The sequence below is a fragment of the Helicobacter sp. MIT 14-3879 genome, assembly GCF_003364125.1.
Map to the genome: position 1 here is coordinate 1 of NZ_NXLP01000009.1, position 57,671 is coordinate 57,671.

General features: G+C 27.1%; 60 protein-coding genes (1 of these 60 running past the window's edge). 37 read left to right on the forward strand and 23 right to left on the reverse strand.

Features of this window, described 5'->3' with window-relative positions:
* The coding region (locus CQA44_RS13500; RefSeq protein ID WP_181881790.1) for a type II secretion system protein at positions 1 to 177 on the reverse strand (177 nt) is incomplete at its 3' end.
* A gap of 232 nt (positions 178 to 409) precedes the next feature.
* Between CQA44_RS13500 and CQA44_RS06400 the strand changes: the two genes are divergently transcribed.
* Positions 410 to 2,617 carry an NADP-dependent isocitrate dehydrogenase gene (locus tag CQA44_RS06400; protein ID WP_115546450.1) on the forward strand — a complete coding sequence of 736 codons (2,208 nt, stop codon included), beginning with the start codon at positions 410 to 412 and terminating at the stop codon, positions 2,615 to 2,617.
* Positions 2,618 to 2,644: 27 nt separating this feature from the next.
* Here CQA44_RS06400 and CQA44_RS06405 read toward each other — a convergent pair whose 3' ends face one another.
* The 7 genes from CQA44_RS06405 to ispG form a co-directional block, all read right to left on the reverse strand.
* Positions 2,645 to 3,061 (reverse strand): FxsA family protein, encoded by a 417-nt coding sequence (locus CQA44_RS06405; protein WP_115546451.1) that lies wholly within the window; start codon positions 3,059 to 3,061, stop codon positions 2,645 to 2,647.
* Positions 3,062 to 3,064: 3 nt separating this feature from the next.
* On the reverse strand, positions 3,065 to 4,786 hold the full coding sequence (locus tag CQA44_RS06410; protein WP_115546452.1) for a proline--tRNA ligase: 1,722 nt from the start codon (positions 4,784 to 4,786) through the stop codon (positions 3,065 to 3,067).
* Positions 4,783 to 6,078: a glutamyl-tRNA reductase gene (hemA, locus tag CQA44_RS06415; RefSeq protein WP_115546453.1), complete on the reverse strand. Its 1,296-nt coding sequence runs from the start codon at positions 6,076 to 6,078 to the stop codon at positions 4,783 to 4,785. Before hemA ends, CQA44_RS06410 begins: the two co-directional genes overlap by 4 nt.
* The gene (locus CQA44_RS06420; RefSeq protein WP_115546519.1) at positions 6,078 to 6,968 is read right to left on the reverse strand and encodes a polyprenyl synthetase family protein; all 891 of its coding nucleotides are present in this window, start codon (positions 6,966 to 6,968) and stop codon (positions 6,078 to 6,080) included. The genes hemA and CQA44_RS06420 overlap by 1 nt, the downstream gene beginning before the upstream one ends.
* Before the next feature lie 30 nt (positions 6,969 to 6,998).
* Positions 6,999 to 7,370: a hypothetical protein gene (locus CQA44_RS06425; protein ID WP_115546454.1), complete on the reverse strand. Its 372-nt coding sequence runs from the start codon at positions 7,368 to 7,370 to the stop codon at positions 6,999 to 7,001.
* Between the two features lie 128 nt (positions 7,371 to 7,498).
* Entirely contained in the window at positions 7,499 to 7,804 is a 306-nt protein-coding gene (locus CQA44_RS06430; protein ID WP_115546455.1) for a c-type cytochrome, read from the reverse strand.
* 89 nt (positions 7,805 to 7,893) lie between these two features.
* Positions 7,894 to 8,961: a flavodoxin-dependent (E)-4-hydroxy-3-methylbut-2-enyl-diphosphate synthase gene (ispG, locus tag CQA44_RS06435; protein ID WP_115546456.1), complete on the reverse strand. Its 1,068-nt coding sequence runs from the start codon at positions 8,959 to 8,961 to the stop codon at positions 7,894 to 7,896.
* Positions 8,962 to 9,115: 154 nt separating this feature from the next.
* Between ispG and CQA44_RS06440 the strand changes: the two genes are divergently transcribed.
* The 3 genes from CQA44_RS06440 to CQA44_RS06450 are packed head-to-tail and all read left to right on the forward strand — an operon-like array spanning position 9,116 to position 13,190.
* Complete coding sequence (locus CQA44_RS06440) at positions 9,116 to 11,239, forward strand: hypothetical protein (protein WP_115546457.1); 2,124 nt, start codon at positions 9,116 to 9,118, stop codon at positions 11,237 to 11,239.
* Between the two features lie 48 nt (positions 11,240 to 11,287).
* Complete coding sequence (locus CQA44_RS06445; protein ID WP_115546458.1) at positions 11,288 to 12,541, forward strand: EpsG family protein; 1,254 nt, start codon at positions 11,288 to 11,290, stop codon at positions 12,539 to 12,541.
* A 10-nt stretch (positions 12,542 to 12,551) separates the two neighbouring features.
* Entirely contained in the window at positions 12,552 to 13,190 is a 639-nt protein-coding gene (locus CQA44_RS06450; RefSeq protein WP_115546459.1) for a hypothetical protein, read from the forward strand.
* On the opposite strand, the gene CQA44_RS06455 is transcribed toward CQA44_RS06450, so the two are convergent.
* The 11 genes from CQA44_RS06455 to waaF all read right to left on the reverse strand — a co-directional run bounded on the left by CQA44_RS06455 (position 13,180) and on the right by waaF (position 25,556).
* On the reverse strand, positions 13,180 to 15,576 hold the full coding sequence (locus CQA44_RS06455; RefSeq protein ID WP_115546460.1) for a heavy metal translocating P-type ATPase: 2,397 nt from the start codon (positions 15,574 to 15,576) through the stop codon (positions 13,180 to 13,182). The two genes, CQA44_RS06450 and CQA44_RS06455, sit on opposite strands and share 11 nt — an antisense overlap.
* Positions 15,576 to 16,370 (reverse strand): TerB family tellurite resistance protein, encoded by a 795-nt coding sequence (locus CQA44_RS06460; protein WP_115546461.1) that lies wholly within the window; start codon positions 16,368 to 16,370, stop codon positions 15,576 to 15,578. The genes CQA44_RS06455 and CQA44_RS06460 overlap by 1 nt, the downstream gene beginning before the upstream one ends.
* 12 nt (positions 16,371 to 16,382) lie before the next feature.
* A complete protein-coding gene (locus CQA44_RS06465; protein ID WP_115546462.1) occupies positions 16,383 to 16,637 on the reverse strand; it encodes a hypothetical protein in 255 nt (84 codons plus the stop codon).
* Positions 16,637 to 17,431 (reverse strand): hypothetical protein, encoded by a 795-nt coding sequence (locus CQA44_RS06470; RefSeq protein ID WP_115546463.1) that lies wholly within the window; start codon positions 17,429 to 17,431, stop codon positions 16,637 to 16,639. The genes CQA44_RS06465 and CQA44_RS06470 overlap by 1 nt, the downstream gene beginning before the upstream one ends.
* 12 nt (positions 17,432 to 17,443) lie before the next feature.
* Positions 17,444 to 18,136, reverse strand: coding sequence for a DUF5644 domain-containing protein (locus tag CQA44_RS06475; RefSeq protein WP_115546464.1), 693 nt, complete (start codon positions 18,134 to 18,136; stop codon positions 17,444 to 17,446).
* Entirely contained in the window at positions 18,136 to 19,875 is a 1,740-nt protein-coding gene (locus CQA44_RS06480) for a M3 family oligoendopeptidase (protein ID WP_115546465.1), read from the reverse strand. The genes CQA44_RS06475 and CQA44_RS06480 overlap by 1 nt, the downstream gene beginning before the upstream one ends.
* A gap of 21 nt (positions 19,876 to 19,896) precedes the next feature.
* Positions 19,897 to 21,012, reverse strand: a complete 1,116-nt coding sequence (gene dnaJ, locus CQA44_RS06485) for a molecular chaperone DnaJ (protein WP_115546466.1) — start codon at positions 21,010 to 21,012, stop codon at positions 19,897 to 19,899.
* 49 nt (positions 21,013 to 21,061) lie between these two features.
* Positions 21,062 to 21,991, reverse strand: a complete 930-nt coding sequence (locus tag CQA44_RS06490) for a lipid A biosynthesis lauroyl acyltransferase (RefSeq protein ID WP_115546467.1) — start codon at positions 21,989 to 21,991, stop codon at positions 21,062 to 21,064.
* Positions 21,992 to 21,993: 2 nt separating this feature from the next.
* Positions 21,994 to 22,992: a lipopolysaccharide heptosyltransferase I gene (gene waaC, locus CQA44_RS06495; protein WP_115546468.1), complete on the reverse strand. Its 999-nt coding sequence runs from the start codon at positions 22,990 to 22,992 to the stop codon at positions 21,994 to 21,996.
* Positions 22,989 to 24,443, reverse strand: a complete 1,455-nt coding sequence (locus CQA44_RS06500; protein ID WP_115546469.1) for a Ppx/GppA phosphatase family protein — start codon at positions 24,441 to 24,443, stop codon at positions 22,989 to 22,991. Before CQA44_RS06500 ends, waaC begins: the two co-directional genes overlap by 4 nt.
* Positions 24,444 to 24,539: 96 nt before the next feature.
* Positions 24,540 to 25,556, reverse strand: a complete 1,017-nt coding sequence (gene waaF / locus CQA44_RS06505; protein WP_115546470.1) for a lipopolysaccharide heptosyltransferase II — start codon at positions 25,554 to 25,556, stop codon at positions 24,540 to 24,542.
* Between the two features lie 109 nt (positions 25,557 to 25,665).
* Between waaF and hisS the strand changes: the two genes are divergently transcribed.
* From hisS to CQA44_RS06525, 4 genes are read left to right on the forward strand one after another with little or no spacing between them, the layout of a single operon-like run.
* The gene (gene hisS / locus CQA44_RS06510; RefSeq protein ID WP_115546471.1) at positions 25,666 to 26,994 is read left to right on the forward strand and encodes a histidine--tRNA ligase; all 1,329 of its coding nucleotides are present in this window, start codon (positions 25,666 to 25,668) and stop codon (positions 26,992 to 26,994) included.
* Positions 26,991 to 27,386 carry a hypothetical protein gene (locus CQA44_RS06515; RefSeq protein WP_115546472.1) on the forward strand — a complete coding sequence of 132 codons (396 nt, stop codon included), beginning with the start codon at positions 26,991 to 26,993 and terminating at the stop codon, positions 27,384 to 27,386. Before hisS ends, CQA44_RS06515 begins: the two co-directional genes overlap by 4 nt.
* Positions 27,379 to 27,897 carry a hypothetical protein gene (locus tag CQA44_RS06520; RefSeq protein WP_115546473.1) on the forward strand — a complete coding sequence of 173 codons (519 nt, stop codon included), beginning with the start codon at positions 27,379 to 27,381 and terminating at the stop codon, positions 27,895 to 27,897. The genes CQA44_RS06515 and CQA44_RS06520 overlap by 8 nt, the downstream gene beginning before the upstream one ends.
* Entirely contained in the window at positions 27,882 to 28,262 is a 381-nt protein-coding gene (locus CQA44_RS06525) for a hypothetical protein (protein ID WP_115546474.1), read from the forward strand. The genes CQA44_RS06520 and CQA44_RS06525 overlap by 16 nt, the downstream gene beginning before the upstream one ends.
* A 41-nt stretch (positions 28,263 to 28,303) precedes the next feature.
* Here the strand turns inward: CQA44_RS06525 and CQA44_RS06530 are convergent, their stop codons facing one another.
* Positions 28,304 to 28,732, reverse strand: a complete 429-nt coding sequence (locus tag CQA44_RS06530; protein WP_115546475.1) for a Fur family transcriptional regulator — start codon at positions 28,730 to 28,732, stop codon at positions 28,304 to 28,306.
* A gap of 137 nt (positions 28,733 to 28,869) precedes the next feature.
* Between CQA44_RS06530 and ffh the strand changes: the two genes are divergently transcribed.
* The 9 genes from ffh to CQA44_RS06575 are packed head-to-tail and all read left to right on the forward strand — an operon-like array spanning position 28,870 to position 36,094.
* Entirely contained in the window at positions 28,870 to 30,210 is a 1,341-nt protein-coding gene (gene ffh / locus CQA44_RS06535) for a signal recognition particle protein (protein WP_115546476.1), read from the forward strand.
* Between the two features lie 39 nt (positions 30,211 to 30,249).
* Positions 30,250 to 30,474 (forward strand): 30S ribosomal protein S16, encoded by a 225-nt coding sequence (gene rpsP / locus CQA44_RS06540; protein ID WP_115546477.1) that lies wholly within the window; start codon positions 30,250 to 30,252, stop codon positions 30,472 to 30,474.
* 17 nt (positions 30,475 to 30,491) lie between these two features.
* Entirely contained in the window at positions 30,492 to 30,734 is a 243-nt protein-coding gene (locus CQA44_RS06545; RefSeq protein ID WP_115546478.1) for a KH domain-containing protein, read from the forward strand.
* Complete coding sequence (gene rimM / locus CQA44_RS06550) at positions 30,731 to 31,288, forward strand: ribosome maturation factor RimM (protein WP_115546479.1); 558 nt, start codon at positions 30,731 to 30,733, stop codon at positions 31,286 to 31,288. The genes CQA44_RS06545 and rimM overlap by 4 nt, the downstream gene beginning before the upstream one ends.
* Positions 31,288 to 31,998, forward strand: a complete 711-nt coding sequence (gene trmD, locus CQA44_RS06555) for a tRNA (guanosine(37)-N1)-methyltransferase TrmD (protein ID WP_115546480.1) — start codon at positions 31,288 to 31,290, stop codon at positions 31,996 to 31,998. The genes rimM and trmD overlap by 1 nt, the downstream gene beginning before the upstream one ends.
* On the forward strand, positions 31,980 to 32,336 hold the full coding sequence (gene rplS, locus CQA44_RS06560) for a 50S ribosomal protein L19 (protein WP_115546481.1): 357 nt from the start codon (positions 31,980 to 31,982) through the stop codon (positions 32,334 to 32,336). Before trmD ends, rplS begins: the two co-directional genes overlap by 19 nt.
* A 41-nt stretch (positions 32,337 to 32,377) precedes the next feature.
* Positions 32,378 to 33,544: a sialidase family protein gene (locus tag CQA44_RS06565; protein WP_115546482.1), complete on the forward strand. Its 1,167-nt coding sequence runs from the start codon at positions 32,378 to 32,380 to the stop codon at positions 33,542 to 33,544.
* Positions 33,541 to 34,146, forward strand: a complete 606-nt coding sequence (locus CQA44_RS06570; protein ID WP_115546483.1) for a hypothetical protein — start codon at positions 33,541 to 33,543, stop codon at positions 34,144 to 34,146. Before CQA44_RS06565 ends, CQA44_RS06570 begins: the two co-directional genes overlap by 4 nt.
* Position 34,147: 1 nt before the next feature.
* A complete protein-coding gene (locus CQA44_RS06575) occupies positions 34,148 to 36,094 on the forward strand; it encodes an LTA synthase family protein (RefSeq protein WP_115546484.1) in 1,947 nt (648 codons plus the stop codon).
* Between the two features lie 67 nt (positions 36,095 to 36,161).
* On the opposite strand, the gene rpsO is transcribed toward CQA44_RS06575, so the two are convergent.
* Entirely contained in the window at positions 36,162 to 36,434 is a 273-nt protein-coding gene (gene rpsO / locus CQA44_RS06580) for a 30S ribosomal protein S15 (protein WP_115546485.1), read from the reverse strand.
* Between the two features lie 117 nt (positions 36,435 to 36,551).
* On the opposite strand from rpsO, the gene flhA reads away from it, so the two are divergent.
* Genes flhA through CQA44_RS06610 form a run of 6 tightly spaced genes read left to right on the forward strand, consistent with a single transcriptional unit; the run spans position 36,552 to position 42,693 of the window.
* Complete coding sequence (flhA, locus tag CQA44_RS06585; protein WP_115546486.1) at positions 36,552 to 38,774, forward strand: flagellar biosynthesis protein FlhA; 2,223 nt, start codon at positions 36,552 to 36,554, stop codon at positions 38,772 to 38,774.
* An 11-nt stretch (positions 38,775 to 38,785) separates the two neighbouring features.
* Positions 38,786 to 39,847 (forward strand): DHH family phosphoesterase, encoded by a 1,062-nt coding sequence (locus tag CQA44_RS06590; RefSeq protein ID WP_115546487.1) that lies wholly within the window; start codon positions 38,786 to 38,788, stop codon positions 39,845 to 39,847.
* Positions 39,848 to 39,872: 25 nt separating this feature from the next.
* Positions 39,873 to 40,091: a hypothetical protein gene (locus CQA44_RS06595; protein ID WP_115546488.1), complete on the forward strand. Its 219-nt coding sequence runs from the start codon at positions 39,873 to 39,875 to the stop codon at positions 40,089 to 40,091.
* A 10-nt stretch (positions 40,092 to 40,101) separates the two neighbouring features.
* Positions 40,102 to 40,677 (forward strand): phosphoribosylglycinamide formyltransferase, encoded by a 576-nt coding sequence (purN, locus tag CQA44_RS06600; protein ID WP_115546489.1) that lies wholly within the window; start codon positions 40,102 to 40,104, stop codon positions 40,675 to 40,677.
* Positions 40,665 to 41,825 (forward strand): cation:proton antiporter, encoded by a 1,161-nt coding sequence (locus CQA44_RS06605; RefSeq protein WP_115546490.1) that lies wholly within the window; start codon positions 40,665 to 40,667, stop codon positions 41,823 to 41,825. The genes purN and CQA44_RS06605 overlap by 13 nt, the downstream gene beginning before the upstream one ends.
* 4 nt (positions 41,826 to 41,829) lie before the next feature.
* On the forward strand, positions 41,830 to 42,693 hold the full coding sequence (locus CQA44_RS06610; protein WP_115546491.1) for a cation diffusion facilitator family transporter: 864 nt from the start codon (positions 41,830 to 41,832) through the stop codon (positions 42,691 to 42,693).
* Between the two features lie 46 nt (positions 42,694 to 42,739).
* Here CQA44_RS06610 and CQA44_RS06615 read toward each other — a convergent pair whose 3' ends face one another.
* Both CQA44_RS06615 and CQA44_RS06620 read right to left on the reverse strand, forming a co-directional pair.
* Positions 42,740 to 44,113, reverse strand: a complete 1,374-nt coding sequence (locus CQA44_RS06615) for a mannose-1-phosphate guanylyltransferase/mannose-6-phosphate isomerase (protein ID WP_115546492.1) — start codon at positions 44,111 to 44,113, stop codon at positions 42,740 to 42,742.
* A gap of 24 nt (positions 44,114 to 44,137) precedes the next feature.
* The gene (locus tag CQA44_RS06620) at positions 44,138 to 45,016 is read right to left on the reverse strand and encodes an aspartate carbamoyltransferase catalytic subunit (protein WP_115546493.1); all 879 of its coding nucleotides are present in this window, start codon (positions 45,014 to 45,016) and stop codon (positions 44,138 to 44,140) included.
* A gap of 77 nt (positions 45,017 to 45,093) precedes the next feature.
* On the opposite strand from CQA44_RS06620, the gene CQA44_RS06625 reads away from it, so the two are divergent.
* From CQA44_RS06625 to CQA44_RS06690, 14 genes are all read left to right on the forward strand, one after another.
* The gene (locus CQA44_RS06625; protein WP_115546494.1) at positions 45,094 to 45,576 is read left to right on the forward strand and encodes a hypothetical protein; all 483 of its coding nucleotides are present in this window, start codon (positions 45,094 to 45,096) and stop codon (positions 45,574 to 45,576) included.
* 97 nt (positions 45,577 to 45,673) lie between these two features.
* Positions 45,674 to 45,886 carry a 30S ribosomal protein S21 gene (gene rpsU, locus CQA44_RS06630; RefSeq protein WP_115546495.1) on the forward strand — a complete coding sequence of 71 codons (213 nt, stop codon included), beginning with the start codon at positions 45,674 to 45,676 and terminating at the stop codon, positions 45,884 to 45,886.
* 15 nt (positions 45,887 to 45,901) lie between these two features.
* Positions 45,902 to 46,645: a 3-oxoacyl-ACP reductase FabG gene (gene fabG / locus CQA44_RS06635; protein WP_115546496.1), complete on the forward strand. Its 744-nt coding sequence runs from the start codon at positions 45,902 to 45,904 to the stop codon at positions 46,643 to 46,645.
* Between the two features lie 65 nt (positions 46,646 to 46,710).
* Positions 46,711 to 46,941 carry an acyl carrier protein gene (gene acpP, locus CQA44_RS06640; protein ID WP_115546497.1) on the forward strand — a complete coding sequence of 77 codons (231 nt, stop codon included), beginning with the start codon at positions 46,711 to 46,713 and terminating at the stop codon, positions 46,939 to 46,941.
* A 28-nt stretch (positions 46,942 to 46,969) separates the two neighbouring features.
* Positions 46,970 to 48,196 carry a beta-ketoacyl-ACP synthase II gene (locus CQA44_RS06645; RefSeq protein ID WP_115546498.1) on the forward strand — a complete coding sequence of 409 codons (1,227 nt, stop codon included), beginning with the start codon at positions 46,970 to 46,972 and terminating at the stop codon, positions 48,194 to 48,196.
* A gap of 4 nt (positions 48,197 to 48,200) precedes the next feature.
* Positions 48,201 to 49,133: an acetyl-CoA carboxylase carboxyl transferase subunit alpha gene (accA, locus tag CQA44_RS06650; protein WP_115546499.1), complete on the forward strand. Its 933-nt coding sequence runs from the start codon at positions 48,201 to 48,203 to the stop codon at positions 49,131 to 49,133.
* Positions 49,134 to 49,186: 53 nt separating this feature from the next.
* Positions 49,187 to 49,663, forward strand: a complete 477-nt coding sequence (locus tag CQA44_RS06655) for a thermonuclease family protein (protein WP_115546500.1) — start codon at positions 49,187 to 49,189, stop codon at positions 49,661 to 49,663.
* 71 nt (positions 49,664 to 49,734) lie between these two features.
* Positions 49,735 to 50,553: a DUF1947 domain-containing protein gene (locus CQA44_RS06660; RefSeq protein ID WP_115546501.1), complete on the forward strand. Its 819-nt coding sequence runs from the start codon at positions 49,735 to 49,737 to the stop codon at positions 50,551 to 50,553.
* A 10-nt stretch (positions 50,554 to 50,563) separates the two neighbouring features.
* Positions 50,564 to 51,487 carry a class II fructose-bisphosphate aldolase gene (locus CQA44_RS06665; RefSeq protein ID WP_115546502.1) on the forward strand — a complete coding sequence of 308 codons (924 nt, stop codon included), beginning with the start codon at positions 50,564 to 50,566 and terminating at the stop codon, positions 51,485 to 51,487.
* Positions 51,488 to 51,500: 13 nt separating this feature from the next.
* Positions 51,501 to 52,064 carry an elongation factor P gene (gene efp, locus CQA44_RS06670; RefSeq protein ID WP_115546503.1) on the forward strand — a complete coding sequence of 188 codons (564 nt, stop codon included), beginning with the start codon at positions 51,501 to 51,503 and terminating at the stop codon, positions 52,062 to 52,064.
* Positions 52,065 to 52,225: 161 nt separating this feature from the next.
* On the forward strand, positions 52,226 to 53,602 hold the full coding sequence (locus CQA44_RS06675) for an SLC13 family permease (RefSeq protein WP_115546504.1): 1,377 nt from the start codon (positions 52,226 to 52,228) through the stop codon (positions 53,600 to 53,602).
* 91 nt (positions 53,603 to 53,693) lie between these two features.
* The gene (locus tag CQA44_RS06680) at positions 53,694 to 55,118 is read left to right on the forward strand and encodes a sodium:alanine symporter family protein (RefSeq protein WP_115546505.1); all 1,425 of its coding nucleotides are present in this window, start codon (positions 53,694 to 53,696) and stop codon (positions 55,116 to 55,118) included.
* A 70-nt stretch (positions 55,119 to 55,188) separates the two neighbouring features.
* The gene (locus CQA44_RS06685) at positions 55,189 to 57,297 is read left to right on the forward strand and encodes a heavy metal translocating P-type ATPase (RefSeq protein WP_115546506.1); all 2,109 of its coding nucleotides are present in this window, start codon (positions 55,189 to 55,191) and stop codon (positions 57,295 to 57,297) included.
* A 12-nt stretch (positions 57,298 to 57,309) separates the two neighbouring features.
* Positions 57,310 to 57,671: the start of a ComEC/Rec2 family competence protein gene (locus CQA44_RS06690; protein WP_115546507.1), read on the forward strand. Its footprint extends 967 nt past the window's final position; 362 of the gene's 1,329 nt are visible here — the first part of the coding sequence; its start codon is at positions 57,310 to 57,312; its stop codon lies off the right edge, out of view.

Genomic DNA, 57,671 nt, shown 5'->3' on the forward strand with positions numbered 1-57,671 from the left:
ATCTGCAAAAACTTTAGCAACAACTGCCTTTTGAACTGAAGCTAAATCACTTCTTGCTGTTGCAACTTGTGCATCTGTCCTTGTAGCAACAAATCTTGGCACTGCTACTGCTGCTAAAACTCCTAGTATTACTATAACAAATACTAACTCTATCATACTAAAAGCATTTCTTTTCATTATATTTTCCTTTAATTTATAATTTTAATAAATTTCCTTTATAGATTTAAATAAATCCTAAAAGTAAATGAAATATAAACATAATTTTTTTGAATCTTTACTTAAATTAAGGTAGCAGAATGAAACAATATTTGAAAATATATATGTAAGTAATTATAATTTCATATTTAAACTTAAAGTTTTGTTTTATATACTTAAAGGTAAATTTTACTTAATCATTGAAGGATTGTAAATGAAGATTACATACACTATAACAGATGAATCCCCAGCATTAGCAACATATTCATTTTTGCCAATTATAAAATCATTTCTTAAATATGTAAATATAGAAGTAGAAACTTCAGATATATCATTATCTAGCAGAATCTTAGCTCAATTTAGTGATATTTTGCCATTAGAGCGTAGAGTGGAGGATTCTTTAAAAAAGTTAGGTGAGCTTGTTAAAACAAATGAGGCAAATTTAATCAAAACACCAAATATTTCTGCTTCTATACCGCAGTTAAAGGTAGCTATAATGGAACTACAAAATAAGGGGTATAATATTCCTAATTTTCCTGATAATCCAAATAGCAATGAAGAAAATAATGTAAGAGAAAGGTATCAAAGAGTTTTAGGATCTGCTGTTAATCCTGTGCTTAGAGAAGGAAATTCCGATAGACGCTCTACAAAAGCAGTTAAAGAATATGCAAAAAAACATCCTTATAGTGTAGTTTCTTTTGATGATAAATGTAAAAGTAAAGTATCATATATGAAAGATGGAGATTTTTTTGATAATGAAAAGGCAGTTTTAATCCAATCTTCAAGTAATGCAAAAATAGTTTTTATTGATAAAAATGGTAATGAAAAGATTTTAAAAGATAATATTAAATTAGAAAAAAATGAGATTTTAGATGCTACATTTATGAGTGTAGAGAAGCTTTCAGCATTTTATGAAGAGCAAATAAGACAATGCAAAGAGGAAAATCTTTTATTTTCACTTCATTTAAAAGCTACTATGATGAAAGTTAGTGATCCGGTTATTTTTGGTTATGCAGTGAAAATATTTTTTAAAGATATATTTAATAAATTCAGTGATGAGTTAGAAAGGTTAGATGTAAATGCAAATAATGGTATAAGTGAACTTTTAACTAAAATAGAATCTTCTCCTAAAAAATATGAGATATTAAAGCTTTATAATGAGATTTTAGAAAAAAGTGCAAAAATTTCTATGGTAAATTCTACTAAAGGTATTACAAACCTACATGTTCCAAGTGATGTAATTGTAGATGCTTCTATGCCTGCGATGTTAAAAAATGGAGCAAAGCTTTGGGATAGAGATGATAAAGCTTGTGATACAAATGCTATCATACCAGATAAAACTTATGCCACAATTTATGAAGCTGTAATTGAGGATTTAAGGAAAAATGGAACGTTAAATCCAAAAGTTTTAGGAAGTGTAGCAAATGTTGGACTTATGGCAAAAAAAGCTCAAGAATATGGTTCGCATGATAAAACTTTTGTTGCTCCTAGTAATGGTGAGTTTAGAATAATAGATTCTAGTGATAATATTTTAATTTTTCATAAAGTTAGTAGTGGCGATATTTATCGCGTTAATGAAACAAAATATGAAGCTATTTTAAATTGGATTGATTTGGGTATTGAGAGGAGAGAAATTACAGGAGATAAGACTATTTTTTGGCTAGATTCTAACAGAGCTAGTAATAGTATTATGATTGATTTAGTAAAACAGAGGCTTAAAGATAAAGGTAAAGATATTGAAATTTTAGCTCCAAAAGAGGCTTGTTTAAAAACTTTAGAAATTATAAGAGATGGTAAAAATGTAATTTCAATTAGTGGGAATGTGCTTAGGGATTATTTAACAGATTTATTCCCAATATTAGAGTTAGGAACAAGCTCTAAAATGTTATCTATTGTTCCTATGCTGAGTGGTGGAGCTATGTTTGAAACAGGTGCTGGTGGTAGTGCTCCAAAACAGGTTGAGCAGTTGATTGAGGAAAATCATTTGCGTTGGGATAGTTTGGGAGAATTTTTAGCACTTCAAGCTAGCTTAGAATTTTATTCATTAAAAAAAGGTAATAACAAAGCAAAAATATTAGCAAATGCGTTGGATAATGCAATAGGTGAATGGCTAAATAATAATAAGACACCATCTCGTAAAGTTAAAGAAGATGATAATAGAACAAGTCATTTTTACCTTGTAATGTATCTTGCAAGAGCTTTAGCAAATCAGGTAGAGGATTCTGATATTGCTTCATTTTTTAAACCTATTGCAAATGAGTTAGAAAATAAAGAGAATATTATTCGTTCAGAATTTAATGATGCACAAGGGGTTAAAGTAGATTTAGGCGGATATTATAAATTTGATGATATAAAAGTAGAAAATATCATGAGACCAAGCAATACTTTTAACGCAATTATAGAAAAAATTGCTAATGGGTGATTTATATTATATAAAAGTAGATAAATTTTATTTTTTAATAAATTTGTCTTCTTCTATAATTTCTACATCAATCACATCATTATTAGATTCTTTTTTATTATAATATTCTTCTTTGTAATATGCTTTATTGCTTTTAAATAAAAGTGAAATTATAAAAAATAAAACACCAAATATATCACTCAATATTCCCGGAATTATCAATAGAATACCACTAATAAATCTAAAAAAACTCATTCCAACAAAATTGCTAATACTAACTTTTCTTTCGGAAATATTTTTAAGAGAACTAAACATAACATCACCTTGTGAAGCTATAATCCCAGCTCCAAGCAAAAAACTAATTATCATCTCAAGGATTATAAATAATAATCCAAATTCATCTACACTAAGAATAATTAGATAAATTTCAATAACAATATAAATAAATATTGCAATAAACCTCACACTCTATTCCTTTATCAAATCCAAAATATCTTTTGGAGATGTATTTAAACTTAAAGTTATTTTTGACAAATCTACTCTTTTTATTAGTTCTATATTGTTATTTTGAAGTTCTTTGCCAATTATTAGCGCATATTTGAAACCCATAAGTTCAAAATCAGCCATTTTAGCTCCAAATCTGCAATCTCTATCATCTAACAAAACTTCAGCATTCAATGATAATAAATCTTTGTAAATTTTGGTAGCAAAGTTATTCTCATTAATATTTTTAATATTTGAAATTATTATAACAATCTCAAATGGAGGGACATTACCCCATATAGCACCCTTAGAATCCGCTTTTTGTTCTAGAATGCTAGGGAGGATTCTGCTAATTCCTATGCCATAGCAACCCATTTCAAAAAATTCAGCTTTGCCATCTTTATTTAAAAATGTAGCCTCTAGAGGTTTAGAATATCTATTGCCTAGTTTAAAAATATGTCCAATCTCAATACCTCTTGTTGTAGTTAGAATCCCAGTGCATTTTGGACATAAATCTCCAGCTTTTATTTCTACTAAATCTTTGTAATTTAAGTCTTTAAATTTACTTAAATCAACACCAACAAAATGATAATCCTTTTCATTTGCACCACAAATTAAATCAGTGCAATCTTTTAATTCATTATCAAAATATATATAATCTGATTTTATAATATTTTTTAATCCATAAGGACCAATAAAACCACAAAAAAGTCCAATAGAATTAATCTCTTCTTTGCTTAAATCTTGTAATTCTAATGCATCTGGAATACTATTGAATGCTTTTGTATTAGATAGCTCATCACAACCTCTTATAAAAAAGAAACAATATTTAATTATATTACCTTCAAATATTACTTTTTTTGCTACACATTTTAAAATAAAATAGGAATCTATTTTAAAAAATTCACTTAATTTATTTACATTATCAATGCTTGGTGTATAAAATTTTGCAAATTCAGCCTTAGGAATAGATGTAGGAATTATTCTCTTGCTCCTTGTAGCAGCTTCAACATTTGCAGCATAATCACAATTTTTACATATAATAATCTCATCTTCCCCACTTTGTGCCAAAATCATAAATTCTTTACTTCCACTTCCTCCAATAGCTCCACTATCAGCTTCAACAACTCTAAAATCAACCCCTATTCTATTAAAAATATTTCTATAAGTTTGCTCCATTAGATTAAATTCTCTATCTAAATCTTCTTTGCTAGAATGAAAGCTATATGCATCTTTCATAATAAATTCTCTAGCTCTCATTAACCCAAATCTTGGGCGGATTTCATCTCTAAATTTAATATTGATTTGGTAGAGATTTAATGGAAGCTGTTTATAACTCTTTATATACCCTTTTATAGAATCTGTTATAGATTCTTCGTGTGTTGGACCTAGAATAAACAAATTTTCTTTTCTATCTTTGAATGTTAATAATTCTTTACCATATTTATTAAACCTTTTTGATTTTATCCATAGTTCAGCTGGTGTTACAAAACCTAAAGTTACTTCATTTGCCCCACTTTTATCCATTTCTTCTTTTATAATTTTTTTTATTTTGCTTAAAACTATTTGACCAAGAGGTAAAAAGCTATAAATCCCACTTCCAATTTGCTTTATATAGCCTCCACGAATTAGATAGTTATGACTTTTTAAAACACAATCTTTAGGCTCTTCTTTAGTGCTAAATGCAAAAAGTTTTGAAAATTTCATTTTATTTCCTTTGAAATATTATTATCATGATTTTGTTGAGCTTCTTTTAGATTAGTATCATTAATGTTAAATAATATTTTTAAGCTATTTTCAATCTCCTTAAGTTGTGAAGATGATGATATTTCTTTTAAGTTTTTGGTTGGCGTATGCAGAAATACATTAAATACATTATGTATAGTTTTTTGAATATTTTGTCTATAAGATTCTGGTAAGAAACCTTTCTGTATGGCTTTGTCAATTTCACGCAAGGAAGCATCTTTTGCAAGCTGTCTTAATGTTTTTATAATGGGTTCAACTGAAAGTATATTTAGCCATTTAAAAAATTCATTTACTTGATTGCCAACTATCTCATAGGCAAAATTAATATTTTCTTTACGATATTCTTTGTTTTTATCTACCATATTTTGCAATGAATCTATCGTTATTACTTTAATATTAGAATCTAAAATCTCCCCAACATCTCTAGGAAGTGCTAAATCAAAAAAATATCTCTTAAAGGTAGTTTGCTTAATCATATCATTTGTGATTATTGGGCTTGTAGAGGCTGTTGCAGAGAAAAGCAATTCAAATGAATTTATTAAGCTACCTAGTTTATTAAAGTCTTCTACTTCTAAGTTTGGGTTATTGATTTCATTTTTAAAGTCAAGTGCTTTTTTTTTGTTTCTATTTAATAAAACTACCTTATAATTAGCACTTAGAAGATGTTTGATTGTGATTTGTCCCATTTCGCCAAGACCAATTACAAGAGCTTTTTTATTATTTAGTTCTATTTCCTTTGCATTTGATACTGCGATAGAGGCAATAGATATAGGTTTTTTTGAGATACCTGTTTCATTTCTAACATTTGCAGCACACTTAAAAGCAAAGTCAATCACATTGCCTAAGCCTTTATTTGTGCAATAGTTATTGTTTAGGGAATAACGATATGACTGTTTTAATTGCCCTCCAATTTGAGTTTCACCAATAACTAGACTATCAAGACTGCTTGCTACTAAAAATATATGATGAATAGCACTATATCCTTCAAATGTATTTGCATATCCCTCCAAAACTTCTTTTTTGATTCCGGATATAGTTGTAAGTTTTGTAAAGCATTTTTGAAATGAACTATAACTATCACTAGATAACATTATTATTTCTGTTCTATTGCAAGTTGATAATAAAATGGCTTCTTTTATTAAATCATAATCTAATAAAAAGTCTAAAAATATTTTAGAATCTTTAAATGATAATTTCTCTCTTATTTCTAAAGGTGCATTTTTGTGAGAGAAACTAAGAACTAAATATTTCATTAAAACTCCCTATAAATCATATCTTTTATGATTTCTTTTAATTTATAGTCTTCTTTATCTAGTGTATCTAATGCCATTTTACCATAGTTAAGGGCTACATTTTGAATTTCATTTATTATATTATATTTTTCAATTTTTTCTTTAATCCAAGTTTTATCGTTTTGTTTTAAATCTTTTTTAAAATAGCTTAGAAGTTTATTTTTTTCATCATCTTTCATTTTATTGTATAGATAAATATAAGGAAGTGTAGTTTTACCTTCTTTTAAGTCGCTAAATGATTCTTTTCCAAGTGTTGAGGTTTCCTTAGTAATATCTAGTAAATCATCAATAATTTGAAAAGCTATTCCTAAAGAATTCCCATAAATCTTATATTTATTAATACCTTTATTACTTAAGATTCCAGCACATACCGCAGCAGCCTCTATTAATGAGGCAGTTTTGTTATTAATCATTTTAATATATTTATTAGAATCTAAATTAAAGCTTTTGCTAAGCTCTACATCTTCAAGTTCTCCTATGCTTAACATTAATACTGCATTTGAAATAATTTTTGATAAATCCTTACTAATACAAGAGACTTCATAAAATGCTTTAGAGTATAAAATATCACCTAGCATAATTGCATTTTTATCTCCATGTTTTGCATTAATACTAATATTTCCTCTACGCATATAAGAGCTATCAATTACATCATCGTGTAATAAAGATGCAAAATGTATTAATTCAATGATTCCACATAGTTTTATATTTAGTGTTTCTTTTGGAGCGATTGTTAAAATTAATTTACTTCTTAACATTTTTCCAAATGAAAAATCATCTACAAAGTTTTTAAAAAACTCACTATCTATTTCATTAAAGTAGCTATTTATTAGATTTTTTACTTCTTTTATCTTTTCTTCCATAATCACTCTTTATGTTATTTATATTGGCTCAATATTATTGTTGAAACTAAATAGATAATATCTAAATTTTGCTTCTTTTTTATCATTATTATAATCTATAAAATAAATTATAAAGTAGGGGTTTTGGGTTTTGGCAATAGAGCTAAGATTTATCTTATATGAATTTAAATTCTCTTTATAAAGTATAAATTGATGTGGATTTCTATCATAATTAAGATGTATAACAAGTCCCCTGTCTTTATAAAGAGTCCAACGAAAAGATAAAGTTTTTTTAGTGTTTTCTACAAAAAAGTCTATGCTTTTTATTTCATCTTTTTTTAGGGTTATTTCACCTAATAATTCTGCTTTTAATATTAAAATTGAAAAAAATAAAATAATTAACTTTTTCAAGGCTTTATCTTTTAGAATCTATAATAAACTTTACTAAATTATTACAAGAATCTATTAAAATATTTGCTAGACAAATAACGATAGTTTTCATATTGTAGATTCTAGGGAAATCCCTAGAAATTTCAAAGTTATTTTTTAAGAGTTACAATATAATCTGCTAATGCACTCATATCTGCATCACTTAATTTTCCTGCATAAATTTTCATTTGGACACCTAGACCATATTGATTAAGAGTTCCTGCTTTATATCCTTTTAAATCTTCTATAATTTTCTCTTTTTTTAAAGAATTAATTGTAAAAGTAGCTTTAGAACCCGGTGGTACTTTATCTCCATTTGCTCCATGACAAGCCATACAGGTTTTATATAAAGTTGCTCCATCTGCCGCCATTAATCCAGCAATACTAAAAAGTGTAACTAATATCAACTTTTTCATCTTACTTCTCCTTTCAAATGTTTTTGATTTTTAAAGTTTTTCAAACTTTAAAGGTTAGTATTCTACTACTTACAAACTTAAACAAAAATTCATATTAGATTAGGTTTTTCATTTGCCATTTTTTGAACCTCATCTAAAAATACATCTAATATTTTATCTTCATCTAATTTACATAAAATCTTACCATTTTTTATAATTAATCCACTCTTATTGCCAAAAGCAATAGCTATATCTGCATGTTTTGCCTCACCTAAGGCATTTACTGCACAGCCCATTACCGATATTTGAAGCGGTGTTTTTATGTGTTTTAATTTTTCTTCTACAATTTTTACAGCCCTTGTTAAATCAACTTCAATCCTTCCACAAGTAGGGCAAGATACTATTGTAATACCTTCTTTTTGTCTCCCAGAGTATTTTAATATAGCTTTTGCTGCTTTTATTTCTTCTTCTAATTCTCCTGTAATTGACACTCTTATGGTATCTCCTATTCCATCTAATAATAGGTTTCCTAGTGCCATTGAGCTTTTAATAATTGATTGATATAAAGTTCCAGCTTCAGTAACTCCAATATGGAATGGGTAAATTACTTGCGGTCTAAGCATTTTATACGCTTGTATTGTTCTCTCTACATCACTTGCCTTAAGAGATACTTTGATATTATCAAATCCACAATCTTCAAGAAGTTTTATGTTATATAAGGCGGACTCTACCATTCCTTTGGGAGTAGGACCATATTTATTTTCAAATTGTTTCTCTAAACTTCCTGCATTTACGCCTATTCTTATTGGAATTCCTCGCTGATTGCAACCTTTTGCAATCATCTCAATTCTTTTCTTATCACCTATGTTTCCTGGGTTAATTCTAATACAATCCACATTTTCTAATGCAATTAGGGCTAGTTTATATCTAAAATGAATATCTGCTACAAGTGGAATAGATACTTGATCTTTTAGTTCTTTTAGTGCTTTTGCATCTTGTTCATCACTTACTGCAACCCTAACTATTTCACAACCTGCAAGTTGTAGTTTATCTATTTGTGATTTTGTCTCTTTTATATCTTTAGTTTTGCTAAAAGTCATACTTTGAACGCTAATTGGTGCATCTCCTCCAATAGCTACATTGCCTACAAAAATTTGTTTAGTTTTAAATCTTTTCATATTTTATGCCTTAAAAATTTATAAAAATAGAATCTTACATATAAAATGCTTAACAAAATCTATTTAGTTTTTAAAATAAAATATTTATCAAAAATATAATTTGTTACTTTTTGTATATTTAATTTGATATAATGATAAAAAATTAAGGATCTTAATGCTGCCATTAATTGCTAAACATAAGCTAAGTCATAGTGTTCTATCTATAGGTGCAAGTGAGAATAATATTATTATATTAGATAGTAATTACAATTTATATGAATTGAGAGATGAAGAATTTATATTTGCTAAGAAAGTTTTTGATTATGAACCACATCATCAGTTTAGTAAGGCTTGTGCTATATCTATGAATGGATACATTGCTATTGGTGAGAAAAAAAGCCCAAATTGTAAGATTCTACATATTAAAAATAAAAATTTAATACATATTAAAACATTATCTTGGCATAGGGCAGATATTTATAATATTAGATTTTCAAAAGATAATAAATACCTTGTTACAGGTGGGGAAGATGGAAAGGTATTTATATTTTCACTACCAGAGTTTAATATAGTAAATATTTTACCTCCTAGACCTGATTATATATCTAATATTCATTTTGGGAAAATTTCAAGGCTAGTAGTTTATAGCTCCTATGATATGGTGAATTGTATTTTTAATATGGATACAAATGAATTAATAGGAGAGTTTGAGACAAATAGTGTAGCAGAAGATATGACTTTTTTTGATGACGATACAAAGATATTTTTTATTTGCTCAAATGGTGATAGCGGAATCTATGATATAGAAAGTAAAACTATAAATTTAAAACATAATTATAATTCTTGGCTAACACGCGTTGGAATGACAAAGGATAATAATTTTGCATATATTGGAGCAAGGGATAATACCATCTCATATCTAAATTTAGAGTTTAATAAGCCTACTTTTAATATTGAATTAAATTATATAGATGGAATCTCGTGTATGAGGGTTATTAACAAAAAGTTATATATTGGTTATAGTAGTGGGTATTTAGAAGTTTTTGACCTTGTAAAATTTGAAGATGAACTTTTTAATGCGATAAATAATAATGATTTTAGGAAAGCAAGTGAAATTAGTCAAAAAAATATATCGTTAAAAACTCTTAAAAGCTATATTGAGCTAAAAAATAAAATGTGGAATTTTGAGTTTAAAAAAGCACAAGAGATCCTAGCTAGTAATATATCAAAAAATATTTTTATTGAGGTTATTGATAGGCTTAAAATATTTTTTGAAGATGAAGATAAAAAGAAAGAATTTGATAATTTTAGTGATAATATTGATATAGTAAAAGAATTTAATATCGCATTAGAAACTAAAAATTACACTTTGGCATATAGAATTGTAGAGCAAAATTCATATCTAAAGCAAACCTTAGGATATGAGAAATTAGAAAATATTTATAGCAATGCTTTTGAGAGTGCAAAAATACTATTAGCTAATAATGATATTAATGATAATCTTGAGGCAGAAAATCTCTTAAAACCATTCATTAATGTCCCTAGTAAAAAAGAAAGCATCAACATACTTTTAAGGAATTCTTCAAAGTTTTTTCAAGCAGATAAAATGATAAAAAATAAACAATTTGGAGAGTTTTTTAAACTAGCAGAATCTTTTAAGGCAATAAAAAGCACATTAAATTATAAAAAAGCAGTTATTTTTGGAGAGCAAATTTTAGCAACTATAAATGAGCTTGAAGCAAAAAATGAGAATTCTAAAGCAATAGAGTTATTGGATGTATTAATTAAATTTACGCCATTTTCTAAAATAGCTTTAGAGAGAAAAAATAATTTATTATTAAGAATAGAATTTTTAGATTTATATAATGCAAAAGAATATGTAAAAATATATCAACAAATTCATAAATTTCAAGTAATTAAGAGTTCTTTAGAATATATATCTTTAAGTAATTATTTTAATAACATATTTGAAAATGCCCTAGAATTTGCAAGTAGAGGTGAAAGCAGTATTGTTTATAGAAATTTAGAGCGATATTTTAAAATTAAGTTTTTTGAACATAAATTTGAGAGTATCTTTAATATCAGCTATCTAAATGAGATTGATTTAATGCTAAAAAATAAAGGAAACAATGTAAATTGGAGGCTTACATTAGAATCTTATATTGGAATATTTGGTAAAAATGATGAAATAATTAAGATTTGCTCTCCTTATAGTAAGATTTTAAATATTATTAATGGTATTGATGCTAGTATTAAAAAAGAAGTAGAATTTCTAGATAGTATAGTTATTATGTTATAATTATAAAATTTTTAAGAAAGTTTCAAAGAAGGTTTAAAGGATTAGCAGTTGAATTTTTCTTTCAATTTTGAATCAAAATCTAAATTATTAAGTTTAAATTCTATCTCTAGCTATCCCCACTCTAACCCCCCCCCATTATGTTATTATAGAAGAGATCCTTTAAGCAGTATTATTTCTTTAAGCCCATTTCTTGTTTTACCATTTTCACCTTTTATTTCTTTTATTTATGCCTTGTTTATTATGATTATTTTGTCGCCAATATTAAATACCCAAAATAGAGTAATATTAAGTGTGTGTGTTATTTTAAGTGGTTCATTTTTGAATGGAGATGCAGTCTTGCATAGTGATTTTGAGCATTATTATAGAGTTTATAATGCTTTGCTTGATAATAATTTAAAATTTTTATTATATTTTGGTAGCGGTATAGAGTTAGCTTTGCCTACAACCTATTTAATATTAGGAAAATTTTTTGGGAAACTTAGTCCAACCCATTTTATGAATATGCAAATTATTTTTACTGTAAGCTTATTTTATATTTGGCTTGAAGTATATGGCATTAAAAATATTGCAAATAGGCAAAAGGCTATTTGTGTTGCAATGGCATTAATGTTTTTTGACTTTTGGTGTAGTGCTTGGTTAGTTAGACAGATTTTAGCTTCTGTATTTATTTTATATACTATTAGTGCTAGAAGTAATTATAGCTTTTGGATATTTTTTATTACTGCTATTTTATTTCATACGACTAGTATTATTTTTATCCCATTAATTTTACTTTTATATAAGTATCCAAAAACAGGATTGTTCTTTTGTGTTTGTATAAGCATATCATTTATATATTTTTTAGAAATAGCAAATTATTTATACTCTATTAAGTCAAATATTATTTTTCCTATACAACCTAAGTTGTATGACTATGTAATATCTAAAACTACTTTAGATGGCAGTTATATTGGTGTTAAAAATTTAATTTTATTAAGCATTTTGACTATATTTAGCTTAATTTATCTAAATAGAGCTTTTAGAAGGTATAGAGCAGTAATTTTGGGCTTGGAGATTTTGTATATTTCATCTATTTATGTAAGTGGTCATTTTAGTTTAAGAGTGGGTGTTTTTTTAATATTTGTATCTATCGGATATTTTTTATTCTTAAGCTTGAGAAAACAGCCATTTATTTTATTAATTTTTGCTTTATTTTCACTTTTAAATATTGCTCAAACAAAGAGTGTATTTGGAGATTTAAGTAATACTAGAATCTTTGCAAATTATGATATTTATGGCAATTTTTTCTATTATTTAAATTAAAGGAGTTTATTTGAAAAAGTTAGATTCTTGGGATATTTTAGTTATGTTTTTTAAATATTGGAAGTTATTTGTGGTTTGTTTTGGAATGGTATTAGTTATTGGTTTTATTTTATTTTTTAAAAGTCTTCAAATGCAAAATAATACAAGTGAAAAAATGTTTAAAATTGATATTATTATAAAAACTATCAAAAATATTCCAATTATTAATGAAGATATACTAAATAAAGTATTAGAGGATGAGAAAATTATCAAAATACAAAATAATATTTTTGAAATAGATTTTGAGGCAGAGAATTTAGATGCTGCAAATATTTATGCAGATAATATAAAATCTAGTTTAACTAATAATATATTAATTAAAGAAATCATATCAAATATAGCTAATTTAGATAAAGAATCAAATAATTTGCTAAAACATTCTAATATTGTTATAAATGATATTTTGACATTAGCAGAGATTAAAAATGCTAAAAATAATTTTTTTATTTTTAGTGATGTTAAAGAGCTAAAATCTAATCCTATTAATTTTGTCCAAACAAGCAAGAGAAGTAAAATAATATTGATTTTTTTAAGTGCCTTTATTGTATCTTGTATATTTATTTATATAGTTGATTTCATAAAGGTAAATAGAGATAAACTTAGTTTATGATTTTTCTTTTTATTCTTAGTGAGTTTAAGCAAACAATCAATGAGCTAAAGCTCATACTTAGTGCCGCAAATAATGGAATTATAAACCCAAATGAAGCAAGAGGAATTGTAAGTAAATTATAAATTATGCTTATTTTTATATTTTGTTTTATTGTTTGGTAGGTTTTTTTAGCTAATTTATATGATAGAAGTAGGCTCTTTAAACTATCATCAAGTAAAACTACATCACTAGATTCTATTGCTATATCACTGCCTTTTCCCATAGATATTGCTATATTACTTTTATTTAATGCTATTGCATCATTTATTCCATCGCCAACCATTATACATTTATGACCATTTTTATGAAGTTTGTCTATAAAATTACTTTTATCTAATGGGCTTTGCTTTGCGTAATATTCACTAACACCCAACTCCTTTGCTATGTCTTTTACTACTTCTAATCTATCTCCACTTAATATTACAACTCTAAAATGATTATTTAAGAAATATGAAATTACATATTTTGCATCATCTTTAAGCTTATCTTGCATACTAAATATTGCTATTAGCTTATTGTCAATAACAAAATAGAATTTCATATAAGAATCATTTTCTTTAAAGTCTATATTCACACCACATTCTTTTATGAAATCTCTAGAACCACCAAGCAGTATAGAATCCTTATATTTTGCCTGTATTCCTTTTTGATTTATTTGTTTAAAATTATTTAATTCTAAAATATTACTATCTTTAAAGTATTCACTTATAGCATTGCTTATAGGGTGATCATTCAGTCTTACAAAAGAATATAATATATCTTTATTAAATTGTTCTAAAATCTCTATATTTACCACCTTTGGCTCACCAAATGTTAATGTTCCTGTTTTATCAAAAACAATAGTATCGCTTTTTGCCATAGTTTCTAAAAACTTTGCCTCTTTAAAAAGTATTCTATTTTTATAAGCTTCACTAATCCCAACAATAGTTGCAATTGGTGTAGCAAGAGCAAGGGCACAAGGACAAGCAATAATTATTACAGAAACTGCCACTATCATAGCTTTCTCACCACTACCACTAAAGAATGCCCATAATATAAATGTTATAATTGCTATCATTAATACAAAAGCACTAAAATGATAGGAAACAGCATTTGCCTTACTTTCTATATTTGGCTTTTTATTAATAGAATCTTGAATAAGATTTATAATATTACTCATTGTAGAATCTTCAAATTTTTTTGTTGCTTTATAATGTATCGTATATTCTATATTAATACTTCCAGAAAAGAGAATATCATTAAAGTCTTTTTTTACAAATTCACTCTCTCCTGTTAGCATAGAGCTATCAAGCAAAGCTATTTTATCAAGCAAGATTCCATCAATTATGATTTTTTCTCCGGGTTTAACTTCTATAATATCGCCTATTTCTACTTCTTGTGGTGATATTGATAGAATCTTATTATTTTTTATTATATTTATATGGCTAGGAATACTTGCATATAGTTTATCAATGCTATCACCTGCATTTTTCCTTGACCTAACTTCTAAAAATTTACCAATTAAAATAAAAGTTATAATCATAGTAACAGATTCAAAGTATGTTTCTCCACTGTGAGTTATTGATGCGTATATAGAATATATATAAGTTAGGGTTGAACCAAAGCTAACCAATAAATCCATATTAATAAACCCATGTTTTAGTCCAGAGTAGCCACTTTTAAAAAATATCCAACCAGAATAAAATAATGTAGGCGTTGTAAGCATAAATGAAGCAAAATTTAAAATATCTTTAATGCTTATTTCCATACCTAAAAAATACCCACTATATTGTGCTACTGCAATCCACATAATATTCATAGAACAAAATATTCCAATAATCATTCTAGTGTAGTAATCTTTTCTTTCTTTGGTGTTTATATCTTCTATTATTTTTGGGTCGTAAGCTTGTGCATCATAACCTATGGAGCGGACTTTTTCTATTATTTTGCTCGGGCTTAGTTTATTTGGTTCATATAGTATTTTTGCTTTATTATTAGTGTAGTTAATATCTACACTAATAATGCCTTTTGTGTTATTTAATATTTTTTGATTAAGCCACACGCACGCAATGCAGTGGATCCCTTCTATTATTAAAGATATTTCACTATATGTTGGAAGTTTTTTAATATATTTATTTTCAAAAGATTCTGTATCAAATTTTGCTAAATCATTTTTATATTCTTTTGGTGGAGATAGAGTGTTATCCCCTAGTTTTTCATAGAATCCTTTTAAATTTGCATCTTGTAAAATTCTAAATACACTCTCGCAGCCTCTACAACAAAAATATTCACTAATTCCATTTATTTTTTTTTCAAAAATATTTTTCTCATCATACTCTAAGTGGCAATGAGAACAGATTCTTTTCATTAATTAGAATCTTTAATTAGCTTTATTTCATCTTTTTTATTAAGTATTTTATAGGCTTCATCAATATCACGTAGAGTTTCAGTATCAAGCTTTTTATTTAAACTTCTAAAGATATTTTGTTTGTTAGTTTTTACCTTTTCTTTATATGCGTTTTCTAAATCTTCTTGAGAATAATTTTCATTTAAATTAAGCAAATCTAGTGCTTTTTGTCTATCTAAATCAACTTTTGTGTTATACATATTTTCAAAATCATCATAAATCTTATTAAAATCATCATTATTTAATTCAAAAATTGCTGCAATATCGATAATCTTTTCTCTTTCTCTATCATCTAAAGTCCCATCAGCATAGGCAATTGCAAAAAGAAACTCAATTACTTTTAGCCTTTTTTTATACTCACCTTTTGTTGCGTTTATAAAATCTTGTGCTAGAGAATCTAAATCGTTATAATCATTATTAAATATCTTTTGTAAGCTTTCTCTTGCATCCTTAAAATCGCTTAATTCATTTGCAATATCATCTAGTATATTGCTTATTAACTCTTGTTCTAATTTGCAAACTTTTCCGTCACTTGATGCAATGCCTTTTAGAATGCAAGTTAGGATTCCATATTCTGTTTTTATAATTTTTTCTTCTTGTGTTAATTCTATGTATGGATTATTTTTTATATCATATTCTGTTTTATAATCATTGTCATTTTTATTAATCTTATATGGATTTTTCATATAATCTTGAAATCCATTGTATAGCATATATAATACAACTCCAGCTATAATTAGCAGTACAACTTCCATTTTTAAAACTCCTTATTTTTTATTCTTTTTTGATTGCTGTTTTTCTAATAATCTTTCTTCTTCTAAAAGTAGTTTTCGCTCTGTTTTTTCTTTTAAAATAGCTTGAAATTCATCTCCTTCTTCATAAGTTTTATTCTTTTTTGGCGTGATTGATAAGATTATAAAAACAAATATAAATAAAATTAAAGATATTTCTGGGTCTTTACTAAAAAATAGCCACCCAACGCCAATTAATGCTGATATAATAAATCTTAATATTATCACCATTATATAAACTCTGGGATAAATTTGTGATACCTAAAATTTAACATACTATCATCATTTATTCCAAATGCAAGTAGTAATAGTTGTGAGAGGTTTATCACAGGAATTTTGCTTAAATCTCTATTTATCATTTTTTCTAGTTTTTTTCTTTCTCTATCAAACATATTGAAATTGCCAATAGAATTAGAAATAATAAAATCACAGCCACAATCAATAGCATTTTCTAAATATTTTGCACTATATTTATATGCTATATTAATATTTGGTATATTAAAAAAATCACAATAAGATTCAAAATGAATTTTTAAATTTATTAAATCTAAAATTTCTTTTGTATGAGTGCTATTAAGGTTGTTTGAATAAAATATGCACGAGCTAAAATCACTAAAATCACTTTTGAGATTTTTTTTAATTTGGATTTTATTGTTATCTTGACTTAGTAGGTTTGATATATGAATAATATTTGTGTCCTGAGAGTATTTTATATTTTGCTTTGATAATTCTTTTTCAATCATGTTGAATAAATTTGGATTTTCATCTATCATTTTTTTTGCAAAAGTTAAACTCTTGAAAGCGTCATCTTCTAATACTAATAAATCTTTATCCTTTGCTTTGGCTATATTATAAGCTTGAGCTATAAAAAAAGCCCTTTCATTTAAGAGATAACTAAGATGCTCTCCATAGTATTCAAATTTTTCACCACATATAGTATTTATATTTAGCTTTTTTAACAATGCTAGAGTGGAATCTATAAGGGATATATTTTCATAGTGGTAATAAATCATATATTCTTTCATTTTTTGCTCTCTTTAATGTATTATTTTGTATTTTGATTGAATTGTCTTTTTTAGTTTTGGTAAATAATCTTTTACTAGCTCTTCATACTCCTTTTGAAGTAGCATTTTTTGAATACTTTCAATTTCTGTATCAATGCTGCTATCATTAGGATAAATCATATCTTTTGTGCTAATGTGATTTATCACGCCATCTTCAAAATTAGATATTGATGAGAGTAGTTCTAATGTATTATTTTGATAATGAATACACATCCATTTAATATACATAGCATATCCATCACCTATATAGTCATCTAAATCAAGGGGACTTATTAAATTAATTAATATATATTTTTTAAATTCATTTTTAGATTCTTCATTTAAAAAGCTAAATTTATCTAATCTCTTTTTATATTTATTGAAAATTTCTTCTTTATTGATTAATAAATCTTTTGAGGCATACTTTTGTGATATAGGGTTTATTTCTAGTATATTTCCAAATTGTTCTTTTATATCTTGTAGTTTTAGATTATGAAAAATTACTTTATTGTTTATTCTAAAGCCAAAAACTTCTACGTCATAAGAAAAATCATCTAATTTTTCTTTTATATTTTGCATTAATTCCTTTAAAGATAAATTATCATCTATATTTATATTTAGATTTTGATAGTATTCATTGTAGTCTTTTTTGCAGTCAAATCTAAAAACCTTAATTTTAAAATCCATTATAAATCCTTATTTACCATTTGATTAAATTCATCAAGTATTTTTTTTACTTCATTAATACCAAATTCCCAAAACTTTTCATCATCAATATCAAATCCAAAAATTGCTACCAAATCTTTTGGTGATTTTGAGCCACCACAAGATAGGAATTCTGTATATTTAGCAACAAAATCTTCATATTTTTTACTTTTATATAGCCCAAATAATGTTAATGATAATAGCTGCCCATAACTATAGGCATAGCAGTAAAATGGAGAGTGTATAAAATGTGGTATATAGCTCCACCAAAGGGAATAATTCTTGGTTAATTTTACAGAATCTTCAAACATCTTTTTATTTTCCTCATACCAAATTTTATTCAAATCACAAACTTCTAATTCATCCTTGCAATTATGGATTCTTCTCTCAAAATTTGTCATTACAACTTGTCTAAAAAGGGTTGAGAAAATATCCTCAATTTTACCAGCATATAATCCTAATAACTCTTTTCCCTTTATTTCATTTTTCATTCTATCAAATAATAGCATTTCTCCAAAAACAGAGGCAGTCTCTGCTGTGGTTAGAGGGGTATCCATATTGAGATAACCCATATTTTTAGATAGTTCTTGATGTATTGCGTGTCCAAACTCGTGTGCAATAGTAAAAATATCTCTTCTACCATTTGTATAGTTTAATAAAATATATGGGTGGGCTTTAGGCACTGCCCCATGTGAAAATGCCCCACCTCTTTTATTTTCTTTTGGATGAGAATCTACCCAGCCATCTTCAAATGCCCTTTTTGCTATATCCCCAAATTGTTTTGAAAATCCCATAAATGTTTCAATTACTAATTTTTTTGCAGAGTTATATTCAAATGTATTATTAGCAAAATCAATTGGTGCATATCTATCATAATCTTTTAGTGTTTTGATGTTTAATAGCTTTGATTTCATTTTGTAGTATTTATGCACTAATGGGAAGTTTTTTACTACAATATTAATCATACTATCTACGCTTTTTTGGCTTATTTGATTATCAATATGTCTAAAAGATTCTGCATTTTCATAACCTCTTAATTCTTTTGATATTGCTAAGTCTTTTCTTATTATGTTAATTATATATTTTAGTAAGTGTGAGGATTTATCTAGTTTTTTAGTTAATTCTTTTTGGGCTGTTTTTCTATCCTTTCTATTGCTAGAATGGAGTTTTGAGAGTATTTCTTCCTCACTTAATATTTCATTATTAAATTTAAACTTTATTTTGCTTAGATGCTCATCAAATAACCTACTAAAAGCACTTGCTCCTATTGGAGAGAGTTTTAGGATAATTTTTTCTTCTTCTTTGCTTAGTTGATATTGTTTTTGTTGATAAATTTTTGTTAGGTAGTATTTATATTTTTTTGCTTTTTTTATGTGTTTTAGAATTAGATTTTCATCTAATTTACTAAATTCTATCTCAAAAAATATAATATGATTTTGAATCTCATTTGCTATAAGTTCATATTTAGCATAGAATGAACCATTATTAGTATCTTTTGCAAAAATTAAAAATACATAAGTCATAATTCTAGCTATTCCATCGCATATATTTTCATATTTTGTAACTATGTTTTCAAAATCATCAATATTTATTAACTTGTTGCTATATTCCTTTTCAAAGTTTATTGCTTCTTTTTGTATTTGCTTAGTAAAAGAATCTAATTCAGCCTCATCATTAAATAATGCTTTTAAATCCCATTTATCGATATTATCTGTATTCATAATTTTTCCTTACTTTGTGTATTAATTTAGCCAATCTTTAATTTTATCAATACAATTATCTAAAATACTCTTATGAGGTTCATTTTTTAAACCAAAAGATTTATGTAGAGATTCTGCTAACTTTCTTTGCTCACTTGTTAATTTTTCATTTGGATAAGTGATTTTTATTTGCACAATTAATCTTCCAATTTGAGAATTACTGATATTCTTTACACCCTCATTTTTAAAAACAAATCTCTCTTTATCTTTTGTATTAGCTGGTATTTTTAATTCTAATTCCCCTCTAAGTGATGGCACCTTTATACTTCCTCCAAGAATTATATTTGTAAAAAATACTGGAATTTCAATATAAATATCATCTTTATCTCTTATAAAATGCTCATCCTCTTCTACCTCAATTATTATATATAAGTCCCCTCTTTTGCCATTTGGTAATTCATTTCCCCTTTCTGTTGCACGGATTCTATTATCTGTATCAATTCCTTCTGGAATATCTATTTTAATATTCTCTTCTTTTATTGTGTATTTTTTACCATTACAAGTTTCACATTTATCTTTTATACTCTCTCCTATTCCTTCACATTTAGGGCAAGTTTGAGTAAAAGTCATAAAGCCATTTCTGCTATAAATCCTACCTTCACCACCACAAGAGCGACATTTTTCTTTAGTTTTTGCACCACTCCCCTTACAAGTTTTACAGTATTGTTTAAATTTATTTTTAATTTCTTTTTTACAGCCAAAAACAGCTTCCTTAAAACTTAGTTTTAACTCTATTGCAAAATCACTCTCAAAGTTATCTGAAGTTCGATTTCTCTTGCTAAAGCCTTGACCAAATACACTTTCAAATATTGAACCTAAATCACCGAAAATATCTCCGAAATCTCTTCCGCTAAACCCACTAAATCCGCTAGATTCCAATCCAGCTTTGCCATATCTATCATAAATTTCTCTTTTAGAATCATCGCTTAATACTTGATAAGCCTCATTTATTTGTTTGAATTTTTCTTCAGCTTCTTTATCCCCTGCATTTCTATCAGGATGATATTTTAATGCTAGTTTTCTATAAGCTTTTTTAATTACCTCTTTATCGCTATTTTTAGCAATTTCTAATACTTCATAATAATCAAATTCTTCCAAATTATCACCTATGTAAAAAATTTTAAAAACATAATTTTACAAATTTAAGCTAAAAATATTTATAGATTTCATTATATTTAGCTTTAAATCTTTTATGAAACCAAAACCATTCTTCATTTTTTTCTCTTATAATCTTTTCTGTAAAATCTGCTTGAAGCTGTGTCATAGTCTTTATATCATCTTTATAATCCTGTGTTATTATAGCATCACATATTTTTTCAAAATGCAAATAGTATTTGCTATAATCATTGCTTAATTTCATATAGGCAAATACTATAGGTATATTATATTTTCTAGCTAAAATTGAGGCTATTGGTGTGTGTGTTACATCTTTATCAAACATCTTAACCCAAATTCCTTCATTATCTGATATATTTTGGTCAATCACTAATCCTATAATATTTTTTTTATCACTTAAGAGCTTAATTAAATTTCTGCTTACACCTTTTTTATCTAAGAAAAATGAGCCAAATTTTTGTCTTGATTTTTCCATTAGTGAGTTTATAGAACTAAATTGTGTTAATCTCCCAACTACACTTAATTTTATTTCTTTATGTTTGTAAGCTACATACCTAGCTGTTCCCTCCCAATCGCCATAATGAGCAGTTATGAAAATAAAATTTCCATTTTTGATTAATTCTTCTATTAAATATTCATTATAAACTTTAAATTTTTTAATATATTTTCCCTTATTCATATAAAGCAATCTTATTGCATTTAAAATTACAAAAGCAAAGTTATCATAGCATTTATTGAGAATCTTATTTTTAGTAAGATAATCTAGCGTTCCATTGTAGGCAAAATTTAGATTATTTAAGCAATCTTTCCCCCTTCTTTTATCTAAAGCTTTAAAAATAAAACCTAAAAGCTTTACATTATAAAAAAATATTTTATCATTCATTAAAGATAGAATAAATCCGCTAATATTTGCAAATATTACTATAAATATATCTAAAATCTTATTTAGTATTTTTTTCATCACTAGTCCATATTCATTAGTATTTTAATGTTTTTATATATGAGTTTTGGTGGAATTTCTTTAATTGAAAAGTTATTTTTCATTATTCTTTCTTGCCTTATCTGACAAATTGATATATGATTTTCACCCTCTAGTTTAAATCTATCTATTGGTGTATTTCCATAGAGTGTGATTGATTTTACCCCTAAAGCCCATGCTAAATGTGTTATACCCGTATCTCCACCAACAACACAATCAATATTTAAAAGAAGAGATTTAATTTCTGTCAAATTTAGCTTTGGCATTAGATAAAAAATAGAATCTTTTATTGCTAATTCTTTTATTTCTTTTTCTTTTTTATCCCATATAAGATAGATTTTACTAATTCCTATATCTTTTAGCATTAATGCTAATTCTAAGAATAAAATTAGCGGATATTCCTTTTCTTTCTTTGAGGCTTCTAAAATAAAAAGCATATTTTTATGCTTAAAATTAATATTTAATATATCTTTTTTACTACCAATTCCTTTTGCCCTATTTTTTAGCAGGGATAAATTGAAATCTTCCTTAAAGTCAAATGCCGTTTTTAAAAGCTCCCAATTTCTCTTTAAAATATGTTCTTTATATGCTATCTTTGCTTTTTTGGTATAAAAATATTTTACAATTTTTTCTCTAGGTTCTTCAAACCCTATTAATTCATCTTTTTTTAGCATTTTTCCAATTATTAGAGATTTTATTAATCCTTGAAAGTCAAGCACTTTATCAAATTTATCTAAACTTTTTATTTGTTTAGCAATATTAAAAAGAAGTTTTTTGTTTTTTTTACTTTTTCTTAGTGGGATAGAGACAATCTCATCAATTAATGGTGAATCTTCCAAAATTTCACTAAATGAACTATCTACAATCCAAGTAATATGTAAAGATTTAGTTATATTTTTTAATTTTTGGTGCAGTATTTCTAAAAATACCAAAGTAGTTATTATATCACCAAGTGAGCTAAGTCTAATGATTGCTATTTTCATATAAATTCAATTTTTATCTCTTGAGGTTTATCAAGTGATATAATTTTTTCTTTTGCTATGTGAGAGGTATTTTTTATATATAAAATTTCATTCTCAAAGCTTAACTTAACTATATCATTTGCTAAAGATTCTGCTAGGCTTAGTATGTAGCTAAGCCACTGCATTGTCAATATATCAGGCATTAGAGAGCTTAGATGAATTATTTCATCATCTTTTGGAATCTTTTTATTGCTGTATTTTACAAGCAAACAAATTATTGCCTTACTAGAGTGTGAATAGCCATAGCTAAGAGCATTTATTAAAAAGTATGCACTATGTTCGTGTGATGAATAATAACTTAAATAATTGCCAATCTTTACAAGTCCAGCAGCACTTTCTAAATGAAATAAATATTTGTCATCTATTTTATGCTTTTCTTTTAATAGTAAAAATAACTTTTTTGCATTATTTTTTATATTATTATGTGTTTTGGTATCCAATGAAAATCTATCTAATAAGCTTCTATATGATGGGTTAAAGTTTGTTGGAAATATATAATTTTGATTTCTAAGTAAATCACTTAAAAATACACCCTCTCTAACACCAGCTCCACTTACAATAACGCATTTTGTATTAAAATATTCTAATAGTATTGTAAAGATTAATGCACCTTCTCTTATATTATCTTCTCTATCTTTTGGAATTTTAAAGTCTTTTAGTTTTTTAATATCACTATTGTAAATGTTTTTAAAATATGGGATGTGTTTTTCTGCCTCAAATTCATAGCCATGAAGAGTATTTATAGGGTATTTTTCTTTTTTCATTATTAGCTTTGCTAGTGCCCTTATACTACCTCCAATTCCAAAAACATTGTATGTTAAGGTATTTTTAAAACTAGGTGGAATCTTTTTTATCTCTTCATTTATAAATTCTTTTGCTTTTTTAATATCTGTTTTAGAGTCAAAAAATAACTCTTTTATTCTAATTGTTCCAATATTAAGTGATATCAAATCTATAATTTTTCCATTTTGTATAATCGCACATTCCGTGCTACCCCCACCAATATCAATTGTTATGCCATCTTTTTTATGCAATAGATTAGAGCAAGCCACTGCACCAAAAAATGCTTCTTTTTTCCCGTCTATAACTTTAATTTTTACATTCGTTTCTTTTTTAATCGATAGAATAAAATCATATTTATTTGGAGCATCTCTTACAGCACTTGTAGCTACACAAAATAATTTTTTTGCTTTATAATTTTTTGCAATTTTTGAGAAATCTTTAATTGTATTTAATGCCCTTTGCATAGGCTCTTTTTGCAAAAAACCATTTTCTTCATAAGAGCCTTCAGAAATTCTTACTTTGCTTTTTATTTCAAAAATTAATGAAAATCCAAATCTGCTTGTTCTTCTAAAAATTGCCATTCTAGCAGAATTTGAACCTATGTCTATAACTGCTACAACTTTGCTCATAAATTTCTCCATTTTTAAGGAATTTAAAACTTAAATTATATGTAAAAGTTAATAAAATATAGATTTTTGATTGTAATTTTATTTTTGTAAATAAAATTAGTTTGTAATATTATTTAGTAGCTTGTAGGCATTTTCTATGACTTCATCTGGTGTTATTAACTTCATACAATTATGATGCTTTAATGGACAAATTCTTTTTTTGCAAGGAGAACAGGGAAGATGCTTGTTTAGCAAAATGGCTTTTGCATTCCATGGGCTTGTTTCATTAGAATCTGTTGGACCAAACATTGCAATAATAGGTATATTTAAACTTGCAGCAATGTGCATAGGTCCGCTATCATTTGTTATAAATAAATCCATCATAGAAATATAATCACAAAGTTTTGTAATGCTAGTTTTATTTGTTAGATTAATAAAATTTTTATTATTTATAGATTCTGTGTTTAATAAATCATCATTGCCAAATAAAAATACCACATAATCTTTACTGCTTAAAAAGTTCATAATAATTTCTAAAAAATATTTTTCCTCCCACCTTTTTGCACTTCCATAACTAGCACCTGGATTAATTCCAATATATCTTTTTGAGTAATCTTTATTGAAACCTTTTATATCCATAGATATTAATTTTAGGGATTTACTTGGATTTATATTTTTTTCTATTAAATTATCGTCAATTAGTTCATTTACAAGGTTTAGATATGATAAAACTTGATGAATATTCTTTATAAATTTTACTTTTTTTGTAAGAAATATGCCTCTAAGGTTCTTAGCATAACCAATTCTTATACCTGTTTTTGTTAAATACATTAATAGGGCAGAAAAGAAAGTATTGCTAAAACTTATTGCTATATCGTGTTTTCCTATTTCTTTAGCAAGTTTGTTTGTTGCAAAAAATCTATTTTTACTTTTTTTTGTAGAATCTATGAATATGTTTTTTATCCTATAATCCCTTTCATAAATACCACAGCTTGCGTTAGTTCCAACTATGCTAAATACTGCATTTGGAAAGTGTTTTTTAAGCTCCTCAAATGCAATTGAGCACATAACGCTATCTCCAAGCCAATTTGGAAGTCTAAGCAATATTTTTAATTCTCTATAATCTACTTTCATAAAATTTATCTATTTACTTTGTTTAATTTTTAAATAAGTAATTATAGGTAAATTTTTAGCTAGAATCCTAACTAAAAAAGTGATTTTTAAAATTTTTAGGAGCTTTTAAATGAAGGATTCAAAAGATTCTATATATTCTAAAGTTATCCCACGCACATTAAGTGGTTTTAAAGATAGACTTCCTATGGAGGCTATGAAAAAATCAAAATTACTCTCTAGTGTTAGTAGTATATTTGAAAATTTTGGTTTTGTTCCCATTGAAACACCTCATTTAGAGTATGCAGATATTTTAGTAAAACAAGGAAGTGATGAAATTCAAAAAGAGTTATATCGATTTAAAGATCATGGTAATCGTGATGTTGCTTTGAGGTTTGATCAAACAGTTCCTCTTGCTAGGTTTATATCACAGCATAGAAATGAGATTGATTTTCCTTTTAAACGTTATGCAATAGGCAATGTATTTCGTGGAGAGAGGGCACAAAAGGGTAGGTATAGAGAATTTACACAATGTGATTTTGACTTTATAGGGAGTGATAGTATTGCTTGTGATGCTGAAATTGTCCAAGTAATATATGCTTCTATGGTTGGTTTGGGGATTGATGAATTTACTATTTGGTTAAATAATAGAAAGGTTTTAAATGGTATTTGCAAATACTTTGGTATAACAAATAATAATGATATTTCTAATGTATTAAGGATTATTGACAAACTTGACAAGATAGGAAAAGATTGCGTAACAGAAGAGTTAGATAAGATTATTTCAAATGTTAGTAAGTTTTTAGAGATTGCAAATATTAAGCAAAATGGAGATAGTAGAGAGTTCTTTAAAGAGATAGCTTATCTTAAGGGTTGGAATGATGATTTAAAGAATGGTATAGAGGAGCTAGAACGAGTTTATGATATTTTGTTAAATTTAGAAATGGATAGAAATGCTTATAGAATAAATTTTTCTATTGCAAGGGGATTAGGCTATTATACAGGCATTGTTTATGAGACTACTTTAAATACACAAAAATCTTTAGGAAGTGTGTGTTCTGGTGGTAGATATGATAATTTAACTAGAAGTTTTTCAGATGAAAAGATGAGTGGAGTTGGTGCTAGCATTGGTATAGATAGGCTTTTATCTAGTATGAATAATTTATCAAAAAAACAAACTTCCGCTAGAGTATTAATAATTTGCCTTAGTAGTAAGCATTTTGGTTATGCCTATAAAATTGCAGAATCTTTTAGAAGAAGTGAGATTTCATCAGAGGTATATCCAGAAATTAATAAGATTAAAAAGCAGTTTGCATACGCTAACTCGAAGGGACACGAGTTTGTTGTAGTGATTGGTGATGATGAGTGTAAAGTAAATGCTATAACACTAAAAAATATGACTTCAGGAATGCAAATGAAGGGTATTAGTATGCTAAAAGCAATAGAATTATTAAAACAATGAAATTTAAGTTAGAGCCAAATTTTAGTGATAGTATTGATAGAGTCTGTAAAAATTGTGGGCAATTAAGTAGTGATTGTGTATGTTTAAAGGATATAAAAATTTTAGATAATGACTTATATGTAATTAAATTTAGAGTTTTAAAAGTAAAAAATAAGGTAGTTAGTATTATTTATCCATTTTATACAAAAGATATTAAAAATATATTGAGTTTTTTAAAAAAGAAGTTTGCTTGTGGTGGTAGCATTAAGAGAGTTGAAGATTATTATGAGATATTATTACAAGGAAACTTTGGTGATAAGGAATCTAATACAATTGCAAAAAATACATTAGATTCTACTCCTAAAGTTTTAGAAGAATTGCATTTAAAGTTTGGCTTTAAGTTAAGTGATTAATTTTAATAAAAGCATTATTGAGCGTTATATTTGGAATAATATTGAATTTTTAGTAAAAAGGGATGATTTAATTTCTTTATACATTAATGGTAATAAGGCTTATAAATTTTATTTTTTACTTGATATGAAATTTGATTCTATTGCTAGTTTTGGTGGGAATCAGTCAAATGCAATGTTAGCTTTAGCATATATCACAAAGCAAAAAAATGCTAATTTTACATACTTTAGCAAACCTCTTTCAAAATATCTTTTAAACAATATTGAAGGTAATTTAAAAATTGCTTTAGGTTTAGGAATGAAGTTAGAGATTTCAAATAATCTAGAACAAGACACCCTTTTATTTGCAAAAAATACTAATTCTATTTTTATATATCAAGGTGGGGCATTTGAGATGGCAAGATATGGGATTAAAAAATTGGCAGATGATATTGTAGCTTTGGGATTAGAAAATTATGTGTATTTTGCTCTTCTGGAACAGGAACTAGTAGCCTTTATTTGCAATATTTTCTAAAACCTTATAATATCAAAGTATTTACTACACCTTGCGTTGGAAATAAAGATTATTTACAAAAGCAGTTTTTAAGACTAATAAATGATAAGAGCTATTTTCCACAAATTATAGAGACTAAAGAAAAAATATATTTTTCTAAACCACATAAATTGATTTTTAAAATTTATAGGGAATTTTTAGATATGAATATAGAGTTTGATTTATTATATGATTGCGTAATGTGGCAAGCGATAGCGGATAATTTAGATTTATTATTTTCATATAAAAATCATTTATTTTTACATTCAGGAGGAATATCTAGCAATTTAACTCAACTAAAGAGGTATGAGTTTAAAGATATTAAAACCTTACAAAACGCTAAATAATAAAAGGTCGCTTTAGCAAATAATTTTGAAATATTATGTAGCTATACAGCTTTTTGGTTGTTTTGACAATTTTTACATATACCTATAAGTAATATGGATGCATCATTAATATCACTATATCCGCTTTTAAGCTCACAATATTTTTGAAAATTGATTGTATCTATTTCAAAATCTTCTAAATTATCACAAACTTTACAAAATAAGTGAATATGTGGTATTTTATTTATTTCATATTTTTGCTTTTGTGTAGGAGTTTTAACACTTTTTAGGATATCTACGTTTTGCATAGCTAATATATTTTTGTATATAGTAGCAAGAGAAACTGATGGAATTCTAGTTTTAATCAAGCTAAATATATCATCTACACTAGAATGTCCGTGTTTATCTAATTCTTCAAGTATGGCAATTCTTTGTGGAGTAATTTTTAGTTTTTTATCTTTTAATATCTTTACAAAATTATTGTTGCTCATAACATATTCCTTAAAAATTAATAAATATTTTTCAATTTTAATTTAATAATTATAATAAGTTATTTATTGTTTAATTGTTTATTTTTAAAAATAATTGTAAAATTTATGCCTTTATTCTTAAATTTTTAGGAGTTATATTGTTTGATACACTAACAAATTCTTTTAAAGGTCTTGTAAATAAAATTAGATTTCAAGATGATGATAAAGCACTAGAGCGTTCATTGGATGAACTAAAAAAAATATTACTAAGAAATGATGTTTATCACAAGGTTTCAAAAGATATAATTTTACAAGTAGAATCTGAATGCAAGAAAAGTGCTAAAAGTGGTATAGGTAGAGATGCTTTTAAAAAAGCTTTAGAAACTTCTTTGCTAAATATATTTAGTGGAAATTATGGTTTTACATTTGCCTCAAAACCCCCAACAATAGTCCTTATGGTAGGTTTGCAAGGAAGTGGTAAAACCACTAGTAGTGCAAAATTGGCAAATTATCTAAAATTAAGAGGTAAAAAAGTTTTGCTTGTAGCTTGCGATTTACAAAGACTTGCTGCGGTAGATCAGCTAAGACAATTGTCAAGTGAGATTGAAGTTGATTTTTTTAGTAGAGATACTAAAGATTCTTTAAATGTTGCAAAAGAAGCTATTGCCTTTAGTAAAGATTCTACTTATGATGTTGTTATTATAGATACAGCAGGAAGACTTGCAATTAATAATGAACTTATGAATGAATTAAAAGAAATTAAAAGCATAACTAAAGCAGATGAAATTTTTTATGTATTAGATAGTTTAAGTGGTCAAGATGCAGTTAGAAGTGCAGATAGCTTTAATAAAGAAATAGGATTAAGTGGAGTAATTTTGAGTAAATTTGATAGTGACACAAAGGGTGGTATTGCCCTTTCTGTTGCAAAACAGATTGGAGTTCCTATTAGATTTATAGGAAGTGGAGAAAAAATACCAGATTTAGATATTTTTCTACCAGATAGAATTGTTGGTAGATTAATGGGTGCTGGAGATGTAGCAGGTTTTATTGAAAAAACAACAGCCATCGTTGATGAAAAAGAAGTAAAGTCTTTAACTAAAAAAATAAAAAAAGGTAATTTTACTTTTGTTGATTTTTTATCTCAATTAGAAAATATCAAAAAAATGGGGTCAATGAAATCTTTAATTTCAATGATGCCTGGTCTTGGGGCTATGGGAGATGCACTAAAAAATGTTGATATTGATAATTCTGTTGAGATTAAAAATATAAAAGCTATGGTGTCTTCTATGACTCCAAAAGAGCGTGAAAATCCAAGTATATTAAATGGCAGTAGAAAAAAAAGAATAGCAGCTGGTTGTGGGCTTGAAGTAAGTGATATTAACAGATCTTTAAAGCAATTTGAAACTGCTTCAAAAATGGCTAAACAGATGTCATCGCCAAATGGTGTAAAAAATATAATGAATATGATTAATGGTGCAAGCCTTAACAAAATGAGATAAATAAGATATTATTTCAAAATTATTTTAGAAAGGAGATTTATGGCAACAGTTATAAGATTAACAAGAATAGGTAGAAAAAAGAAACCATTTTATAGAATTGTTGTTACAGATAGCAGAAAAAAGAGAGATGGAGGGTGGATAGAATCTATTGGTTACTATGATCCTTTAAGACCTGATTCTAAAAATGTAGATAAAGAAAGGTTGCAATATTGGGTAGGGGTTGGAGCAAAGATGAGTGATAGAGTGAAGGCTATCACACAATAAATATTATTTAACTGAATATGGTAGATAAATTTATAAAAGCTTATAGTAAAAAGATTGTCTCAAAACCAGAATGTATAGAAGTAAAAGAGATTATAGATGAAAAAGAAAATATCTATAATATAATAATTTATGCAGATGATGCAGATGTTGGTCGTTTGATTGGTAAAAATGGGAAAATGATAAGCTCTATTAAAAATCTTATTTCAGGCTGTAAAGCTAAAAATGGTATGGGTTATAAAATATCAGTTGAATCAGTATGATAAATTCTTCTAAAGAGCGATATAATTTTAATATATTAGTTGCTAAATGTGGTAGAAGCATTGGGCTAAAGGGTGAAATAAAATTAATTATTTATACAGATTTTTTAGATATTTTTACTAAAGGTAATATTTTTAGATGTGGAGATTTTAAGCTTACTTTGGAATCTTTTAACTTAAGTAAAAATAGTGCATTTTTTAAAGAAATAAGAGATATAGATTCTGCAAAAAGAATTAACTCTTTATTGCTTTATAGCGATAGAGAAACTAGTTTAAAATATTGTTTTTTAAACAAAGATGAATTCTTTTGGTTCGATGTAATTAATCTAAATGTATTCGATAACAATGAGTTAATTGGCAAAGTTCTTGATATTGAGCGTATTGGGAATGTAGATTATTTAATCATTAGAGTTGATGAACAAATATTTAAAAAATATCCATATATCAAGGCTAGAAATTTTTATTTGCCATATATATCTCGCTATATTATAGATACTAATTTAGAAATAAAAAGTATTTTTGTAAAAGATTCTCTTAGCATACTAGAAACCTCGTAATGAAATTTACCTTTTTAAGCCTTTTCCCTAATCTCATTAGTGGTTATTTTTCAGATTCTATTTTAAAAAGAGCCATAGATTCTAAACTTTTAGAGATTGAAATCATTGATTTTAGAGAGTTTAGCAATAATAAATATAAAAAAGTTGATGATTTTCAAGTGAGTGGTGGGGCAGGGCTAGTAATATATGCAGATGTGTTAGAAAAAGCATTAAAAGCTATTAGCAGTAGAGATTCTCATATAATTTATCTTACTCCTGTGGCAAAGCAGTTTAATAGTTATGATGCAAAAAGACTAGCTAGCAATAAAAAGCATATTATTTTTATTTGTGGTCGTTATGAAGGCATTGATGAGAGAGTTATTGAGTGTTTTGTAGATGAGGTTTTTTGTATTGGTGATTATATTTTAACAGGTGGAGAACTAGCATCTTTGGTAATGTGTGATTGTATTTCAAGACATATTCCAAATGTGCTTGGAAATGCAGAATCTTTGCTTGGAGAGAGCTTTGAGGATAATTTACTTGAAGCACCAATCTTTACAAAGACTAATATTTTTTCAAAAAAAATATCGAATTTAAGTATACCTTCAGAGTATTCAAAGGGAAATCATAGTAGAATAAGAGCTCTTAAAAATGAGTTATCATTAAGCAAGACGAAGTATTTTCGTCCAGATATTTATAATAAGGTAAGAATATGCAAAATAGATATATAGAATTATTTGAACAATCCCAAATAAAGGATAAAAAAGTCCCTAGCTTTAAAGCAGGAGATACTTTAAAAATTGGCATTGCTATAAAAGAAGGAGATAAGACTAGAATCCAATATTTTGAAGGTATATGTATATCTGTAAGAGGGCAAGGTGTTAATAAGACCTTTAGAGTTAGAAAAATTGGAGCTAATAATGTAGGTGTTGAGAAAAATTTTCCACTTTATAGCGATAGTCTAGCTAGTATTGATGTTGTAAGAATAGGTAAAGTTAGAAGAGCAAAGCTATACTATTTAAGAGATAGAAAAGGAAAGGCTGCCAGAATTAAAGAGTTACGTAAGTAATTATAGAATTTAAAAATAATCTTAGCATCCTTTTTATTCTTATGAATAAAAAATTTATTATTTTTATTTTCATTTTAAGCCTATCTTTATTTGTATTTATTAATAAATCACATTTTGCTCAAATCTCTCATTTTGTAGTTAATCAAAATTTAGAATCCTTTGAAATTTATAAAACTACTAAAAATGATTTTATTGTTGATAATATTGAACAAAGTGCTCATAGTAGCTCTTTAGTAGATGTTGGAGATAGAATTATGATTTTATATTTTGCAGGGACTAAAGAGGGTGCTAGTGATGTTAAGATTTATCAAGCTTTTTTAGATAAGAATAACTTAAAAATAACTACTCCTAGGGTGCTTTTAGACGCATCTATGCTTTCAAAAAAAGCAAATAAATTTATTAAAAAATTAGGCAATCCTGTAGCTTTTAGAGATATAAATAATAAAGTTCATTTTTTTGTAGTTGGTGTTAGTCTTGGTGGTTGGGCTACAAGTAAGATTTATCAATTAGAATTAAGTAGTGATTTAAGTGAAGTTGTGTATAAAGATGAACTTAGACTAGGACCTTTTGCAAACTTTTCTCATCTAATTAGAACACCAGCTATTGCATTTCAAGGGGGGGGGTTTATCTTGCCATATTATCATGAACTTGCAAGAAAATATAGCCTAGTTGCTTTTTTTGACAAAAATGCAAATTATCTTTATTCTAAAAGAATGAATATGCTAAATAACCAACTCCAGCCTAGTATGATTGCATTAAATGCTAACGAATGCCTTGTATTTTTTAGAAATTATAAATCTTACAATAATGTTAGTTTTTTACAAAGCTGTAAAGATATGGGCAATACTTGGGATAAACCACAAATTAGCAATTTAAATGGGTATGATGATTCTTCAATATTAATTAATTATAAATTTAAAAATAATAATAGAATCTTGCTTATATACAATAACGGTAAGGTTTTAAATAAGCATACAAGAGCATCTTTAGGGCTTTATTATTTAGATAAAAATAATTTTTTATATTTAAGAAATATTGATATTACAGATAGAGATAGTTATCCCAATGAGGTTAGTTATCCATCGGCACTCATTGATAGAGAGTATTTATATTGTGCATATACCTATAATAGAAAAACTATTAAAATAAAGAGATTTAATTTGTTAGATTTAGAAAATCTAATCATTAAGGTAGAGAAAAGTAAATGATTGGGATTTATATACTTTCTTTTGGGGTATTTTTATTTATTGCAGACAGTATCTTTAAAAATAACTTAAAATATATTTTTGTAGTAATTTTATTTACAATCTCATGTTGTAGTATTATAAAAGTTCTTTGGGATTATTACTCTTTAAATTTGCTTATTTTTTCATTGTTTGATAAGCCTAGTCTTCTTTGTGTATTCTTAGTTTTAAGCTATATTTTTAAAAATATTTTTAAAAATATTCCATTAAAAAATAAAATTTTAAAATTATTTATAGATTCTACTATAAATCAATTTTTCTTTTTGCTTTTATTTATATTTGGGCTTGTTTTATTCTTAGGTAGTTTAGGTTTAATACCATTTGATATTTATCATAGCTCTAAATTATACCAGTCAATTTTTGTATTTATTTTTATGATTTGTTTTTATTTTGTAGATAGATTTTGCTCTTTTATTGTTTTACTTGCTTTAATTTTTGGGATATTTTTAAATGATGATATTTTGACTTGTTTAATATGTGTATATCTTTTTGTTTTTAGTTTTATTATCATTTTATTTAATGTTTTAAAATTTATTATAAATGCACTCAAGGGGTTAAGTTTATAAAATGATAACTTTTAGAAAAGCTATTTTATCATCATTTATTTTTATGATTTTATTGTATGTTTTAAATTTAGCATTACGTATTTTGTTTATTATTATTTGTATTCTTGAAGATTCTATGGGAAATACTAATATTAATGAGATTTTTAAAATGCTATACAATGCCTTTTTATATGATGGGCAAATTATTGGGGTTATGAGTATTGTATTTTTTCTACTAAATCTTCTTATTTTTGTATTTCATAGGGCAAAATATCTTGTATATATTTATAGCTTTTTAGTGATTTTTATTAGTGTTTTTGTTGTAATTGCAAATATAGGTTTTTATCAAATTTATAAAGATGTTTTTAATGCTGCTTTGCTTGGGCTTATTTTTGATGATAGAGTTGCAATTTTAAAGACTGCATGGAGTGGTGATTTTGGAATTTTTAATAAGATTATTTTATGGCTTATAATTAGTATCGTTACATATTTATTACTATTTTTTATTATTAAAAAAATCAGTAATGTTAAATATAAAAAGATAGCTAACACAATGCTTTTTATTTGTTTTAGCTCTACTTGCCTTTTTGCTATCAATGGACGCATAGGGTTTAGTGGAATTTCACTTGGAAAGGAAATAACTCCCGTAGAGAATTTATTTTTAAGAAAAATTACAATGGGCTCTTTTCGTGATTTAGGCTATGTTTATAAAGGTTATATTCGCATTTGGAACTCTAAATTTAGTGATTATATTGATGAGAGTCCAAGAGAAGCTGTAATGAAATTTTTTAAGCTAGCTTCTTCTAATGCTTCTATTAATCTTTTAGGTTTATTAGAAAAAAATGTAGAAAATCCTAATAATATAGAAATTAGCCATATTTTTTATATTATTGCAGAGAGTTTTAGTAAATGGCATTTTGATGATGAATTTAGAGAGATAGGGTTGATGAATAATCTATTAAAATTGATAAAAGAGGATAATGCCTTTAGTGCAAAGATTTTCTTAGAAAATGCAGCTAGCACTATAAAGAGCCTTGATGTTCAACTTAGTGGATTGTTTCAAATAGAAATACCATTTAACTTAAGCGTTACTTCTAACTTTAAAACATCTAGTGGATATATTTTTAAAGATTTAGGATATAAGACTAAATTTTATTATGGTGGCTCTGGAACTTGGCAAAAACTAGATACTTATGTAACATCTCAAGGGTTTGATGAGATTTTATATAATACACATATAATTTCTTATCTTAAAAGGAAAAATATAAGACTACCTTATGAAAACTCTTGGGGAGTTTATGATAATTTTTTATATGATTTTGTTATAGATAATACACCTAAAGATAAAACTTTTTCTATGATTTTAACAACATCTTATCATTCTCCCTATGATGTGCCTTTAGATAGTTTAGATATACCTTTTGATAAGATAGACTTTTTTATTGCAAATAATCCAAAAATAATTAAAAAAGATGAAGCAAAAAGGGTATTCTCCCATATAATATATCAAGATAAAATGATTTATAAATTTATAAAAGAGACTTCTAAAAAATTCCCAAATAGTTTATTTGTAATTACAGGAGATCATTATGATAGAATGTATCCATTTTCTAATGCTTCTATTAATGTGTCTAATCAAATTCCTTTTATAGTATATTCTCCAAAGTTAAGACCAAAAGTAAAAAGCAATATTGGCTCTCATATTGATATAATTCCTACTATTGTTGAATTGATAGCACCAAATGGATATAAATATGCTAGTTTTGGCACACCTATGCTTAGTAATTCTAAGGTGTCAATAAATAAAAGTTATGCTTTAGGTTATTTTGCGGTAGCAGATAAATATGGTGTATATAACGAAGATAATATTAATAGTTTTGAAAATAAAAGATACTTACTAGATGATTTAAAAAGAGCTAAGGCAATAAGCTGGTATATATTTAAGAATGGATATGAAATAAGAGAATAGTAGAAATCAATTTGATTTTTCCACTATTAAATTTGAAAGTTTTATAAAAGCTTATGAAATTTTTAAATTATCTATCTTTTAGTTTAAGTTCTTTAATTAGTTTTATGTAATTATCATATTTTGTTTTTTTAAGATATTTTAATAAACTTCTTCTTCTACCTACTAATTTTAGCATCCCAAGCCTACTTGAATGATCTTTTTTATTTATTTTCAAATGCTCTGTTAGATTAGAAATTCTTTGTGTTAATAAAGCTATTTGAATCTCACTTGATCCTGTATCTTTATCATTTCTTCCAAACTTATTTATTATATATTGTTTTTCCGCCGAATCTAAAGCCATTTGACCTTCTCCTGATTTGGTATTTGTTTTAAATTAAAAGTTGTATATTACTATAAAATTCTTTAAAAAAGCAAAGTTTTAATTCTAAATTGATAAAATCCAAATCTTTAAATTTATATGATATTTTTTAACTACTATGGAGTTTTTGTGGCTAAGAGAAGTCAAGTTGTTGGATATATAACACCTTTTGTAAAGAGATTCTTTGCTTCAAAGGATTTAATTGTTGTTGTTTTTATAATGGCAATTCTTGCAATTATAATAGTCCCTCTTCCTAGTTATTTGCTGGATTTTTTTCTAACAATTTCTATTTCATTGTCTGTTTTAATTTTATTAATTTCACTTTATATTGGTAAGCCTACGGATTTTTCAGCATTTCCAACACTGCTTTTGATGGTAACTTTATTTAGGTTAGCCCTTAATGTTGCAACAACTAGAATGATTTTAAGTAATGGACATCTTGGTGTTAGTGAGGTTAGTGAGATAGTAGGTGCTTTTGGTAATTTTGTTGTTGGGGGGAATTATGTAATTGGTATTATAGTTTTTGCCATACTTATAATTGTTAATTACCTAGTTATTACAAATGGTTCTACAAGAGTTGCTGAAGTTCAGGCTAGATTTACATTAGAGGCAATGCCTGGAAAACAAATGGCTATTGATGCTGATTTAAACTCTGGTTTAATAGAAAAAGAAGAAGCCCAAAGAAGAAGAGAGATACTAACACAGGAAGCAGATTTTTATGGCTCTATGGATGGAGCTTCAAAATTTGTTAAAGGTGATGCTATTGCTGGAATAATCATTACATTTATAAATATTATTGGAGGATTTTTAATAGGTGTATTTGGAAATGATATGTCTCTATCAGATAGTGCTAGCACATTTACAATACTAACTATTGGTGATGGATTAGTTAGTCAAGTGCCAGCACTTATTGTATCTACTGCCACAGGTATAGTAATAACTAGAGCAACTAAAGGAGAAGAGAGTAATTTTGCTTCAAAAATAGTAAATCAATTACTTGGTAATAGTAAGATTTTAGCTATTGTAGGGGCAATATTATTATTTTTTGCTTTAATTCCTGGTCTTCCTACTTTATCTTTAGGATTTGTTGGAAGCATATTTTTACTTATGAGCTATCTTTTAAATGTTGGCAGTGAAAATATTTTTAATAAAAAATTATTTGCCAAAAAGCCAGAAGCTAAAATAAAGCAAACTCCACAAGATGTTCCAAAAGAATTAAGAAGTTTAAAAAGCATAAGAGAACAAGAAGAGCAAATAGAAATGAAACATCAAGCAATGTTAGATGAGAAGCTAAAAATAAATGTTCTTCAACTTTCTGTTGGTTATGCTTTAATGAGGCTTACAGAATATCCAGATAGTTCATTGATTGAGAGAATCCGTGGTGTTAGGGCAAATATTGCACAAAGTTACGGCTTTATAATTCCTAAAATTAGGATAATAGTAAATCCTAGTGCAGATTTTTCGCCAAATGGTTATGAGTTTTTTTTAAAAGGCATTAAAATAGGTGGTGGAGAGGTTATGCCAGATAGATATTTAGCAATGGACCCAACAGGTATGGCTATAAAAGATATTGAAGGAGTTCATACTAAAGAGCCTGTTTATAATACAGATGCTTTATGGGTTGATAAACATAATAAAGATGAAGCTACAATGGCAGGATATTCAGTGGTAGATCCATCAACCGTTATTAGTACTCATATTAATGAGTTAATTAAATATTATGCAGAAGAGATTTTAACTCGTCAAGATGTAAGAAATTTAATTGATAGATTAAAAGATGATTTCCCAAGTCTTGTCAATGATGTTAATCAAATACCACTAGGTATTATTCATCAAGTTTTAAAAGAATTATTACACGATAAGATTCCAATAAAAGATATGATAACGATATTAGAGACTATCATAGAAGTTGCTCCAAAAACTCAAAATAATGTATCAATTATTATGGACTATGTTAGAAGTGCTCTTTCTCGGGTGATTACAGATGTATTTAAGAATGATGATGGTAGTATTAAATTCTTTACTCTTCCAGCAGAATCAGAAAGCTATCTTTTAAATAAATTGCAAGATACGCAATATGGAAGAAATTTTATACTTAGTATAGGAGATGTTCAAACTCTTATTAATTCGTTAAATTTAGCAATAGAAAAATCAAGAGAAATGCATATTGTTCCAATATTACTTGTAGAGACAAATATAAGGAGCGCATTAACAAAGGTTGTTGAAAGAAATAATATACCAATGACAATTTTAGGAAATGCAGAAATAAGTCCAAATGTAAAATTTGAATTTTTAGGAAATATAGATTTAAAGTTTAATTAAAAGGGAAAAAAATGGATAATTTAGAAGTTCATCATCTTTCTCATATTGATTTAGATGGTTATGGAGCACAATTGGTTGCAAAAGAATGTTTTAATAAAATATTTTTTTATAATGCAAATTACGGCAAGGAAGTTGAAGTTAGAATAAATAATGTTTTGAATAATATTAAACAATCAGATAGTAAGAATTTTTTAATACTAATTACAGATTTAAATCTTTCTTTAAATGAAGCAAAATTCCTTCAAGATGAAGTAAATTTATTAAATATGACAAATAAAACTATTAAAATAAAGCTATTAGATCATCATATTACAGGTAAAGATTGTGCTAATATATATGAGTGGTATCATTTAGATTCTAGCATGTGTGCCTCCAAACTTGCTTTTTATGAATTAAGAAAAGAATTTGGAATAAAAAATTCTTCTTGGTTGGAGGTTTTTGTTGAGATGATAAATTCTGCTGATACTTGGCAGGAAAATGGATTTGCATTTGATTTTGGAAAAGTTGCAATGGGTATGATTGCTCAAAGCAAAGAGTTTAGTCGTTTTATGTTTGATGATTATGATAGAGAATTTAAATTAAATATGCTTTATTACGCCAAAGATTATTTATTGGACGCTGCTAATAATGTGAAAGAAAATGCAAATGTAACACTTGATAATAATATATTTTTATTTAAAAAAGAAATTCTTGGTGGTGATAAATATACACAAACTATGGAGGAAATTTTATCTATTAAGCAAACCGAACTTTTAAGTAAAAATAAAGAAAAATATTGTATTTATATAATGGATAAGAAGGGTATTTTGACATATGGTATAGGTGGAATCTCAATATTAGCAAATCTGTTTTTAAAGCAAAATAGTGAATTTGATTTTTTTATAGATGTCGGTCTTAGGGGAAGTTTATCTCTTAGGTCAAATGGTAATTGTGATGTTAGTCTTATGTCAAAAGATTTTTTTAATGGTGGCGGACATAAAAATGCAGCTGGTGGTAAGATAGATGGTTTTAAAGAGACATTTTTATATGAAGAGGCAAGAGAGCAAATTGAGCATTTTTTAAAAGATAAATAAGATATATTACTTTAAGGAAAATAAAATGAATAATCTAAAAGAGCAAGAACTGTTAGATGAAATAGTTACTCTCTTAATGGCATCGTTTAGTCTAGCTGGAGTTAAAGATGAGAATCTTAATAAAGCCTTAGAATTTTATGAAATAGAAATAAATAAAAGAGATGATAATGAAGAATATAGTTACAAAAGTGTATGTGAAGTAATCTTAGATATGAAACAAAAATATAAAGATTTGTTTTATTAGGATTAAACTAATGAAAATTATTAATCTAGCTATACTTTTTAGTGGGAATGGAGGCAATCTTGAAAATATTTATAAAAAATTAAATTCTAAAGAATTTGGAGATATAAAAATAAATTTTCCTATTGCAATAAGTAGTAAATATGGAGCATTTGGCATCACTAGGTGCAGTAACATTGGGTTAAATTGTAAGATTTTAGATTATAAAGAAAATAAAATTAATTATGATGAAAAATTAATCAATATTTTAAAGTCTTATAATATTGATTTAGTTATTCTAGCTGGTTTTATGAGGATTCTAGGGGATAGTTTTTGTTCTAGATTTAAAGCATTGAATATACACCCATCAATACTTCCACTTTTTAAAGGAGCAAATGCAATTAAAGAATCTTATGAGAGTTATATGAAGATAGCAGGTGTTAGTGTGCATTATGTAAGTAATGAGCTTGATAGCGGTGAACTTATTATGCAAGATATTATCTATAAAATTGATGGAGAGAGTTTAGAATCTTTTGAAGATAGAATCCACGCTTTAGAGTATGAAATCTATCCTAAAGCAATTTTAAAGGCACTAAATTGCAAGATTTAATTATCTTTGGAATCATATCTATCCTAATTTTTTTAGCTCCATTGCTTAATAAAATAACTATGCTTCCTATTGTAGTTATAGAAATTTTACTTGGTGCTTTTGCTTTTAATGTAGGGTTAGTTAGTGAATCTGTGGTATTAAAAGAAGTCTCTCATATGGGCTTTTTATTTTTGATGTTTTTGGCTGGAATCGAAGTTGATATAAAGAGTTTTAAAACGCTTGGAAGTAGTTTTTTAAAACGAGTTTTGATGTATTTTTTCGTCCTTTATTCATCTACTATTGTTATTGTTTTAGCTTGTAATTTATCCATAATTTATATTGCTGCATTTCCTGTTATGTCGCTGGGTATGATAATGATATTAATACAAGATTATGGTAAAAATGAAATATGGTTAGATTTATCATTAAAAATAGGAATAGTGGGTGAATTAATTAGTATTTCAATGTTAGTTTTATTAGATGGATACTATTCTTTTGGGATTGGTAAGGAGCTTTATCAATCAATTTTTATATTATTTATATTTATAATTTTAATTATTGTATTTTTTAAGCTCACAGCCATTATTTTTTGGTGGTTTCCAAGTTTAAGATTGGTGCTTATTCCAGCAGATGGTTCTATGAATCAAGATATAAGATATAGTATGATGTTATTTTTTATGATGATAGTTATAGTGTCTTTACTGAAAATTGAAGCAGTGCTTGGTGCATTTATCTCTGGTATGGTTATATCAAGTTTTTTTAAAACTAATAAGGAACTTCATCACAAGTTAAATGACTTTGGATTTGGCTTTTTGATTCCACTATTCTTTGTTTATATTGGAACTACCCTTGATTTTGACGTTATATTTGGGAATAAAGATATAATTATTCATGCAATTAATATTTGCTTTGCTATGATTATAGTTAGGATTATAGCTACAAGTATTGTTTTTGGCTCATTTTTGAAAAAAATAAAAAATATATTTTTATTCACTCTAAGCGGTTCAATGCCGCTTACATTTTTGGTAGCTACTGCTACGCTTGGGCAAAATATAGGAGCTATTGAGAGAGAGCAGTATTATTCTTTTGTATTAGCTGCTATAATGGAGAGTATTTTAATTACAACAATTATAAAAGTTATTATTAATATGAATAGAAATAAGAGTTAGTAGAATGCAAAAAAATGCAATTTTAATAGTTAGTTTTATAGCCTTTTGTCTTACAATATTAAAATTAATATTTGCAGTAATTTCTGGTTCTGTTGTTATTTTAGCAAGTGCAATAGATTCTTTACTTGATGTTTTTGTTTCACTTTTTAATCATTTCACATTAATAAAATCTCATTCTCCATCAAATAAATATTTTAACTATGGCTTTGGAAAGTTAGAGGGTGTAGCATCTGTTCTTGAGAGTTTGATAATTTTTTGTTCTGGAACTTATATAATATATGAATCCATTGTGAAAATAATTAGCAATAAAGGTGTTAATAATATAGAACAGGGTTTACTTGTAATGATTATTTCTATAATTGTAACATTTGCTTTAGTTTGTTTTTTAAAGCTTATTGCAAAATCAAATAATAGTATTATTATAAAATCAGAAGTTTTACACTACAAAAGTGATCTTTTAAGTAATGCTGCTGTTATTGTATCGCTAATAATAATACAATTTACTTCATTTTATGCAATAGATTCTATCATTGGCGGAATATTGGGGATTTATATTTGCATTCAAGCTTATAAAATTGCAAAAGAAGGATTTTTTATGCTTCTTGATAGGGCTATTAGTGAAGAGCTAAATAATGAAATTATAAAAATATTAGATGATAATAAATCAATTACAAGTTACCATGAGTTAAAGAGCAGGGTTAGTGGGGATACGATATTTTTAGAATACCATCTTGTTTTTGATAATAATATTTCTCTATTTAATGCACATTCTATATCAAATGAGATTGAATATAATATTGAGTGTATTTCTGATAAATACAAATGGGTTATTTTAACTCATCTTGACCCTTATGATGATAGTAATTAAATTAAAATCTTTTAGAATTAGCTTCTGAAATTAAAATTAAATAATCTTAACTTCTATTAAAATCATCTTCCAATCTTATAATATCATCTTCACCTAGATATTCTCCTGCTTGCACCTCTATAATTATTAGGTCAATTTTGCCCGGATTTTCTAGTCTATGCACACTTCCCATAGGAATATAGGTAGATTCATTTGATTTTAAAATAAACTCTTTATCTTCTATTGTAACTATGGCACTACCACTAACTACAATCCAATGTTCATTTCTATGGAAATGTTTTTGTAGGCTTAATCGCTTTTTTGGTTTTACTATTATTTGTTTAATTTTATATTTATCTCCATCTAATAATACACTATAACTTCCCCAAGGTCGATACACAGTGCGATGAATTTGGCATAATTCACTATTATTTTCTTTCAGTATTTTAACTACTTCTTTTATTTTTTGACTTTCTCCCTCTTTAGTAATTAGTAATGAATCAACCGTATCAATGATAATTAAGTCATTAATTCCAATAGTTGCAGTAGTTTTATTTGAAAAAACAAAGTTATTACTAGATTCTAATGCAATTAAATTTGTATTTGAGATATTGTTATTAGAATCTTTCTTGTATTCATTTTTTAGTGCATCAAAACTTCCTACATCATTCCAAGTAAAGTTGGCTTTTAGAAGTTTTAACTTTTTACTTTTTTCCATTATAGCGTAATCAATGCTAATATCTTTTATATTTTTCATATCTTGAGGTTTTATTCTAGTGATGTTTTGAGATATTTTTGCATTTTCAAAAGCTTTTTTACACTCTTTAAATAAGTCTTTTTGATATATTTTAAACTCTTCAATCAAAATTGAAGCCTTAAAGCAAAACATTCCACTATTCCAATAATAATTCCCATCACTTAGATATTCTTTTGCTTTTATTTCACTTGGTTTTTCTATGAATTCTAAGCCATTTTTAGAATCTTTTATATATCCATAACCTGTATTTGGAGAATTTGGTTTAATACCAAAAAGAACTATATTGCCATCTTTAGCAAGCTTATCTGCCTCTAATATCGCCTTATTATAATTTTCTATATCTTTTATTATATGATCACTTGGGATTGCTAAGATAATATCATCTTCTTTAACACTTAAAGCACTAAATAATAATGCTGCTGCTGTATTTTTTGGTAGACCTTCTAAAATATAATCTATGGATTCTAATTTAATATTTATAGATTCTATCTCATCTTGTGCTAGAAAATAGTGAGATTCATTTGTAACTATTTGAAAATTATTGCTAATTCCTGCATTTCTTATTAATGTTTGTTGAAATAAAGATGAATTATTTATTAATTTTACAAATTGCTTTGGTAATAGTTCTCTTGACAATGGCCACAATCTAGTTCCAGAGCCACCACATAAAATTGTTATAACCATTATTAATAATCCTTAAAATTAAATTTATTGATTTATTAGTCTATTTAATATTGCCATTCTTATATAAACACCATTTGAGACTTGACTTAATACTTTACATCTAGAATCTTTTAGCATTTCATCATCAATGTCTATATTTCTATGCACAGGACCTGGATGTAATATTATAATATTACGATTTCCAATTAAATCTTTTGTTATACAATACCTCGAGGCATAATCTTTTAATGAGCCATATATTTGATTATTATGCCTTTCTGTTTGTGTTCTTAAACTCATAATAACATCTACTTCATCAATAATTTCTTTTATATTTGTTGTTTGCCTTAGTTTATTACTTATACTTTGAAAATGCGGTGGAGCTACCAAAATTACTTCCATTCCAAGTCTGCTAAATATATCTATACCACTTGTCGCAACCCTAGAATTTACTATATCACCTACGATAGCAATTTTTTTCCCTTCTAAATTTTTAAAATGTAGTTTCATAGTTAGTGTATCAAGTAAGGCTTGTGTAGGATGTGCGTGTGCTCCATCTCCTCCATTTATAATGGGGCAAGTTACATACTTTGCTAAATAATTTCCAGCACCTGCACTTTGATGACGAATAATAATTGCATCTGTGTTCATAGCATTGATATTTGCTGCTGTATCAGCAATAGTTTCACCTTTTAAAGTAGAGCTTTTTGAAATATCTAGTCTAACTACCTTTCCACCTAATCTTTTTACTGCAATTTCAAAGCTACTAAGTGTTCTTGTAGAATTTTCAAAGAATATTGTTGTTATTAATTTATTCTCTAATGTATTATTTGGAATAGCATTTTTATAGGATATTGCCTCATCTAAAATTTCATTAATGTCATTTATACTTAAGTCATTAGTGCTTATTAGATGTTTTGGCATAGTTATTCCTTATGTTTATGTAAAGAAAAGATGTTAAAATCATATCTAAAATATTATAAATTTTGGAGAAGTGATAAGTGAAAGTTTTATTATTAATATTATTTTTTTTTAGTGGCTGCGGGTTGTATCATAATAGTTACAAACCTAGCATTTTATTTGAAAAAAAGATTAATTCAAGCAGAAAAGCACAAATAATTAAAGATAATAAAACTGTTTTAATTGCTACTGCAACTTACCTTAATAATGTAGATTCTAGTATTTATAATGGAGATAGAGAGTATTTTTTAATTGAGGTTTTTAGTGAGCTAGATATTCCTTTTAAAGAATATATGCACTTTAGCCTTACCAATAATGTTTCATTTTTGTGGATAAGAGAATTACAAACTAATGAAGATGATGAGATTCTTAGCTCATATAATAAATGGAGTAAAAGTTTTCTAATAGCATTTGATAGATTAGAATATCAACAAAAAAAGAATATGAAATTAACATTAGATGTAGATAACGTTGGTAGTATGACATTTGATTTTACATATGAGATTCTTGAAATGAAACTTTAATTTAAATTATTTTATATTAAGTGTTTAATTTTATTTTTTAGTTTTTTTTGTTAGTATTGCGACTTTTAATATTAAATAAAGAATGGTGGTGATAAAGATGCCGGGTATTAAAGTTAGAGAAAATGAAAGTTTTGATGAAGCTTATAGGAGATTTAAAAAACAAGCTGATAGGAATTTAGTTGTTACTGAAAGTAGAGCTAGAAGATTTTTTGAATCTCAAACTGAAAAGAGAAAAAAGCAGAAAATTAATGCTAAAAAGAAAATGCTAAAAAGATTATATGTTTTAAGAAGATATGAATCTAAGCTATGATTTGGAGTTTAATTTATGAATTTTAGTGGTAAAAATGGGTTAGTTACAGGTGCTAGTAAAGGAATTGGTGCAGATATAGCTAGAGTATTAGCATCTTATGGAATAAAAGTTTGGATTAATTATAGAAATAATCAAGATTTAGCTTTGTCTTTAAAAGAGGAAATAGAAGATAATGGCGGAGAAGCAAGTATTATTGCATTTGATGTAAGCAAAGAAGATGAAGTTTTAGAGGCATTTAAAGTAATAGCAGATTCTGATTTAAGGTTAGATTATTTAGTCAATAATGCTGGAATTACTAACGATAAATTAGCACTTAGAATGAAGAATGAAGAATTTATGAGTGTTATTAATTCAAATCTTTTATCTACATTTATGTGTTGTAGAGAGGCATTAAAGATTATGTCTAAAAATCGTTTTGGCAGTGTTGTTAATATATCTTCAATTATTGGAGAGAGGGGTAATGCTGGACAAATAAATTATGCAGCTTCAAAAGGTGGTATTAATGCTATGAGCAAATCTTTTGCTTATGAGGGTGCTCCTAGAAATGTGCGGTTTAATATCGTTTCTCCAGGTTTTGTTGATACAGAGATGACCAAGAGCTTAAAAGATGATGTAAAAGAAACTTATTTAAAAAATATACCATTAGGAAGATTTTCTAGTGGTATTGAGGTGGCAAATGTAGTTGCATTTTTACTAAGTGATAACTCTAGTTATATTACAGGTGAAGTAATAAGGGTAAATGGCGGTTTGTATATGTAAGTTATTTATATAATTTATATTATTTTTGATACAATATTTTTTCAATATTATTTAAGGAGTTAATTATGGCAGTATTTGATGATGTAAAGGCTGTTATTGTAGAACAATTAAGCGTAAATCCAGATGAGGTAAAGTTAGAATCTAAATTTGTAGATGATTTGGGTGCGGATTCTCTTGATGTTGTAGAATTAGTTATGGAATTAGAAAATAAGTTTAGTGTTGAGATTCCAGATGAGGAAGCTGAAAAAATTTCAACAGTAAAAGATGTTGTTGATTACATAGAAAAAAATAAGTAAATATTTGGCTTTCAAGGGAGATATATAAATGCAAAGAGTTGTTGTCACTGGTATAGGTATGATTAATTCTTTAGGGCTAACTAGAGATACTTCTTTTAAGGCTATTATAGAGGGTAAATGTGGTATTAAAAATATTACTTCATTTGATACAACTGATATGCCCGTTAAAATAGCTGGCGAGATAGATAATTTTGACCCTGCTAATGTTATGGATGCAAGAGAAATAAAAAAAGCAGACAGATTTATACAACTAGCTTTGCAATCTTCAAAAGAAGCTATGGAAGATTCTGGAATATTAGATTTTAAGGATATTGATTTTGATAGATTTGGGACTAGTTCTGGTTCTGGAATCGGAGGGTTAGGAAATATTGAAAAAAATTCTATAGCTTGTTTTGAAAAAGGAGCAAGAAGGATTAATCCATTTTTTATACCATCAGCTTTAGTTAATATGTTGGGTGGGTTTGTTTCCATAGAATATGGCTTGAAAGGTCCTACTTTAGCAAGTGTAACTGCTTGTGCTGCAGGAACTCATGCAATTATTGAAGCATATAAAACAATAGCTTTAGGTGGTGCAGATGCAATGCTTGCAATAGGTGCAGAATCTGCTATTTGTCCTGTTGGCATTGGTGGCTTTGCCTCTATGAAAGCATTAAGCACTAGAAATGATAGCCCACAAACAGCTTCTCGTCCATTTGACAATGATAGAGATGGTTTTGTTATGGGCGAGGGTGCTGCAAGCTTATTATTAGAATCTTATGATATTGCAAAAAAACGAGGAGCAAATATTTATGCTGAATTGGTTGGTTATGGTGAGAGTGGAGATGCAAATCATATAACTACTCCAGCTCCAAATGGAGAAGGAGCATTTCGTGCTATGAAAGCGGCTATTTCTATGGCAAATACAAGTATTGATTATATAAACGCACATGGCACAAGTACTAAATATAATGATTTATTTGAAAGTATTGCAATTAAAAATGTTTTTGGAGGTAAGGATAATGTTCCACCAATTAGCTCTACAAAGGGACAAATAGGCCATTGCTTAGGTGCAGCTGGAGCATTGGAAGCGGCTATTTCTATTCTTACAATAAAGCATTCAGTTTTACCACCTACTATTAACCAATTTACAAAAGATTTAGAATGTGACTTAGACTATATTCCAAATACTGCAAGAGATGCTAAAGTAGAATGCGTAATGAGTAATTCGTTTGGATTTGGTGGAACTAATGGTGTAGTAATCTTTAGAAAAGTTTAATAATATGCTTACATATTTAGATTTTGAACAAAAATTAAAAAATATTCAAGATGATATAGAGTCTGCAATTGTTAGGGGTGATATTCATGCTCAAGAGATATTAACAAAAGAACTAGAAAATGAAGTTAAAGCTTTATATAGCAATCTAACGGATTATCAAAAGTTACAATTAGCAAGACATCCAGATAGACCTTATTCTATGGACTATATTGAATTAATTTTGAGTGATTTTTATGAAATTCATGGGGATAGACATTTTAGAGATGATTTAGCAATAGTTTGTTTTATTGGTAAGATTAGAGGACAAACTACTATGGTTATTGCTGAGGAAAAGGGTAGGGGAACTAAAAATAAAATTGCTAGAAACTTTGGTATGCCAAATCCAGAGGGTTATCGTAAGGCTCTAAGAGTAGCAAAAATTGCAGAAAAATTTAATATTCCTATATTAATGCTTGTTGATACAGCAGGGGCATATCCTGGAATTGGGGCAGAAGAGAGAGGGCAAAGTGAAGCCATAGCTAGGAATCTTTTAGAATTTAGCTCTCTTAAAGTGCCAACTGTTGCTATTGTTATTGGTGAGGGCGGAAGTGGAGGAGCACTTGCTATCAGTGTTGCTGATAGATTGGCTATGATGGAGTATTCTGTATTTAGTGTAATATCTCCTGAAGGTTGTTCTGCAATTTTGTGGAATGATTCAATGAAAGTTGAGAATGCTACAAAATCATTAAAAATTGTTCCAGAATACCTACATCAATCAAAATTAATTGATTTTATTATAAAAGAACCATTAGTTGGAGCCCATAGAGATAAAGTTGGTGCAGCAAATGCTATTGTTGATTATTTTTTAACATCAATAAAAGAAATACAAAGTGAAGAAGATTTTGTCTCAATAAGATATAATAAGATTATGGACTATGGTGTTTTTACAGAGAAATAAACTTTAGATAATTTTATGATTTATAAATATTTATATAATTAGGTTTAGTCTATATGAGAATAGCCATTATTTTAATGTTTATTTTAAATATCGTGGTATCACTAGAGCCAAAATATTTATTAAATAGTTATTATAATCCAAATAGGCTTGTATTTAGACTTAACAGTAATGCTTTTGAATGCTCAATGTTGGGTGTTGTTGTTCCATTTTATGGAAATTCTAATAAATGTCTTAATGAAACTTTTAAAAAAATGAGTAATTTAACTATAGGTTATATGCAAAATAATCTTGATATGGAGCAATTATATGGTGTTAGAATTATAAATGGATTTTGCATTATTAGCTTTAGAAATATAATATTAAATGAGAAGATCATTAGTGATGGATATGCAGTAGTTAATAAAGGCTTTGTAAATGATAGTGAGTTTTTAGATAGATTGTTGTATTTGCAGGATATTGCTATTAATAATAAGAAAGGTTTATGGAATAATTTTTATAATGAGATGCAGTGTTTAAAGGATTCTTATTAATGTTTTTATTGACATAAAATAAGCTAAATTGTAGAATCTTCAATTTTTAAAATTAAAAACAAGGAGAAAGTATGAGAAAATATTTAATAATGTTTAGTTTGGCTAGTTTATTTATAATGAGTGCTAATGCAGAGGTTTATGCAACTGTTGATGGTGAAGAAGTTACAGACAAAGATATGATGTTTTTAAAACAAGCTATGCCAAATATTGATTTTAATACTCTTCCAAAAGACATGAGAGATAAGGCAATAGATCAAGCAATAGAAAGAAAATTATTAACAAAAGAAGCAAATAAGGATAAAAATAAAATAGAGAATACAAAAGAATATAAAGAAGCTTTAGATGACTTCAAAGAGACTATGGTTTTAGAACTTTGGATGAGGGGTCAAATGGATAATTTAAAGGTATCTGAAAGTGATATTAAAAAATATTATAATGAAAATAAAGATAAAATGATAATTCCAGAGCAGGCAAATGCAAGACATATTTTAGTAGATAGTGAAAAAGAAGCTAAAGATATTATAAAAGAGCTTGATAAAGCTGGTAAAAATGCAGAATCTAAGTTTATAGAATTAGCAAAGTCAAAATCAAAAGATCCAAGTGCTTCAAATGGTGGGGATTTACCTCCTTTTGTAAAAGAAGGACAAATGATACCAGAATTTTCTAATGCAACTTTTGCACTAAAGCCAAATACTTATACAAAGAATCCTATAAAAACTCAATATGGCTATCATATTATATATTTAAAATCAATACAGCCAAAGGGTGTATTAAAATATGAAGACATCAAGCCAAAACTTCAAGAAGAGTTGAAGTTAGTTAAGTTTAGAGAAGTTATTGCTAATAAGGCTAAAGAATTAAAGAAAAAATCAAAAATAGAAATTAAATAAGGATGTATTAATGCTAGTTTCAGGAAACGAAATACTACAAAAAGCTAATAAAGAGTATTATGGTGTTGGTGCATTTAACTTTGTAAATTACGAAATGCTAAGTTCAATATTTGAAGCTGCAAACGAAGCTAATGCACCAATTATTGTTCAAGCTAGTGAGGGTGCAATAAAATATTTAGGAATTGAATTAGCAGTTGGGATGGTGAAGATTCTAAGCTCTAAATACCCTCATATTCCTGTAGCACTTCACTTAGATCATGGAACTAGTTTTGAATCTTGCAAAAATGCACTTGAGGCTGGATTTACATCAGTAATGATTGATGCTTCACATCATCAATTTGATAAAAATTTAGAGATAACTTCTAAGGTTGTGCAAATGGCACATAAGTATGGGGTGAGTGTCGAGGCTGAATTAGGTAGATTAATGGGAATTGAAGATAATATTAATGTAAGTGAAAAAGATGCTGTGTTGATCAATCCAAAAGAAGCAGAAGTATTTGTAAAAGAAAGTAAAGTAGATTTTCTTGCTCCTGCAATAGGCACAAGCCACGGTGCATTTAAGTTTAAGGGTGAACCAAAGCTTGATTTTGAACGTTTAGAGGAAGTAAAAAAGCTTACAAATATCCCATTAGTTCTTCATGGAGCTAGCTCAATACCAGAATATATTAAAGAATCTTTTCTATCAACAGGTGGTGATTTAAAAGGAAGCAAAGGAGTCCCTTTTGAATTTCTACAAGAGGCAGTAAGGGGTGGCATTAATAAAATTAATACTGATACAGATTTAAGAATAGCATTTATTGCTGAAGTTAGAAAAGTAGCAAATAATGATAATACACAATTTGATTTAAGAAAATTCTTTACACCCGGAAAAGATGCAGTAAAAAAATTAGTGGTTGAAAGAATTAAAATACTAGGTAGTGACAATAAAATTTAGATTAGGAGTAGCAATGGCAATATCAATGGGCGATTTAAAAAAGGGTTTAAAAATTGAAATTGATGGTATTCCATATAGAATTGTTGAATATCAGCATGTAAAACCAGGCAAGGGTCCAGCATTTGTTAGGGCAAAGATAAAATCATTTTTAGATGGTAAAGTAATTGAAAAGACTTTTCATGCAGGCGATAAATGTGAAGAGCCAAATATTGAGGAAAAAACAATGCAATATTTATATCACGATGGAGATTCTTTTCAATTTATGGATAGCTCTACATATGAGCAAATATCGCTTAGTGATGATCAAGTAGGTGATGTTTCAAAATGGATGAAAGAAGGTATTAATGTTTCTATATTATTTCATAATAATAAAGCAATATCTGTTGATGTTCCTCAAGTTGTAGAATTACTAATTACAGAAACTGCACCTAATTTTAAAGGAGATACATCATCTTCATCTAAAAAACCTGCTACCTTAGAGACAGGGGCAGTTGTTCAGATACCATTCCATGTGTTAGAAGGAGAAACTATTAAAGTAAATACAGATACAGGTGAATATTTAGAAAGAGTAAAATAGTATCTATAAATTATTTATATTAGGATATATGGATTTGATTTAATATAAAATATTTTTGTAGCAAATTGTAAAATTATATACAACTTTAATCAATACTACATAATTGAATTATTTTTAAATAATATATAATCAATAAATTTTATATTATTTAAGGATTTAATATGGAAATAATATTAGCATTAATTGGTTTTTTTGGCTTGATTTTAATGGTCATTGTTTTGCTTAATGATAAATTATCACCTGCTAGTTGCTTTATTCTTATTTCTTCAATAGTTGGGTTTGGTTTAGTTGGATTAGAGTATTTAAGTATATTTTTAGATTCTCCTCTTAATATTGGACATTACTTGGAGATAAAAGATAAAAATGGGATATTTACCTTAAAAGAATTGGGTAATTTTATAAAATCTGGTGTTTCTAGTGTGTTAAGCACTACTGCATTATTTATTTTTTCTATTTTATTTTTTACTATTTTAAGTGCTGCAGGGTTGTTTAATAAAATCATAAATATGCTCATTAAAAAAAGTGGAAATAATGTTTATGGAATTACAATACTAACTGTTTTTGTAGCTATAATTGCACATCTTGACGGTTCCGGAGCTTCAACATTTCTTATTGCTATACCTGCCCTTTTACCTATTTACCAAAAATACAATATGCGTCCAACAACACTTATGTTAGTGCTAACTTCCGCTATGGGTGTTATGAATCTACTACCTTGGGGAGGTCCTGTATTACGTGTTGCCACTATTACACAAAAAGATGCTACACAGCTTTATTTTGACTTAATGCCTATGCAAATTACAGGATTGCTTTTAGCTTTAGCTCTAGCTATATATATGGGTTATGTAGAGAAAAAACGTGGAGCTAATTTAATAAATACTAATCAAGAATTTATAAATGATGAAAAAAATCATTTACAAAGAGACAAAAATTTTATTTATAATGTAATTCTTGCATTGTTTGTTTTGGTCTTATTATTTTTTGGAAATTTACCTATTTATTTTCCATTTATGCTTGGAAGTGCTATTGCTCTTTTGATTAACTATCCACAGCTTTCTATGCAAAGTGAGGTTATTAAACAAGCATCAGGAGCTGCTATGATGATGGCAACAACAATTTTAGCAGCTGGAGTTTTAATTGGTGTTTTTGATAAATCTGGAATTATGAAATTAATGGCACATTTAATTTTAGATATTACTCCAAAAGACTTAAGCTCTTATTTAGTTATAATAATTGGTATAAGTGCTGTTCCTATGGCACTTATATTCTGCACCGATTCATATTTTTTTGGAATCTTACCTATTGTAGCAAGTGTTGGTAGTGCTTTTGGGATTGATGCTGTTACTTTGGGTATCGTTATGGCAGTTTGTAGAAATTGTGCTACTTTTATTAGTCCTGTTGTCCCTGCTACATTGCTTGGCTGTGGTCTATCTGGCGTGAGTATTAAAGCACATATTAGGAATTCATTTTTTTATATTTGGGCTATAAGTATCATTTGCCTTTTTGCGGGAATTTTACTAGGGATTATTAAGCTTTAATCTTTTGTAATGGTTTAGCTTTAAAATTTATTTTTATAAAAACAAAAAATACTATAATGATTAACATAATTTAATTAAATAAAGGGAAAAAATGGATTTTTTAAACTCAATAATTATATCTTTTTCAAATTTTATAAATATTTCTAGTGGTTTTTTATATACATATTTTTTGGTTTTTTTTCTTATTGCTTGTGGTCTTTATTTCACTATTAGAACAAATTTTGTACAAATAAGGTTTCTACCTCATATATTGTATATATTAAAAGAAAAAGGGGAAAAGGAGCATATTTCTCCGTTTGGTGCTTTGATGGTTTCTACTGCATCAAGAGTTGGTATTGGGAATATAGTTGGAGTAGCAGTTGCTATTAGTAGTGGTGGTGTTGGAGCATTATTTTGGATGTGGATTATGGCGATAGTTGGTGGGGCTAGTGCATTTATTGAAAGCACATTAGCACAGGTTTATAAAAGAAAAGATGGTGAATTTGGCTATAAAGGAGGTCCTGCTTATTATATAGAATCTGCACTTGGTTCAAGAAAATTTGGCATTATTTTTGCAATTTCACTTATTGCTTGTTTTACATATGGATTTAATAGTTTGCAATCTTTCACTCTTACAAGTGCTTTTGAGGTTTATGTAGGAAGTGACGCTTTTAAAAATGGCAATATCACTATTTTTATAGGTTTAATTACTGCAATTTTAGTAACAGGATTTTATTATGGTGGTTCAAAGGCAAGTGCAATTATTAGCTCTGTGCTTGTTCCGATTATGGCAATTGGATATTTTATAGTTGCAATGATTGTGATTATTTTAAACTTTGGAGAATTGCCTAAAGCATTTTCTAATATTCTCTCTGAAGCATTTGACTTTGAAGCTATTTTTGGAGGATTTGCAGGAAGTGCTATGGTTATTGGAATAAAGAGAGGATTATTTTCTAATGAAGCAGGTATGGGTTCTGCACCAAATGCAGCTGCATCTGCACATACTACTCATCCAGCAAAACAGGGTATGGTGCAAACTCTGTCAGTATTTATTGATACATTAGTTATCTGTTCAGCTAGTGCTTTTATGGTAATTTGTTCCACAGATGATGGGATTAAAGGGCTAAAAGGTCTTCCATTAATGCAGAAGGTTATGGAAGGTTATTTTGGTGAGTTTGGACTTCATTTTATAAGCATTTCTGTTGTTTTGTTTGCTTTTACTTCACTTATTGGTAATCACTTTTATTCAGAAGCAAATTTTAAATTTATTACTAAGAATAAAACTGCTTTAAATATATTTAGGTTTAGTGCAATTTTTATTGTATTTTTAGGTTCTCAAATGAAATTAGAGTTAGCGTGGGATACCGCAGATGTTATTATGGGGATTATGGCTACCATAAATATTGTAGCAATTTTATTACTTGGTAATATCGCAATTAAGGTATTAAAAGATTATGATATGCAGATAAAAGAGGGTAAGAACCCTGTTTTTAAAGCATCTAATGTTGGTATAACAAATACTGAATTTTGGAAATAAATATTTATAATTTATTATTTTGTAAAATTGTTTTCATTATATAATTATAAAAATTTTTGTAAGGATATTAATGAAAAAAAAATACATTATCAACAATATTAGTTGTGCCTCTTGTGCCTCTAAGATTGAAGATAAATTAAGAAAAATAGATTTTATTAACTCTATTAGTATTGATACACTAAATAATACATTAGAAGTTGATTTAGAATCTGATGTTGAAATGAGCTTTTTGGAAGGCAAAATTAAAGAGATTGAATCTCAAATATACCTTAAAGAATATATACAAGATTCTAGCAATCAAGGGTGTGATGATGAAAAAGAATTTAATACAAAAAAAGAGCTTTTTTCTTTATGCTATTTGATTGGAATATTTATTGTTTCAGTTACAATTCTTTATTTTATAGATAATATAATTGTTAAAAATATATTTATTGGAATTTTGGTTATATTGTATATAATCTCTGGGAGAGAAGTTTTTATCAATGCTTTTAGAAGTATCAAAAAGATGGATTTTTTTGATGAAAATACTCTAATGGTTACAGCAACTATTGCAGCATTTTTTATTGGTGCATTTGAGGAGGCTGTAGCTGTAATGCTATTTTTTAGAACGGGAGAGTTTTTTCAGGAAATGGCAGTTAATAACTCTAAAAAATCAATTAAATCTTTACTTCAAATCGCCCCAAATATAGCCCATTTAAAAAAAGATTCTATGTTAGTAGATGTTTCACCAAAAGATTTGAATATTAATGATATAGTGCTTGTTAAACCCGGTGAAAAAATACCTGTTGATGGTGTTGTCTTAAGAGGCGAAAGTTTGCTTGATACAAAAACTCTTACAGGAGAGCCAATACCAAAAGAGGTAAAAGGGGGAGATAAAATTTTAGGTGGAGTGTTAAATCTAAATGGGGTTTTAGAAGTTAAAACTACAAAATTATATAAAGATTCTAGTATTTCTAAGATAATTGATTTAGTGCAAAATGCTACTTCAAATAAAACAAAAACTGAAGGTTTTATAACAAAATTTGCAAGAATCTATACACCAATAGTATTTTTTATTTCCTTATGTATTGCTATTTTACCACCATTATTTGGTTTAGGAGATTTTAGCACTTGGGTTTATAGGGCATTAGTAGTTTTGATGGTTAGTTGTCCTTGTGCTCTTGTAATCAGTGTTCCATTAGCTTATTTTGGAGGAATTGGGGCTGCATCAAAGAACGCTATTTTGATTAAAGGTTCTAATTATTTAGAGGCTTTGAGTGATGTTAGTAATATTGCTTTTGATAAAACAGGGACACTTACAAAAGGCACTTTTAAGATAACTAAAATAGTTCCACAAAATGGTTTTAGCAAAGAGGAAGTTTTGCAATATGCTTTTTGTGCAGAAAATTTCTCAAATCATCCTATTGCCCTTGCTATAAAAGAAGAATATCAAAATTCTTTAAATTCTCATCAATGTGATAATACAAAATTTGAAAATATTAGTGGTATGGGGATAAAGGCAACATGTAATTACAAAGATATTGTAGCTGGTAATGATAAGATATTACATAAGTTTGATATAGAACATAATACTTGTAATGTAAATGGCAGTGTTGCACATATAGCAGTAGATAAAGTATATGCAGGATATATTTTAATTGCAGATGAGCTTAAAGATGATAGTATAGAGGCTATTTCTTCTTTGCATAATTTAGGGGTTGAAAAAATTATTATGCTAACAGGAGATAATGAGTTTGCTTCAAAAGATATTGCACAAAAATTAGGTCTTGATGAAATTTATTGCAATCTTCTTCCGGAAGAAAAAGTAGAAATTTTCTCTAAATTTAAAGCAAATTCAAGAGGAAAAAGTATTTTTGTAGGAGATGGTATTAATGATGCTCCTAGTATTGCTATGGCTGATGTTGGCATTAGTATGGGAACGCTTGGAAGTGATGTTAGTAAAGAGAGTGCAGATGTTTTAATAGTTGATGATAAAATTTCTAAGATAGCAAAAACACTACAAATTGCAAAGAAAACAAAAACTATTGTTTGGCAAAATATTATATTTGCCATAGCTATTAAGGTGTTATTTATCATACTTGGTTCTTTTGGTATAGCAAGTATGTGGGAAGCCGTATTTGGAGATGTTGGAGTTGCACTTCTTGCATTATTTAACTCAATGCGAATTTTAAAAGTTTAGATTTTATAAAGAATGAAATCTATTCAATCCCCTTTTGATATAGATTTATTATCTAACAAGAGAGAATGGATTTTATTTATAACTATATCTTTGCTTATATTTTGTATTGCTATTTTTATTGAATATAGAAATTATAAAGATTTTGTAGAAGCAAAGAATATAAATGCAGAAGTTTTGTTGCAGTATAAAAAGGATTCTAAATATGTCTTGAAATTAAAAAGTGATAATGGATCTATTTTCTATACAACATCAAAAGATGATTTAAAGGATATACGAGGAAGGTTTGTAAATATTTATGGAAAAGCTACTAATGATTGTACATTCTATAAATATTTAAGGAATTGCTTTTTCATTGGGTATTCTATATCACTTTT

What these genes read in the sequence shown, in the direction of transcription:
- CQA44_RS06645 (WP_115546498.1), top strand. Translation starts at nt 46,970, where the DNA reads ATGCAAAGAGTTGTTGTCACTGGTATAGGTATGATTAATTCTTTAGGG.
- waaF (WP_115546470.1), bottom strand. Translation starts at nt 25,556, where the DNA reads ATGAAAGTAGATTATAGAGAATTAAAAATATTGCTTAGACTTCCAAAT.
- CQA44_RS06575 (WP_115546484.1), top strand. Translation starts at nt 34,148, where the DNA reads ATGATAACTTTTAGAAAAGCTATTTTATCATCATTTATTTTTATGATT.
- CQA44_RS06665 (WP_115546502.1), top strand. Translation starts at nt 50,564, where the DNA reads ATGCTAGTTTCAGGAAACGAAATACTACAAAAAGCTAATAAAGAGTAT.
- fabG (WP_115546496.1), top strand. Translation starts at nt 45,902, where the DNA reads ATGAATTTTAGTGGTAAAAATGGGTTAGTTACAGGTGCTAGTAAAGGA.
- CQA44_RS06565 (WP_115546482.1), top strand. Translation starts at nt 32,378, where the DNA reads ATGAATAAAAAATTTATTATTTTTATTTTCATTTTAAGCCTATCTTTA.
- CQA44_RS06680 (WP_115546505.1), top strand. Translation starts at nt 53,694, where the DNA reads ATGGATTTTTTAAACTCAATAATTATATCTTTTTCAAATTTTATAAAT.
- ispG (WP_115546456.1), bottom strand. Translation starts at nt 8,961, where the DNA reads ATGAAAAGATTTAAAACTAAACAAATTTTTGTAGGCAATGTAGCTATT.
- hisS (WP_115546471.1), top strand. Translation starts at nt 25,666, where the DNA reads ATGAAGGATTCAAAAGATTCTATATATTCTAAAGTTATCCCACGCACA.
- CQA44_RS06590 (WP_115546487.1), top strand. Translation starts at nt 38,786, where the DNA reads ATGGATAATTTAGAAGTTCATCATCTTTCTCATATTGATTTAGATGGT.
- CQA44_RS06570 (WP_115546483.1), top strand. Translation starts at nt 33,541, where the DNA reads ATGATTGGGATTTATATACTTTCTTTTGGGGTATTTTTATTTATTGCA.
- CQA44_RS06610 (WP_115546491.1), top strand. Translation starts at nt 41,830, where the DNA reads ATGCAAAAAAATGCAATTTTAATAGTTAGTTTTATAGCCTTTTGTCTT.
- CQA44_RS06440 (WP_115546457.1), top strand. Translation starts at nt 9,116, where the DNA reads ATGCTGCCATTAATTGCTAAACATAAGCTAAGTCATAGTGTTCTATCT.
- rpsU (WP_115546495.1), top strand. Translation starts at nt 45,674, where the DNA reads ATGCCGGGTATTAAAGTTAGAGAAAATGAAAGTTTTGATGAAGCTTAT.
- CQA44_RS06430 (WP_115546455.1), bottom strand. Translation starts at nt 7,804, where the DNA reads ATGAAAAAGTTGATATTAGTTACACTTTTTAGTATTGCTGGATTAATG.
- CQA44_RS06470 (WP_115546463.1), bottom strand. Translation starts at nt 17,431, where the DNA reads ATGAAAGAATATATGATTTATTACCACTATGAAAATATATCCCTTATA.
- CQA44_RS06475 (WP_115546464.1), bottom strand. Translation starts at nt 18,136, where the DNA reads ATGGATTTTAAAATTAAGGTTTTTAGATTTGACTGCAAAAAAGACTAC.
- efp (WP_115546503.1), top strand. Translation starts at nt 51,501, where the DNA reads ATGGCAATATCAATGGGCGATTTAAAAAAGGGTTTAAAAATTGAAATT.
- CQA44_RS06660 (WP_115546501.1), top strand. Translation starts at nt 49,735, where the DNA reads ATGAGAAAATATTTAATAATGTTTAGTTTGGCTAGTTTATTTATAATG.
- flhA (WP_115546486.1), top strand. Translation starts at nt 36,552, where the DNA reads ATGATATTTTTTAACTACTATGGAGTTTTTGTGGCTAAGAGAAGTCAA.
- CQA44_RS06515 (WP_115546472.1), top strand. Translation starts at nt 26,991, where the DNA reads ATGAAATTTAAGTTAGAGCCAAATTTTAGTGATAGTATTGATAGAGTC.
- CQA44_RS06530 (WP_115546475.1), bottom strand. Translation starts at nt 28,732, where the DNA reads ATGAGCAACAATAATTTTGTAAAGATATTAAAAGATAAAAAACTAAAA.
- purN (WP_115546489.1), top strand. Translation starts at nt 40,102, where the DNA reads ATGAAAATTATTAATCTAGCTATACTTTTTAGTGGGAATGGAGGCAAT.
- rpsO (WP_115546485.1), bottom strand. Translation starts at nt 36,434, where the DNA reads ATGGCTTTAGATTCGGCGGAAAAACAATATATAATAAATAAGTTTGGA.
- CQA44_RS06500 (WP_115546469.1), bottom strand. Translation starts at nt 24,443, where the DNA reads ATGAGCAAAGTTGTAGCAGTTATAGACATAGGTTCAAATTCTGCTAGA.
- CQA44_RS06460 (WP_115546461.1), bottom strand. Translation starts at nt 16,370, where the DNA reads ATGGAAGTTGTACTGCTAATTATAGCTGGAGTTGTATTATATATGCTA.
- CQA44_RS06595 (WP_115546488.1), top strand. Translation starts at nt 39,873, where the DNA reads ATGAATAATCTAAAAGAGCAAGAACTGTTAGATGAAATAGTTACTCTC.
- CQA44_RS06675 (WP_115546504.1), top strand. Translation starts at nt 52,226, where the DNA reads ATGGAAATAATATTAGCATTAATTGGTTTTTTTGGCTTGATTTTAATG.
- acpP (WP_115546497.1), top strand. Translation starts at nt 46,711, where the DNA reads ATGGCAGTATTTGATGATGTAAAGGCTGTTATTGTAGAACAATTAAGC.
- CQA44_RS06400 (WP_115546450.1), top strand. Translation starts at nt 410, where the DNA reads ATGAAGATTACATACACTATAACAGATGAATCCCCAGCATTAGCAACA.
- CQA44_RS06615 (WP_115546492.1), bottom strand. Translation starts at nt 44,113, where the DNA reads ATGGTTATAACAATTTTATGTGGTGGCTCTGGAACTAGATTGTGGCCA.
- CQA44_RS06480 (WP_115546465.1), bottom strand. Translation starts at nt 19,875, where the DNA reads ATGAATACAGATAATATCGATAAATGGGATTTAAAAGCATTATTTAAT.
- CQA44_RS06685 (WP_115546506.1), top strand. Translation starts at nt 55,189, where the DNA reads ATGAAAAAAAAATACATTATCAACAATATTAGTTGTGCCTCTTGTGCC.
- CQA44_RS06410 (WP_115546452.1), bottom strand. Translation starts at nt 4,786, where the DNA reads ATGAAATTTTCAAAACTTTTTGCATTTAGCACTAAAGAAGAGCCTAAA.
- accA (WP_115546499.1), top strand. Translation starts at nt 48,201, where the DNA reads ATGCTTACATATTTAGATTTTGAACAAAAATTAAAAAATATTCAAGAT.
- hemA (WP_115546453.1), bottom strand. Translation starts at nt 6,078, where the DNA reads ATGAAATATTTAGTTCTTAGTTTCTCTCACAAAAATGCACCTTTAGAA.
- CQA44_RS06465 (WP_115546462.1), bottom strand. Translation starts at nt 16,637, where the DNA reads ATGGTGATAATATTAAGATTTATTATATCAGCATTAATTGGCGTTGGG.
- CQA44_RS06490 (WP_115546467.1), bottom strand. Translation starts at nt 21,991, where the DNA reads ATGAAAAAAATACTAAATAAGATTTTAGATATATTTATAGTAATATTT.
- rimM (WP_115546479.1), top strand. Translation starts at nt 30,731, where the DNA reads ATGATAAATTCTTCTAAAGAGCGATATAATTTTAATATATTAGTTGCT.
- CQA44_RS06655 (WP_115546500.1), top strand. Translation starts at nt 49,187, where the DNA reads ATGAGAATAGCCATTATTTTAATGTTTATTTTAAATATCGTGGTATCA.
- CQA44_RS06620 (WP_115546493.1), bottom strand. Translation starts at nt 45,016, where the DNA reads ATGCCAAAACATCTAATAAGCACTAATGACTTAAGTATAAATGACATT.
- rpsP (WP_115546477.1), top strand. Translation starts at nt 30,250, where the DNA reads ATGGCAACAGTTATAAGATTAACAAGAATAGGTAGAAAAAAGAAACCA.
- CQA44_RS06455 (WP_115546460.1), bottom strand. Translation starts at nt 15,576, where the DNA reads ATGAAAAGAATCTGTTCTCATTGCCACTTAGAGTATGATGAGAAAAAT.
- CQA44_RS06545 (WP_115546478.1), top strand. Translation starts at nt 30,492, where the DNA reads ATGGTAGATAAATTTATAAAAGCTTATAGTAAAAAGATTGTCTCAAAA.
- rplS (WP_115546481.1), top strand. Translation starts at nt 31,980, where the DNA reads ATGCAAAATAGATATATAGAATTATTTGAACAATCCCAAATAAAGGAT.
- trmD (WP_115546480.1), top strand. Translation starts at nt 31,288, where the DNA reads ATGAAATTTACCTTTTTAAGCCTTTTCCCTAATCTCATTAGTGGTTAT.
- waaC (WP_115546468.1), bottom strand. Translation starts at nt 22,992, where the DNA reads ATGAAAATAGCAATCATTAGACTTAGCTCACTTGGTGATATAATAACT.